Annotated in this window: 54 protein-coding genes and 2 pseudogenes (2 of these 56 only partly in view); 33 read left to right on the forward strand and 23 right to left on the reverse strand. The window is 68.5% G+C overall.

Annotated elements, in window-relative coordinates; translation table 11 throughout:
• The 10 genes from JL101_RS31595 to JL101_RS31640 all read left to right on the forward strand — a co-directional run.
• On the forward strand, positions 1-458 hold the end of the coding sequence (locus JL101_RS31595; RefSeq protein WP_203099390.1) for an ABC transporter substrate-binding protein. 601 nt of this gene lie to the left of the window's left edge; the window shows 458 of its 1059 coding nt (coding positions 602-1059); the start codon falls outside the window, past its left edge; the stop codon is at positions 456-458.
• Positions 459-466: 8 nt separating this feature from the next.
• Complete coding sequence (locus tag JL101_RS31600) at positions 467-1912, forward strand: amidohydrolase family protein (protein WP_203099391.1); 1446 nt, start codon at positions 467-469, stop codon at positions 1910-1912.
• A gap of 33 nt (positions 1913-1945) precedes the next feature.
• Positions 1946-3055 (forward strand): cyanuric acid amidohydrolase, encoded by a 1110-nt coding sequence (atzD, locus tag JL101_RS31605; protein ID WP_203099392.1) that lies wholly within the window; start codon positions 1946-1948, stop codon positions 3053-3055.
• Positions 3056-3059: 4 nt separating this feature from the next.
• A complete protein-coding gene (locus JL101_RS31610; protein WP_203099393.1) occupies positions 3060-4019 on the forward strand; it encodes an acetamidase/formamidase family protein in 960 nt (319 codons plus the stop codon).
• An 18-nt stretch (positions 4020-4037) separates the two neighbouring features.
• Positions 4038-4451: a DUF3830 family protein gene (locus JL101_RS31615; RefSeq protein ID WP_203099394.1), complete on the forward strand. Its 414-nt coding sequence runs from the start codon at positions 4038-4040 to the stop codon at positions 4449-4451.
• Positions 4452-4772: 321 nt separating this feature from the next.
• Positions 4773-5546: an ABC transporter ATP-binding protein gene (locus JL101_RS31620; protein ID WP_203099395.1), complete on the forward strand. Its 774-nt coding sequence runs from the start codon at positions 4773-4775 to the stop codon at positions 5544-5546.
• 25 nt (positions 5547-5571) lie between these two features.
• A complete protein-coding gene (locus JL101_RS31625) occupies positions 5572-6435 on the forward strand; it encodes an ABC transporter permease (protein ID WP_228435611.1) in 864 nt (287 codons plus the stop codon).
• A 49-nt stretch (positions 6436-6484) separates the two neighbouring features.
• Positions 6485-7450 carry an ABC transporter substrate-binding protein gene (locus JL101_RS31630; protein WP_203099397.1) on the forward strand — a complete coding sequence of 322 codons (966 nt, stop codon included), beginning with the start codon at positions 6485-6487 and terminating at the stop codon, positions 7448-7450.
• Positions 7451-7484: 34 nt separating this feature from the next.
• Positions 7485-8750: an amidase gene (locus JL101_RS31635; RefSeq protein ID WP_203099398.1), complete on the forward strand. Its 1266-nt coding sequence runs from the start codon at positions 7485-7487 to the stop codon at positions 8748-8750.
• 115 nt (positions 8751-8865) lie between these two features.
• Positions 8866-9201 (forward strand): c-type cytochrome, encoded by a 336-nt coding sequence (locus tag JL101_RS31640; RefSeq protein ID WP_203099399.1) that lies wholly within the window; start codon positions 8866-8868, stop codon positions 9199-9201.
• Positions 9202-9461: 260 nt separating this feature from the next.
• Here the strand turns inward: JL101_RS31640 and JL101_RS31645 are convergent, their stop codons facing one another.
• From JL101_RS31645 to JL101_RS31665, 5 genes are all read right to left on the reverse strand, one after another.
• Entirely contained in the window at positions 9462-9851 is a 390-nt protein-coding gene (locus tag JL101_RS31645) for a type II toxin-antitoxin system VapC family toxin (protein WP_203099400.1), read from the reverse strand.
• Positions 9838-10113: an AbrB/MazE/SpoVT family DNA-binding domain-containing protein gene (locus JL101_RS31650; protein WP_203099401.1), complete on the reverse strand. Its 276-nt coding sequence runs from the start codon at positions 10111-10113 to the stop codon at positions 9838-9840. Before JL101_RS31650 ends, JL101_RS31645 begins: the two co-directional genes overlap by 14 nt.
• Positions 10114-10255: 142 nt before the next feature.
• On the reverse strand, positions 10256-11017 hold the full coding sequence (locus JL101_RS31655; RefSeq protein ID WP_203099402.1) for an ABC transporter ATP-binding protein: 762 nt from the start codon (positions 11015-11017) through the stop codon (positions 10256-10258).
• A complete protein-coding gene (locus tag JL101_RS31660) occupies positions 11014-12054 on the reverse strand; it encodes a FecCD family ABC transporter permease (RefSeq protein ID WP_407697460.1) in 1041 nt (346 codons plus the stop codon). The genes JL101_RS31655 and JL101_RS31660 overlap by 4 nt, the downstream gene beginning before the upstream one ends.
• Positions 12051-13076, reverse strand: coding sequence for an ABC transporter substrate-binding protein (locus tag JL101_RS31665; RefSeq protein WP_203099403.1), 1026 nt, complete (start codon positions 13074-13076; stop codon positions 12051-12053). Before JL101_RS31665 ends, JL101_RS31660 begins: the two co-directional genes overlap by 4 nt.
• A gap of 506 nt (positions 13077-13582) precedes the next feature.
• Between JL101_RS31665 and JL101_RS31670 the strand changes: the two are divergent.
• The 5 genes and pseudogenes from JL101_RS31670 to JL101_RS31685 form a co-directional block, all read left to right on the forward strand.
• Positions 13583-14122 (forward strand): annotated as a pseudogene (locus JL101_RS31670) (phosphonate ABC transporter ATP-binding protein); the annotation flags it as partial.
• Positions 14123-14401 (forward strand): annotated as a pseudogene (locus JL101_RS36855) (PhnD/SsuA/transferrin family substrate-binding protein); the annotation flags it as partial.
• A 15-nt stretch (positions 14402-14416) separates the two neighbouring features.
• A complete protein-coding gene (locus JL101_RS31675) occupies positions 14417-14992 on the forward strand; it encodes an NAD(P)-dependent oxidoreductase (protein ID WP_203099404.1) in 576 nt (191 codons plus the stop codon).
• A complete protein-coding gene (locus JL101_RS31680; RefSeq protein ID WP_203099405.1) occupies positions 14986-15849 on the forward strand; it encodes a LysR family transcriptional regulator in 864 nt (287 codons plus the stop codon). The genes JL101_RS31675 and JL101_RS31680 overlap by 7 nt, the downstream gene beginning before the upstream one ends.
• Before the next feature lie 507 nt (positions 15850-16356).
• Complete coding sequence (locus JL101_RS31685; RefSeq protein WP_203099406.1) at positions 16357-18084, forward strand: DEAD/DEAH box helicase; 1728 nt, start codon at positions 16357-16359, stop codon at positions 18082-18084.
• A 212-nt stretch (positions 18085-18296) separates the two neighbouring features.
• Here JL101_RS31685 and tkt read toward each other — a convergent pair whose 3' ends face one another.
• The 9 genes from tkt to JL101_RS31730 all read right to left on the reverse strand — a co-directional run bounded on the left by tkt (position 18297) and on the right by JL101_RS31730 (position 27958).
• Entirely contained in the window at positions 18297-20276 is a 1980-nt protein-coding gene (tkt, locus tag JL101_RS31690) for a transketolase (protein WP_203099407.1), read from the reverse strand.
• A gap of 38 nt (positions 20277-20314) precedes the next feature.
• Entirely contained in the window at positions 20315-21274 is a 960-nt protein-coding gene (locus JL101_RS31695; RefSeq protein WP_203099408.1) for a D-2-hydroxyacid dehydrogenase, read from the reverse strand.
• Positions 21275-21343: 69 nt separating this feature from the next.
• Positions 21344-22231, reverse strand: a complete 888-nt coding sequence (locus JL101_RS31700; RefSeq protein ID WP_203099409.1) for an NAD(P)-dependent oxidoreductase — start codon at positions 22229-22231, stop codon at positions 21344-21346.
• A gap of 56 nt (positions 22232-22287) precedes the next feature.
• On the reverse strand, positions 22288-23547 hold the full coding sequence (locus tag JL101_RS31705) for a TRAP transporter large permease (RefSeq protein WP_203099410.1): 1260 nt from the start codon (positions 23545-23547) through the stop codon (positions 22288-22290).
• A complete protein-coding gene (locus JL101_RS31710; protein WP_203099411.1) occupies positions 23544-24104 on the reverse strand; it encodes a TRAP transporter small permease in 561 nt (186 codons plus the stop codon). The genes JL101_RS31705 and JL101_RS31710 overlap by 4 nt, the downstream gene beginning before the upstream one ends.
• Entirely contained in the window at positions 24104-25081 is a 978-nt protein-coding gene (locus JL101_RS31715) for a TRAP transporter substrate-binding protein (protein ID WP_203099412.1), read from the reverse strand. Before JL101_RS31715 ends, JL101_RS31710 begins: the two co-directional genes overlap by 1 nt.
• A 155-nt stretch (positions 25082-25236) precedes the next feature.
• Positions 25237-26265, reverse strand: a complete 1029-nt coding sequence (locus tag JL101_RS31720) for a transketolase family protein (RefSeq protein ID WP_228435612.1) — start codon at positions 26263-26265, stop codon at positions 25237-25239.
• A complete protein-coding gene (locus JL101_RS31725; protein WP_203099414.1) occupies positions 26262-27107 on the reverse strand; it encodes a transketolase in 846 nt (281 codons plus the stop codon). The genes JL101_RS31720 and JL101_RS31725 overlap by 4 nt, the downstream gene beginning before the upstream one ends.
• Positions 27108-27208: 101 nt before the next feature.
• Entirely contained in the window at positions 27209-27958 is a 750-nt protein-coding gene (locus JL101_RS31730) for an SDR family NAD(P)-dependent oxidoreductase (protein WP_203099415.1), read from the reverse strand.
• A 197-nt stretch (positions 27959-28155) separates the two neighbouring features.
• On the opposite strand from JL101_RS31730, the gene gcvA reads away from it, so the two are divergent.
• Positions 28156-29097, forward strand: a complete 942-nt coding sequence (gcvA, locus tag JL101_RS31735; protein WP_203099416.1) for a transcriptional regulator GcvA — start codon at positions 28156-28158, stop codon at positions 29095-29097.
• Between the two features lie 237 nt (positions 29098-29334).
• Positions 29335-30219 carry a phytanoyl-CoA dioxygenase family protein gene (locus JL101_RS31740; protein WP_203099417.1) on the forward strand — a complete coding sequence of 295 codons (885 nt, stop codon included), beginning with the start codon at positions 29335-29337 and terminating at the stop codon, positions 30217-30219.
• 107 nt (positions 30220-30326) lie between these two features.
• On the opposite strand, the gene JL101_RS31745 is transcribed toward JL101_RS31740, so the two are convergent.
• The 4 genes from JL101_RS31745 to JL101_RS31760 form a co-directional block, all read right to left on the reverse strand.
• Positions 30327-31640: a TRAP transporter large permease gene (locus JL101_RS31745; RefSeq protein WP_323374756.1), complete on the reverse strand. Its 1314-nt coding sequence runs from the start codon at positions 31638-31640 to the stop codon at positions 30327-30329.
• The gene (locus JL101_RS31750; protein WP_203099418.1) at positions 31640-32161 is read right to left on the reverse strand and encodes a TRAP transporter small permease subunit; all 522 of its coding nucleotides are present in this window, start codon (positions 32159-32161) and stop codon (positions 31640-31642) included. The genes JL101_RS31745 and JL101_RS31750 overlap by 1 nt, the downstream gene beginning before the upstream one ends.
• Positions 32162-32213: 52 nt before the next feature.
• Positions 32214-33236 carry a TRAP transporter substrate-binding protein gene (locus JL101_RS31755; protein WP_203099419.1) on the reverse strand — a complete coding sequence of 341 codons (1023 nt, stop codon included), beginning with the start codon at positions 33234-33236 and terminating at the stop codon, positions 32214-32216.
• A gap of 244 nt (positions 33237-33480) precedes the next feature.
• Complete coding sequence (locus tag JL101_RS31760) at positions 33481-34509, reverse strand: LacI family DNA-binding transcriptional regulator (protein ID WP_203099420.1); 1029 nt, start codon at positions 34507-34509, stop codon at positions 33481-33483.
• Between the two features lie 95 nt (positions 34510-34604).
• Here JL101_RS31760 and JL101_RS31765 point away from each other — a divergent pair, with 95 nt between their 5' ends.
• The 13 genes from JL101_RS31765 (at position 34605) to JL101_RS31825 (ending at position 47180) form a co-directional block, all read left to right on the forward strand.
• Entirely contained in the window at positions 34605-35786 is a 1182-nt protein-coding gene (locus JL101_RS31765; protein WP_203099421.1) for a mandelate racemase/muconate lactonizing enzyme family protein, read from the forward strand.
• 114 nt (positions 35787-35900) lie between these two features.
• Positions 35901-37073, forward strand: a complete 1173-nt coding sequence (gene dgoD / locus JL101_RS31770) for a galactonate dehydratase (protein WP_203099422.1) — start codon at positions 35901-35903, stop codon at positions 37071-37073.
• A gap of 52 nt (positions 37074-37125) precedes the next feature.
• Positions 37126-38040, forward strand: a complete 915-nt coding sequence (locus JL101_RS31775) for a dihydrodipicolinate synthase family protein (RefSeq protein ID WP_203099423.1) — start codon at positions 37126-37128, stop codon at positions 38038-38040.
• A 383-nt stretch (positions 38041-38423) separates the two neighbouring features.
• Complete coding sequence (phnG, locus tag JL101_RS31780; protein WP_203099424.1) at positions 38424-38930, forward strand: phosphonate C-P lyase system protein PhnG; 507 nt, start codon at positions 38424-38426, stop codon at positions 38928-38930.
• Positions 38930-39565, forward strand: a complete 636-nt coding sequence (gene phnH / locus JL101_RS31785; protein WP_203099425.1) for a phosphonate C-P lyase system protein PhnH — start codon at positions 38930-38932, stop codon at positions 39563-39565. Before phnG ends, phnH begins: the two co-directional genes overlap by 1 nt.
• Before the next feature lies 1 nt (position 39566).
• On the forward strand, positions 39567-40670 hold the full coding sequence (locus JL101_RS31790) for a carbon-phosphorus lyase complex subunit PhnI (RefSeq protein WP_203099426.1): 1104 nt from the start codon (positions 39567-39569) through the stop codon (positions 40668-40670).
• Entirely contained in the window at positions 40667-41557 is an 891-nt protein-coding gene (locus tag JL101_RS31795) for an alpha-D-ribose 1-methylphosphonate 5-phosphate C-P-lyase PhnJ (RefSeq protein WP_203099427.1), read from the forward strand. Before JL101_RS31790 ends, JL101_RS31795 begins: the two co-directional genes overlap by 4 nt.
• Positions 41554-42330: a phosphonate C-P lyase system protein PhnK gene (gene phnK / locus JL101_RS31800; protein ID WP_228435613.1), complete on the forward strand. Its 777-nt coding sequence runs from the start codon at positions 41554-41556 to the stop codon at positions 42328-42330. Before JL101_RS31795 ends, phnK begins: the two co-directional genes overlap by 4 nt.
• Positions 42331-42332: 2 nt before the next feature.
• A complete protein-coding gene (phnL, locus tag JL101_RS31805; protein ID WP_203099429.1) occupies positions 42333-43079 on the forward strand; it encodes a phosphonate C-P lyase system protein PhnL in 747 nt (248 codons plus the stop codon).
• Positions 43076-44002: a phosphonate ABC transporter ATP-binding protein gene (gene phnC / locus JL101_RS31810; protein ID WP_203099430.1), complete on the forward strand. Its 927-nt coding sequence runs from the start codon at positions 43076-43078 to the stop codon at positions 44000-44002. The genes phnL and phnC overlap by 4 nt, the downstream gene beginning before the upstream one ends.
• A gap of 66 nt (positions 44003-44068) precedes the next feature.
• Positions 44069-45094 (forward strand): phosphonate ABC transporter substrate-binding protein, encoded by a 1026-nt coding sequence (gene phnD / locus JL101_RS31815; RefSeq protein WP_203099431.1) that lies wholly within the window; start codon positions 44069-44071, stop codon positions 45092-45094.
• Between the two features lie 81 nt (positions 45095-45175).
• Positions 45176-45958: a phosphonate ABC transporter, permease protein PhnE gene (phnE, locus tag JL101_RS31820; protein WP_203099449.1), complete on the forward strand. Its 783-nt coding sequence runs from the start codon at positions 45176-45178 to the stop codon at positions 45956-45958.
• Between the two features lie 55 nt (positions 45959-46013).
• A complete protein-coding gene (locus JL101_RS31825) occupies positions 46014-47180 on the forward strand; it encodes an alpha-D-ribose 1-methylphosphonate 5-triphosphate diphosphatase (RefSeq protein WP_203099432.1) in 1167 nt (388 codons plus the stop codon).
• Positions 47181-47254: 74 nt separating this feature from the next.
• Here JL101_RS31825 and JL101_RS31830 read toward each other — a convergent pair whose 3' ends face one another.
• Both JL101_RS31830 and JL101_RS31835 read right to left on the reverse strand, forming a co-directional pair.
• Positions 47255-47968 (reverse strand): nitroreductase, encoded by a 714-nt coding sequence (locus tag JL101_RS31830; RefSeq protein WP_228435614.1) that lies wholly within the window; start codon positions 47966-47968, stop codon positions 47255-47257.
• Between the two features lie 192 nt (positions 47969-48160).
• Complete coding sequence (locus tag JL101_RS31835; protein ID WP_203099433.1) at positions 48161-49135, reverse strand: adenylate/guanylate cyclase domain-containing protein; 975 nt, start codon at positions 49133-49135, stop codon at positions 48161-48163.
• Between the two features lie 695 nt (positions 49136-49830).
• Here JL101_RS31835 and JL101_RS31840 point away from each other — a divergent pair.
• Both JL101_RS31840 and JL101_RS31845 read left to right on the forward strand, forming a co-directional pair.
• Positions 49831-50556, forward strand: coding sequence for a response regulator (locus JL101_RS31840; RefSeq protein ID WP_202684160.1), 726 nt, complete (start codon positions 49831-49833; stop codon positions 50554-50556).
• The gene (locus JL101_RS31845; RefSeq protein ID WP_228435615.1) at positions 50553-51983 is read left to right on the forward strand and encodes an ATP-binding protein; all 1431 of its coding nucleotides are present in this window, start codon (positions 50553-50555) and stop codon (positions 51981-51983) included. Before JL101_RS31840 ends, JL101_RS31845 begins: the two co-directional genes overlap by 4 nt.
• 141 nt (positions 51984-52124) lie before the next feature.
• On the opposite strand, the gene JL101_RS31850 is transcribed toward JL101_RS31845, so the two are convergent.
• The 3 genes from JL101_RS31850 to JL101_RS31860 all read right to left on the reverse strand — a co-directional run bounded on the left by JL101_RS31850 (position 52125) and on the right by JL101_RS31860 (position 55405).
• A complete protein-coding gene (locus JL101_RS31850) occupies positions 52125-52625 on the reverse strand; it encodes a lipocalin-like domain-containing protein (protein ID WP_203099434.1) in 501 nt (166 codons plus the stop codon).
• A 104-nt stretch (positions 52626-52729) separates the two neighbouring features.
• Positions 52730-54949: a xanthine dehydrogenase family protein molybdopterin-binding subunit gene (locus JL101_RS31855; RefSeq protein WP_203099435.1), complete on the reverse strand. Its 2220-nt coding sequence runs from the start codon at positions 54947-54949 to the stop codon at positions 52730-52732.
• Positions 54950-54952: 3 nt separating this feature from the next.
• Positions 54953-55405, reverse strand: coding sequence for a (2Fe-2S)-binding protein (locus JL101_RS31860; RefSeq protein WP_203099436.1), 453 nt, complete (start codon positions 55403-55405; stop codon positions 54953-54955).
• Between the two features lie 221 nt (positions 55406-55626).
• Here JL101_RS31860 and JL101_RS31865 point away from each other — a divergent pair, with 221 nt between their 5' ends.
• Positions 55627-55900: the 5' end (the start) of an AraC family transcriptional regulator gene (locus JL101_RS31865; RefSeq protein WP_203099437.1), read on the forward strand. 776 nt of this gene lie beyond the right edge of the window; the window shows 274 of its 1050 coding nt (coding positions 1-274); it begins with the start codon at positions 55627-55629; the stop codon falls past the right edge of the window.

The following is a 55900-nucleotide window of genomic DNA, read 5'->3' on the forward strand; positions in this document are numbered from 1 at the left end:
ACCTGATCCAGCAGGGCCAGGACCCGGACGGGGATTTCCGGTGGCTGGACTATGCCGACCACGGGCTGGACCTCTATTCCAACGGCGTGATGGTGTCCCGGGATCTTGCCCGCGACAAGCCGGAGGCGGTTCGGGGGCTGGTCCGGGCGATCAACCGGGCGGTGCAGGACGTGATGGCCGATCCGGACATGGGCGTGAAGGCGCTGACCGCGGTCGAGCCGCTGGTCGATGCCGGAAGCGAGGGGCGCCGGGTGCGGTTCGCCTTCGACCGGTTGATGATCACGCCGGAAACGCGGAAGATCGGGCTGGGCGACGTGGACGACGCCCGGCTGGAGCGGTCCATCGCGGTGATGGCCGAAGCCTACGACCTGCCGCGGAAGCCCGAGCCGTCGCAAGTGTTCGACCGGTCGTTCCTGCCGCCGCAGGACCAGCGCCTCGTCGCCGGCGCGGGGAATTGAGGCCAGACATGACGGAAAGATCCATCGCCTGCGCCGGCCTGCTGCACGGCAGGGGCTACGACCTGCGGGGGCCGAGCCGGCTCTCGCTCGACGGCGGCCGGATCGCCGGCGTGGCGGGGATCGGCGGGGAGGCCGACCCGCTGTTCGCCCTGCCGGTGCCGGTCAACGCCCACGACCACGGCCGGCCGGTGCGGTCCAGCTCCTTCGGGGCGGCGGGCAAGCCGCTGGAGCTCTGGCTCCAGTACCTGGCGCTGCTGCCGGCGGTGGACCCGTACCTCGCCGCCGCGGCCTCGCTGGGCCGCAGCGCCCTGGGCGGGTCCGGCGCCGTCATGGTCCACCATACGCGGGTGCAGGGATTGACCCCGCTGCCCCTGGAAGCCGCCGAGGTCGCCCGCGCCGCCGCCGACATCGGGGTGCGGATCGGCTTCGCGGTGGCGCTGAAGGACCGCAACCCGCTGGTCTACGGCCCGTCGGAGGAGGTGCTGGCCCTGCTGCCGGAGGACGCCCGGCGCGAGATCGCCCGGCGGACCGGCAATGCCCCGATGCCCGTGGAAGACCAGATCCGCCTGGTCGAGGAGGTGGCCGGCGCCGCGGCCGGCGACCTGGTGGACGTGCAGTACGGGCCGACCGGCGTGCAGTGGTGCTCGCCCGGGCTGCTGCGCGCCGTCGCCGACGCCTCCGCCCGCACCGGCCGGCGGGTCCACATGCACTGCCTGGAGACGCGCTACCAGCGGGACTGGGCGGACCGGAACTTCCCTGAAGGAATGTTTGCCTTCCTGAAGGGGATCGGCTTGCTGTCGCCGCGCCTGACCCTGGCCCACTGCACCTGGGCGCGGCCGGAGGAGCTTGAGCTGATAGCCGAATCAGGCGCCACGATCGCGGTCAACACGGGCTCCAACCTGGGCATCCGGTCCGGCATCGCGCCGGTGGCGGAGATGGTCGCGCGCGGCTGCAAGGTAGCATTGGGCCTGGACGGGCTGACGCTGGACGAGGACGACGACGCGCTGGGCGAGATGCGCCTCGCCAACGCGCTGCATCGCGGCTGGGGATTCGACACCGCGATCGACGAGAGGGAGATGCTGCGGATCGCCCTGGCCAACGGGCGCGCCGCCGTGACCGGCCGGGACGAGGGCGGCGCCATCGAGCCCGGAGCGCCCGCGGACCTGCTGCTGCTCGACACGGACAAGCTGGATTCCGACCGGCTGGTGCCCGACCTGTCGCCGCGCGACCTGCTGTTCGCCCGCGCCGGCGCCGGCCATATCGCCGAGGTGATCGTGGCGGGGCGGACGGTCGCGCGGCGGGGGAAGCTGACCGGCATAGACCACGACGCCGTCCAGGCGGAGCTGCTGGACCGGCTGCGCCACGGGATCAAGGAGAATGACGCCCTGCGGGCCGCCCTGCCGGAACTGGGCCGCGCGCTGCACCGGCATTTCGCGGCGGCACCCTGCTGCTGAGGCAGCCCAATGAACGGAAGACCAGGACACAGCATGACATCACGTATTCGCCCCGGCGTCGCGGTCCACCGCGTCGCGACCACCGGCCCCGACGACGTGGCCGGGCTCGAACGGCTGGTCCGGGCGGGCGACCTGGACCCGGCCGGAATCGTCGCGATCCTCGGCAAGACGGAAGGCAACGGCTGCGTCAACGACTTCAGCCGGGGCTTCGCGACGCAAAGCCTCAAGCTGTTCCTCCAGGGGCATGTCGGTCGGGAGGCGGCCGGGCGCGTCTGCCTCGTCATGTCCGGCGGGACCGAGGGCGCCCTCTCCCCCCACTGGATCGTGTTCGAGCGCCGGGAGTCGGACGAGCCGGCGCGCGGCCCGGCGCTCGCCATGGGAAGCGCCATCACCCCCGACCTGCCGCCCGAACATCTGGGCCGCCGCGCCCAGGTGGAAATGGTCGCCCGGGGAGTTGCCGACGCCATGGAGCGGGCGGGCATCGCCGATCCGGCCGCCGTGCATTTCGTCCAGGTCAAGTGCCCGCTGCTGACGGCGGCCCGCGCCGCCGAGGCCGTGGCCCGGGGCCGGGCGACCGCCACGCGCGACACCCTCAAATCCATGGGGCTGTCGCGCGGCGCCAGCGCGCTGGGCGTCGCCGTGGCGCTGGGCGAACTGGCGATCGGGGAGATTCCCGACGACGCCAACGGCGCGGACATGCGGCTGTGGTCCGGCCGGGCCAGCACCTCCGCAGGGATCGAGCTGATGGGGCATGAGATCCTGGTGCTCGGCATGAGCCCGGACTGGACCGGTCCGCTCGCCATCGACCATGCGGTGATGGGGGATGCCGCCGACGTCGGGCCGGTGCGCGCGGCGCTGGCGCGGCTGGGCCTCGACGCCGAGGGGCAGCTCGACGGCCCCGCAAGGGCACGGGTCAGGGCCGTGCTGGCCAAGGCGGAGGCGTCGCGGACCGGCACCGTGCGGGGCCTGCGGCACACGATGCTGGACGACAGCGACATCTCCGCCACCCGGCATGCCCGCGCCTTCGTCGCAGGCGTGCTGGCCGGGACGATGGGCATGACCGACCTGTTCGTCTCCGGCGGGGCCGAGCACCAGGGACCGGACGGCGGCGGACCGGTCGCGATCATCGCGGAACGGGCCTGAGCCGATGGCGGATCGGATCGAACTCCTCCCCGAACCCGGAACGGTGCATTGGGGCCATTTCGACGCGGCGCTGGCCCCGGTCGCCGAGATCGCCGGCGGCGACACCATTGTCATCCATACCGTGAGCGGCGGGCGGGACGATCTGCCGCCGGCCGGCTCCGGCATGACGGTCCGGCCCGAGCATTGGCGCATCCTTGATGCCGTCGAGCCGGACATGGGGCCGCACATCATGACCGGCCCGATCGCCGTCCGGGACGCCGAGCCGGGCGACGCGCTCCGGGTGGAGATCCTGGACGTGGCGCTACGCGAGGACTGGGGCTTCAACCTGATCCGGCCGGGCGCCGGAGCCCTGCCCGACCGGTTCCCCGACCACCGGCGCATCCATCTGCCGATCGACAGGGCGGCGGGAACGGTGCTGACGCCCTGGGGGCTGGAGATCCCCGCCCGCCCCTTCTTCGGCGTGATGGGCACCGCGCCGGCGCCGGAGCTGGGGCGGCTCACCTCGATCGTTCCCGGCGCCTTCGGCGGCAACATCGACAACAAGGAGCTGACGGCCGGGTCGGTCCTGTACCTGCCGGTCTGGACGGAAGGCGCGCTGTTCTCCGCCGGGGACGGCCATGCCGCCCAGGGCGACGGGGAAGTCTGCCTGACCGCGGTGGAGACCGGCCTGACCGGAACCTTCCGCATTGATCTGGTCAAGCGGGCCGGACTGGCGTTTCCCCGGGCGGAAACGCCGGGCCACCTGATCACCATGGGCTTCGACGAGGACCTGGACGAGGCCGCGCGCACGGCCCTGATAGAGATGATCGGGCTGATCACTGAACGCACCTCGCTGTCCGAGGAGGAAGCCTATCGGCTGTGCAGCCTTGCGGCCGACCTCCGCGTCACGCAATTGGTGAACCGGCGCAAGGGCATCCATGCCATGCTGGGGCGCTGGGCGCTCGGGACGAAACCAACCCCCTGACGGGGAGGAAGAGAGATCATGGAAAAGCTTAAGGTCACCATCGACGAGATGGTCTTCGACGCGCGGCTGGAACTCCAGGCGGCGCCGAAGACCTGTGCCGCCTTCATCGAGCGCCTGCCGTTCGACTCCCAGGTCGTCCATGTCCGCTGGAGCGGCGAAGGCGTCTGGATCCCGCTCGGCGACTATGACTTCGGCGTGGGATACGAGAACCACACGAGCTATCCTGCGCCGGGGCAGATCATCCTGTATCCCGGCGGGATCAGCGAGACCGAGATCCTGCTGGCCTATGGCGGGGTGCAGTTCGCCAGCAAGATGGGCCAGCTTGCCGGCAACCACTTCATCACCCTGACCTCGGGACTGGAGAACCTGCCCGAGGTCGGCCGCCGCGCCCTGTGGCAGGGCGCCCGGAAGATCCGGTTCGAGGCGGCGTAAAGGAACGCCCGGCTCCGCGGCGGAAAGGCCGCGGGGCCGGGCTGGGGTCGATGCACATCAAGCGCCCAGTTTCCACACCATATGCCGCGATGTTGGACAGAAGCCGCAGCAACGGCCGGCCCCCGTCCCAATCCTCGAAAGCTCGCCGCGCGATCCGGCGAGTACATTGCAAGATAAATTCCTTAACTTACCTCATCGCAATTGATAATTTCGTGCCGGCCCGGAACCGGAGCGGATTTGCACCTCGATCAGATCTGTAAGTAACATACTCTGGCATGCGTTTTGCTACTGATCGTCTATCACTCATCGTGAGGGACGATCATGCAGGACAGAGAAACGCAACTGGAGCTGACCGGCATCGCGAAGTCTTTCCGGACCCGGACGGGCACGGTACCGGTCGTCAACGACCTGACGTTCAAAATCCACGAGCGGGACTTCGTCAGCATCATCGGGCCGTCGGGCTGCGGCAAGACGACGATCTTCAACATGATCGCCGGCCTGCTGGAGCCGGATGCCGGCACCATGCGCTTCAGGGGCGAGGTGGTCACCGGCCTGCGCGGCCACATCGGCTACATGATGCAGAAGGACCTCCTGTTCCCCTGGCGCACCGTGCTCCAGAACGCCTTGCTGGGGCTGGAGATGCGCGACGTCGATCCGCGCGTCGCGACGGAGCGGGCGCGCGAGTACCTGGCGGCCTTCGGCCTCGCCGGGTTCGAGAACGCCTATCCGAGCACCCTGTCCGGCGGGCAGCGGCAGCGCGTGGCGCTGATCCGGACGCTGGTCATGGACCCCGACATCCTGCTGCTGGACGAGCCTTTCTCGGCGCTCGACTACCAGACCCGCCTCCACCTGGAGGGAGTGCTGGTCGATGCCGTGGAGAAGTCCGGCAAGACGGTCATCCTGATCACCCACGACGTGGACGAGGCCGTGGCGCTGTCGAAGCGCGTCGTCGTGCTGAGCGGTCGGCCGTCGCGGGTGAAGGCGGTCCACGACATCGAGATATCCTGCCACTCCCCCGTGGAATCGCGGAGCGACCCGCACTTTTCCCAATACTTCAACCTGCTGTGCAGCGAACTCGAAATCCAGACACGCTGAGGCCAGACATGCTGAGGATCGCATCATGACAATGACCGCATCACGCATCCAGGCTTCGGCCAAAGCCCTGCCGGGCCGGGCTTGGTCGCGCTTTTCCCTGGGAGAGGCCGGCGGCGGGTTCGCCCGGGCGGGCATCCAGGTGCTGGCGGTGGCGGCCTTCTTCGCCGCCTGGGAGATCGGCGTCAGGACCGGCGCGATCTCCGGCTTCCTGGTCGGGCAGCCGTCCGGGATCTTCGCCAATTTCGGCCGCTTCATCGCCGACGGGTCGCTGTTCGTCGATGCCGGCTACACCGCGCTGGAGGCCATCGTCGGCTTCGCCATCGGGACGCTCCTGGGAACCACGCTCGGCCTGTCCCTGTGGTATTCGGAAAATGTCGCGCGCATCGTCGAGCCCTTCGTGATCGCGCTCAACAGCGTGCCGAAGATCGCGCTGGCGCCGCTGATCATTCTGTGGTTCGGCACCGGCTATTCCGCAAAGATCGCCCTGGTCATCGCGATGACCGCGATCGTCGCGCTGATCACCGCCTATCAGGCGGCGCGGGATTCCGACAAGGACCTCCAGCGGCTGCTGGCCTCCATGGGCGCCGACAAGCACCGGATCTTCTACAAGGCGGTGATCCCGTCGTCGCTTCCGGCCGTCATCGCCACCTTCCGGATCAATATCGGTTTCGCGCTGGTCGGCGCGGTGGTTGGCGAGTTCATCTCCTCCCAGCACGGGCTGGGGCACCTCGTCTTCACCGCGTCCAACCTCTACGACCTCAACACGGTCTGGGTCGGGCTCTTCTCGCTGATGATCCTGGGCTTCGCCCTCTACCACCTCGTCAACTTCGTCGAACGGCGCGTCCTGCCCTGGAAGCAGGAGCAGACCTCCCGGCAGGTCGCGGCCTGACCTCCGGCCCCCGCCCCCTACCCGACCTTTCACGCATCCGGAGTTGGACATGAAGAAACTCGTCGCAGCCCTGGCATCCGCCGCCCTGCTGTCGTTCACCGCCCCGGCGCTGGCGCAGGGCGGCGCCAAGACGGACGTCACCATCTCGCAGGCGTTCCAGTCGCTCCTCTACCTGCCCCTCTATGTCGGCATGGAAAAAGGCTTCTTCGCCGAGGAAGGTCTGAACGTCACCAAGGAGACGGCAGGCTCCGGGCCTACCGCGCTCAATTCGGTGATCGCCGGCAGCGCTGATTTCTCGCTGCACGGGCCGGAATGGACCGCCATCGCCTTCGAGAAGGGCGCTCCGGTCAAGACCATAGCCAACGTGGTCAACGGCGCCGCCGTCTGGATCCTGGCCGACGCGGATTTCGACTACAAGGGTCCCGAGAGCTTCGCCGACCAGACCGTGGTCGCCGGAATGATGCCGACCACCAGCACGTCCCTGTTCCTCAAGCTCCTGAAGGAGAGCGGCGTCTCCCAGGAGTCCGTCCGCATGACCCAGGTCCAGATCGGCGCCGAGCCGGCGCCCTTCATCGGCGGCCAGGCGCCGTTGGCCGTGATGTACGAGCCGGGCGTCGACCAGGCGGTGGCCCAGGGCAAGAAGGTGGTCTATTCCTTCCCGAAGGAATACGGCGCCTATGCCTTCTCCACCATCATGGCGCGCAGCAACGTCGATGCCGGCAAGGCCCAGGCTTTCGTCAACGGCCTTCAGAAGGCGCTGGCCATGATCCAGCAGGACCCGCAGGAGGCAGCACGGATCGCCCAGGGCCAGTTCCCCAACCTCGATCAGAAGGTCGTCGCCGCGGCGGTCGAGCGGATGGTCGAGGAAGGCGTCTACGCCCCCAGCGTTGACATCACCGAGGACGGGATGAGCACCAGCCTCGGCGTGCAGATCGCGCTGGGGAACCTGGGATCGCAGCCGGAGTTCGAGCAGTTCGTGGACAAGCGGTTCATCACCAAGGCGCTTTCCCGATGAGCCTTCATGAAGCCATTCGCCCGGGAGCAGGACAGTGACGGCATTCCCATCCACCCTTCGGCGGATCGCGGGCGGCGGTGCCGGCGACGCGGTGTCCGCGGCGCTGGCGGAAGCGGCCCGCCTCGACGGCCGGCTCCACGCCTTCGCCCACCTGCCGGGCGAGGCTACGGCGCAGGCCGGCGGCCCGCTCGCCGGGGTGCCGGTCGCGGTCAAGGACATCATCGATACCGCGGACATGCCGACCGGCTACGGCTCGCGGATCGATCCCGATTTCCGGCCGGCGGCCGACGCCTGGATCGTCGAGCGGATCCGGCGCCTCGGCGGCACCGTGATCGGCAAGACGGTCACGACGGAGTTCGCCTGGCGCAACCCCGGCCCGACCGTCAATCCGCACGACGAGTCCCGGACGCCGGGCGGCTCCTCCAGCGGGTCGGCGGCGGCGGTCGCGGCGGGCATCGTCCCGCTGGCGATCGGCACCCAGACCATCGGCTCGGTGATCCGGCCGGCCGCCTTCTGCGGCGTGGTTGGTTTCAAGCCGAGCTTCGGCGCGATCCCGAGGACCGGCGTCCATCCGCTGGCGTGGTCGCTCGACCATGTCGGGCTGTTCACCCCGTCGGTCGCGGACGCGGCCTACGCCCTCGGGCATTTCGCGGCGGCGGACCCGTCCGACCCCCACGGCATGGTCCCGGACGGCCTGGGCGGCGACGCTTCCGCCCTGCCGGCGCCGCGTATCGCGGTGATCGATCCGCCGGCATGGGATCGGGTCGGTCCCGACCAGCGGGCCGCCCGCGACCGGGCGGCCGAAGCCCTGGCGGCGGCCGGCGCCATCGTCGAGACGGTCAAGCTGGACGGTGCGTACGGCAGGACCCTGGACGACATCATGACCGTGCTGAGGGTGGAGGCCAGGCATATCTTCCGGGACCGCGTCGAGCGGTTTCCCGACCGGACCAGCCGTCATCTCCAGAACCTGGTCAACGATGGGCGGGGCATCGACGCGGAAACCTATGTCGGGGCGCTGGGGCGGCAGAAGAGCCTGCGGCACGGCATGGCCTCCCATTTCGACGGGTTCGACGCCGTCCTGACCGTTCCCGCCACGGGCGAAGCCCCGAAGGGACTGGACGACACCGGCGACCCGGCGCTCTGCGCGCCCTGGACCTTCATCGGCGCCCCGGCGATCACCCTGCCCTGCGTCAGGGGGCCGAACGGCATGCCGCTCGGCATCCAGCTGGTGGCGCCCTGGCGGCGGGATGCCCGCCTTCTGGCTGTCGCCGCCTTCGCCGAGCGCGCCCTGGCATCCTGAGGTCCGGCAGGTTTCCTGATCCAGGTTAATGCGGCCAGGGCGGCGGCGTGCCATCACCGGCCTGTGGGAGGGGACGCGCGGCGACGCCGTCCGTGACCTTCATGAGGGGCACCAGATGGCCGGATCATCGTGGAAGGCCGCGTTACTGCTGGGCGCGGCGGCAGTCGTCTTCGCCACCGCCGGAAGCCAGGCGCGGAGCGGCGATCCCGCCGCCGGCGAGCGCCTGGCCGAACGGTGGTGCTCGTCCTGCCACGTCGTCTCGGGAGCCGGGACCGACGCGGTCCCGAGCCTGGAGGGGATCGCCAGGGGCATTCCCTCCGGCCAGGGAGAGCCGGCCACCGCCCGGGTGAGGCGGTGGCTGGCCGATCCGCACCCGCCGATGCCGAACCTGTCCCTGTCGGATGCCGAGATCGCCGACGTCGTGGCCTATCTCGAAACCCTGGCGCGCTGAGCCGGCCGCAGCCGCTTCACGCCGGGCGGCACCGGTCGATTGAATTTCGACCGCGGAATCCAGATCAGGTGCACGGTCCCCGGGGCCGCAGGCCATGGCGTACCCTGGAATGGGTGGACTGGTTCAACACCCGGCGCCTGCTCGACTACATCGGCAGTATTCCGCCCGCCGAAGCCGAAGCACGCTACTATACTCAAACCGGGGACGTCGCCAGGACTGCGTGGCTCAACCAAATCGGCCTCCGATAAACCCGGCGCGGGTCAAACCTCCCGGACTTCCGCGTGGCCCGCGGCCCGCGCCGCTTTCACGAATTTCCGGTCGAAGGTGGCGAAGCCCTCGCAGTGCGTGGATTTCCCGAGATGCAGCGCATCGGCGAAATCCATTCTCCGTTCCGCATGGTCGAGCGCTTCGGCAACCATTTCCGCATCCTCGACGGTGACCGTCGGCAGACCGCCGAAGGCCCGCAACGCCCGCGCGACTTCGGCGGGGCGATAACCATAGGCGCTGCGCAGCACCCATTCGACTTCGAGCATCACGGTCACGGCGGCGAAGACGCCCCCTCCGTCGACAAGCGCCCGGGCACGGGCGGATTGCTCCGGGTGGTCGCCGGTCAGGTACCGGACGATCACATTGGTATCAATCGCGATCATGACGGCGGCGGGCCTCGGACAGCACACCGGCCTCCATGTCTTCCAGGGATTTCGGCTCGCCGTCGAAGGGCAGGATACCGAACACCTCGTCGGGCCGCGTCGCCGCGAAAGCCGGGGCACGTTTCAGCAGGACGCCGTCCGGTGTTTCCTCGACGATCAGCCGGGTGCCCACATCCCATTCCCGCCGCTGGCGGATGGCTTTCGGGAGGATGACTTGTCCTTTGGTCGAGACGGTCGTGATCAGCTTTTCAGCTTGCGCCATGGGCTCACACTCGAGAGGTAAGATGAAAGTAAGATATTCCTCGTGCCGTCGAGACTCAAGACCGCGCTGCCGTCGCGTCCCGGCCGAAAGGCGGTCGGCGCGGTTACCGGTACATCCTCGCCGATGCGTTCAAGGCCATGCCTCAACGCAGATAGTGGATATGGGGCCGCGCGGAGTGGGCGGTCAGCTCGATGCGCGCCTCGACCGAGAAGACGTTCCTCAGCAGGTCCTCGGTCAGCACGTCGGCCGGGTGTCCGGACGCGACGACCCTGCCCTGCCTCAGGACGGCCAGCCTGTCGCAGAACATGGCGGCGTGGTTGAGATCGTGAAGCGCGATGATGCTGGTGACCGGGAGACCGGATACGAGCCTGAGGAGGCCGATCTGGTGCTGGATGTCGAGGTGGTTGGTCGGCTCGTCCAGGATCAGCTCCTGGGGCGTCTGCGCAAGGGCCCTCGCGATGTGGGCGCGCTGCTTCTCGCCGCCCGACAGGCTTTGCCAGGAGTCGTTGCGTTTCTCCGTCATGCCGGCCTTCGCCAGCGCGTCCTCGACCGCCTCCTCGTCGGCCGATGACCAGCCCGAGAACATGGAACGGTGCGGGAACCGGCCGAGCTTCACGACGTCGACGACCTTCAGGTTGGCGTTCGTCGTCGCGTGCTGCTCGACGAAGGCGACGCGCCGGGCGATCGACTGGCGCGAGATCGCCCGGACATCCTTCCGGTCGAGCATGACCCGACCGGAATGCGGCCGCTTCAGCCCGGCAAGCAGGCGCAGGAGGGAGGTCTTGCCGGACCCGTTCGGCCCGATCAGGCCGAGCATCTCGCCCGGTTCGGCCTCCAGGGAGACCGCATCCAGCACGGTCTTGCCGCCGATCCTCCAGGTAAGCTGTTCGGCCTTGATGCTCATGACGCGCGCTGGAACCGGTAGAGGATGAGCGAGAAGAAGGGCACGCCGACCAGGGCCGTGACGACGCCGACCGGCAGCGTCTGCTGCGGGATCAGGACCCGCGAAGCGATGTCCGCCAGCACCATGAAGATCGCTCCGGCGATCGCGCAGGCCGGCAGCAGCCGGATATGCGTGGGTCCCACGAAGAAACGCGCCGCATGCGGCACGACCAGGCCGACGAAACCGATCGAGCCGACCATGCTGACGATGGTGGCCGTCATCAGCGCGGTCAGGGCGAAGAGCGTGATCCGCGCGCGACCGACATCGACCCCGAGCGCCGACGCCGCCTCGTCGCCGAAGGCGAAGGCATCGAGGACCCGCGCGGCGGTCAGGCACGCCGCAAGTCCGAGGCCGACGACGATGGAGACCAGCATGAACTCGGGCCAGCGCACGCCGCCGAAACTGCCGAGCAGCCAGAACATCACGTCGCGCGCCTGCTGCGCATTGCCCGAGGTCGTGACGATGTAGGACGTGGCGGCGTTGAAGAGCTGCGATGCGGCGACGCCGGCCAGGATCGTGCGGTCGGCGCCGCCGCGCGTGCCGTTCGACAGCAGCGCGACGAAGAGGAAGGCCGCGAAGGCTCCGGCGAAGGCGCCCGCCGACAGCGACAAGGCTCCGGACCCGATGCCGAGGATGACGATCGCGACGGCGCCGGAGGAGGCGCCGGCCGAAATCCCGAGGACATAGGGTTCGGCGAGCGGATTGCGCAGGAGCGACTGCATGATCGCCCCCGACAGCGCCAGGCCGGCGCCGCAGAAGGCTGCGACCAGCGCCCGGCTGAGCCTGTAATCCCAGATCACGGTCTCGTGGATGCGGCTCAGTTCGACCGTCGTCCATCCCAGCCGGTTGGTCACGGCGGACCAGGTCGTGGAGAGGGGGATCGGCAGGTCGCCGATGCCCACGCTGATTCCGACGACGAGGGCGATGGCCAGCAGGGAGGCCAGGAACGTGCCTCCCAGGACGGTCAACCGGCCGACGATGCGCTGCGTTCCGGTCACTTCACCAGACCGAGCGTCTTCAATTGCCCGGCCACCTGCTCGGCCCCATAGAGGGTGCGGACGGTCGGGTTCATCGCCTGGCCGTCCATGACGACCATCGCCTTGTTCTTCACCGCGGGCATCTGGCTGACGGCCGGATCGGTGGTCAGGAACTTGATCTTGGCTTCCGACTTGTCGAGCTCCCACCGGTTGCGGTCGAGGCTGGCGACGACGATGACATCGGGATTGGCGGCCATGATGCCCTCCCAGCCGAGCGTCGGCCATTCGGCCTCCGTCGTGATGGCGTTGGTGCCGCCGAGCAGATCGACGATGAAGCCGGACGCACCGTTCTTGCCGCCGAGAAAGGCGTCGGCGGCCGGCGACGGGCTCGAGAACCAGAAGACGTAGGAAAGCTTCCGGTCGGCTTTCGGGACGACGGCGCGGAGCGCCATCTCGCGCGCCTTGAAATCGGCGATCAGCGCCTGGCCGCGGTCGGCGACGTCGAAGATCCGCGAGAGTTCGTCGATCTCCTTGTAGAGCAGGTCTATGCTCCAGAGTTGCGCGCGGCTGCCGTAAACGTCCTTGGCACCTTGGGTATCGAGGCATGTGCTGGGCGACAGGTAGGTCGGGACGCCGACCTTGTCGAAGTCCCCGCGCTTGGCGACCTTGCTGTTCGGGCCGAGCAGGCTGGGCAGCGCCGCCGCGACGAAATCCGGGTCTTCGGCGAGGATGGATTCGAAGGTCGGGAACTCGACGGTCAGGAGCTTGACCTTCGCGTTGGCCTCGGCAAGCTGGGGCAGGACCGCGCTGGGCCAGAAGGCGGTTCCGACCATCCTGTCCTGAAGGCCGAGGAGCAAGAGGATCTCGGCGCTGTTCTGGCCGAGGCCGATCACCCGCGCCGGAGCCTTCCGGAAGGTGACCTGCGTCCCGCAGTTCTCGATGGTCAGCGGATAGCGCGTCGGCTCGGCCGAGGAGGGGGTCGCGCCAAGGCTGACCAGAGCAAACAGGCCGGATACGGTCAGGAGTGATTTCAAGAGGTTCATGGGAGCGTCCTAAGCCGGGTGGTCTTCTCGGTTGGTCGAGGATGGTCCGCTCGCTGCCGTGGGCCGACCGGTCGCGCCCGACGACGGCCCGATGTCCGAAGAAGCCGCGGAGCGTTCCAGGGGCATCCCCGGACCCTCGGCCCCGCCGTCACGAGGTGCCTTCGGGCGGTCCGCCTGCGCGCGCGCATCCAATAATGCGAATGCGTCTCAAGAACAAGGTGTTTCTATCCGCCGGCTTGCCGCGAGCCGTCCCGATGACGCGGGTCCGTCGGCTGGAGGACGTTTCCACCCCGGCACCGACGGCTTGTCGCGCGTGTTTCCCGTTTTCGGGCAGTGCCGCCGATCGCACGCTCCCGCACGGTCCGAACCCGGAAGACACCGTGCCTGTGCCGGTCGTCGCGGCGGCCCTGCCCGACCGGCAAGAAAGCTTCTTCGACACTTCACGGCAACGTCATCCGCAATCGAACCGTGGTTTCCTGCTGGAAACCACGGTTCGATTGCAAAGGATGATCGAGGAAGCCATGCTTCACATCACCGGGATGGGGGTGACCTATCCGAACGGCGTGCAGGCGCTGAAGCCGATCACGCTCGCTTTCCGGCCCGGCGAGTTCGTCGTCCTGCTCGGCCGGTCGGGTGCCGGCAAGTCCACGCTCCTGCGCTGCCTGAACGGCCTGGTGGCACCGACCGAGGGAGAGGTCCGGGTCGACGGCCTCGGCCGGCTGTCCGAGCCCGGCGTGCTTCGGCGCCACCGCCGGCGGACCGGCATGGTGTTCCAGCACCACCACCTGATCGGCCGCCTTGCCGCGCTGTCCAACGTGCTGACCGGCCGGCTCGGCTATCATTCGCCGTGACGCACGCTGCTGCCGCTGCCGCGGGCGGACCGGCTGGTGGCGCTGGAATGCCTGGATCGCGTCGGGCTCAAGGACCGTGCCCTGACCCGGGTCGACGAGTTGAGCGGCGGACAGCGCCAGCGAGTCGGCGTCGCCCGGGCGCTGGCCCAGGAACCGGCGCTGATCCTCGCCGACGAGCCGGTGGCCAGCCTCGACAGCAAGCCGATCTTCGAAAGCATGGTCAACCGCGGGCTGGTGAGCCGCGACAAGGTGGCGGTGATCACCGAGTCCGCCCCGTTCCCGCAATATCCCTGGACCATGCGCTCGGACCTGGAACCTGGGCTGAAGCAGCGCATCCGGGCCGCCTTCCTGGACCTGAAGGACCCCGCCGTGTTGAAGCCCTTCAAGGCCGACGGCTTCGCGCCGATCGCCGATGGGGACTATGACGTCGTCCGCGAACTGGCGACGCTCCTCGGCCTCGACCTGACCCAGTAGCGGCAAGCCGCAGGGATGGGCGCGATCGGGCGTGCCATCGCCGGGCGGCTCGCCGGGTTCGGCGCCGACCTCGTCTTCTGGGACCGCCGGCCGGCCGACGCCGCGGCCGGGATTGCGCCGGGACTGCGCCGGCTGGACCGGGCCGACCTGTTCGCCACCTCCGACATCCTGGTGGTGGCGCTCCCGTTGACCGACGGGACGCTGCACCTGATCGACCGAGCCGCCCTGGCGACGGTCAAGCCCGGCGCCCTGCTGGTCAATCCGGCGCGCGGCAGCGTGGTAGACGAGGCGGCGGTCGCCGACGCGCTGGCCGCCGGGCACCTGGGCGGCTACGCCGCCGACGTGTTCGAGATGGAAGACTGGGCCCGCCCCGACCGCCCGCGCGGGGTCGACCCGCGGCTGCTCGCCGACCGCGACCGCACGCTGTTCACGCCCCACCCGGGATCGGCGGTCGGCCGGGTCCGCCTGGCCATCGAGCGCGAGGCCGCGGCGAACATCATCGACGTGCTGGAGGGCCGGGCGCCGCGCGGTGCCGTCAACCGGCCCGACGCGGCGGCCCTGGGTCTCCGGGCCGGGACGGCGGGATGCTGAACCTCTGGCACGTCGCCGCCTTCCTGGCGGTGGTCGAGACCGGCAGCTTCCACGAGGCGTCGCGGCGGCTCGGCGTCGCCCAGCCGACCGTGTCCCTGCATGTCAGGAGCCTGGAGGAGGCGCTGGGTGCGACGCTGATCGTCCGCGGCCGGGCGCGCAGCATCCCCAGCATCGACGGCTGCCGGTTCCTGCCCTATGCCCGCAGCCTGATGGCGGTGGCCGAACGGGCGCGCCTCACGATCGCCGGGCGGGATGTCGGCATCGGCGCCAGCAGCAACATCGGCATCTACCTGCTTCAGCCGCACCTGAAGCGCATCGCGGAGCTGGAGGGCGGCAGGGTCCGGTTCGAGCTCGGGATCGGCCCCAATCCCGACATCGTCGCCAAGCTGGAAGCGGGCGAGATCGACATCGCGGTCCTGGAATGGTGGGACGACCGCCCCGGGTTCGTGGCCCGGCGCTGGCGGCGCGAACGGCTGGTCATCATCGTGTCGCCGGACCATGCCTGGGCCGGCCGCGCCGGCGTCACGGTGGAGGAACTGGCGACCCAGCCGCTGCTGGGCGGCGAGCCCGGCACCGGGACCGGCACGCTGCTGCGCCGGGCGCTGGGCGACGCGGCCGGGCTGCTGCGCGTGGACCGGGCGCTGGGCAGCACCGAGGCGGTCAAGCACGCGGTCAGGGCCGGGCTCGGCGTGTCGCTGGTGGCCGAGAGCTCGGTGGCCGAGGAGGTGCGGCACGGCACGCTGGCGGCCGTCTGCCTGGACGGCGTCACGCTGGAGAAGGACCTCCAGGTCGTGCTGCCGGCGGCACTGCCGGACAGTTCGGCCCCCGCGCGCATCGCCGGCCTGCTGCTCGCCTGAAGGGGCGGCATCAGGCTCCGGGGCGATCCGGATCCGGCACCTCGACGAAGCGGATCGTGCCATTTCGGCACCCTGTCGATTTGGTTCGAGAATGAGGTTGATGCAGCGGCTTTTCGAAAGCGTGTGGCGGCGATCAGAACCTGAACCTCGACCAGCACGCTTGGCCCACCATCCCTGCGCATCGGCCATCGCAAGGCCGAACCATCCGCCACATGCTGGAGCACGAATCCGGAGCCTGACTTCCGCCGGATGCCGCAGGGCTCGGCGTCACCAGGATCCCGGGCGGCCATGGGACGGCAGCCGGTCAGGCCCTGGCCGCGTGGTTGCACGGTTTGATACCGAACTGCCGCTGCTGCATTCTTTTGCTGATCGCCGCGATCCGTTCGCCATCGCGCTGTTGGACTAGCCGCCGCCCTGTGTGACGAGCAGTCCCGGTCCTTCCTTGACTGGCCTGAAGCGTGACACGGATATCTGTCAATCACCCTGTCTGGAGCTCACCTGCCCGCTATGCCATTCCCATCTCTCGACCCCGCGTTGCTGGAAGCCCTGTCCGCGCGTGGCTATGCCGAGCCGACGGCGGTGCAGGCCGCAGTGCTGCAGCCGGAGGCCCTTGGGCGCGACCTGCTGGTCTCGGCCCAGACCGGTTCGGGCAAGACAGTCGCCTACGGCCTGGGCGCGGCCCCGGATCTCCTCGACCCGGACAGGGGCGACGGAAGATCCCGTCCGCCCCGCATGCTGGTGATTGCGCCGACACGGGAGCTGGCGTTGCAGGTCGGCGGCGAACTGGAATGGCTGTATGCCCGGCTCGGGTTCCGGATCGTCACCTGCGTCGGAGGCACCGACATGCGCCGGGAACGTCGCGCCCTGGCTGACGGCGCCGACGTGGTGGTCGGAACACCGGGACGGCTGCGCGATCACCTGGAGCGGGACGGCCTGGATGCAACCGCTTTGCGGGTAGTGGTGCTCGACGAGGCCGACGAGATGCTGGACCTCGGCTTCCGCGAGGACCTCGAGGCTATTCTCGACGAGACGCCGCCGGAGCGCCGCACCCTGCTGTTCTCCGCCACCGTGCCGCGGGGCATCGCAGCCCTGGCCAAGCGGTACCAGCGCAACGCGTTGCGGATCGAGGCGACCGCGGGCGGCGAGCCGCACGGCGACATCGAGTACCGTGCCATGCTCGCGGCACCGCTGGAAACCGAGCGCGCCCTGGTCAACGTGCTGCGTTATTTCGAGGCCCGAGGCACGCTGGTGTTCTGCGCTACCCGTGAGGCGGTGGCGCGGCTTCAGGGCAATCTGCTGGAGCGGGGCTTCTCGGCGGTGGCTTTGTCGGGGGAACTCGGCCAGGCGGAACGCACCCGGGCGCTGCAGTCGCTGCGCGACGGCCGGGCGCGGGTCTGCGTGGCGACCGACGTGGCGGCGCGCGGCATCGACCTGCCGGACCTTGGCTTGGTGGTTCACGCCGACCTGCCGCGCGACCCGGCAACGCTGCTGCATCGAAGCGGGCGCACGGGTCGGGCCGGCCGCAAGGGAACCTGCGTCCTGCTCGTGCCGCACACGCGACGCCGGGCCGCCGAACGCCTCCTCAGGGAAGCTGGTGTGCAAGCCGCCTGGTCCGCCCCGCCGGCCGCCGAGGAGGTGCTGGCACGCGACCGCGAGCGGCTGGAGCGCGAAGCGATATCCCTCGCCGCCGAGGACGTGTCGGAAGACGATCTCGCCGTGGCCAGGACCCTGCTGGCGGAACGCGATCCCGAGCGCATCGCGGCCGCCCTGGTGCGCGCATTACGCGCGCCGCTGCCCGCCGCCGAGGAGCTCTCGGCGGGCGCTGACGGCGGGGATCGGCGCGACCGGTCCGAGCGACCGCAAGACGGCGGGAGCAATGAAGATTATGCCCGGTTCCGGATCAACATCGGCCGGGCAGGCAATGCCGACCCGCGTTGGCTGCTGCCGTTCCTGTGCCGTCGGGGGCACGTGACCCGCAAAGAGATCGGCCGCATCCGCGTGTTCGACCGCGAAACCGAGTTCGAGGTGACCAGCAGCGCGGCCGCCCGGTTCATCGCGGCGATCCGGCGCAAGCCATCCGGGCCGGACGGGCGGGACGGCGACGACGGCGAGATCCGGATCGAGCCGGTGCGCGATGGAGGTCCGCGCCGCAACGCGAGCGCTCGCCAGCGCGATCGTGGCCCGATACCGCCGAAGCGCCCAAGCCGGGCTCCGGCACCGGCCCGGGGCGCGTGACGCCTCGGACTGCTGGTACCCGGTCTGTTCGTGAACTGAGTGTCTGTTCAGCAATGAACGGCTGTGCAGCGACGATTTCGAAGTCCGGCCGTCTTGCCGCACCAGGACTGCTATCCGCCGGACACTGTATGAACGCCGAAAAGGTCGTGCGCCGAAGCCGGGTCGCCTTGCGGAAGCCGCGCAGGTGACCGGCCGGCCGCCACGGGCGCCCCCTACAGGCGCGCCCTGACCTCGGCCGCGACCCGCTCCGGCGTGATGCCGAAATGGTCGTAGAGGTCCGGCACCGAGCCGGAGGCGCCGAAGCCGTCCATGCCCACGAACCCGCCATCCTCGCCGACATAGCGGTCCCAGCCCTGGCGCACGGCCGCCTCGACGGCCACCCGCACCGTGCCGCGATCGATGACCCGGGCCCGATAGGCCGCGTCCTGCAGGTCGAACAGCTCCCAGCACGGCATCGAGACCACGGCCGTCGGAACGCCCTCGGCCTGGAGCGCCGCGCGGGCCTTCAGGGCGATGGATACCTCCGAGCCGGTCGCCAGGATCGTCGCCCGCCGGGCGCCGCCCTCGGCCTCGGCGAGGACATAGGCGCCCCGGCTCGACCGGTTCCCGTCCGATCCGTCGGTACGCACCGCTTCGAGCGGCTGACGCGGGAACATCAGCGAGCAGGGACCCGTGCGATGGTTCATGGCGATCTCCCAGCACTCGACCGCCTCGACGGCGTCCGCGGGGCGCAGCACCAGCATGTTGGGCATCGCGCGGAACGAGGCGAGGAACTCGACCGGCTGGTGGGTCGGCCCGTTGGTGCCGACGCCGATCGAGTCGTGGCTGAAGACATACTTCACCGGCAGGCCCATCAACGCCGACATCCGCATCGGGGCGCGGTTGTAGTCCGAGAAGACCAGGTAGGTCACCCCGACCGGCACCACCCCGCCATGCGACGCCATGCCGTTCAGCATGGAGGCCATCACGTGCTCGCGCACGCCGTAATGGACGTAGCGGCCGCTCCGGTCGTCCGCGGTGAAGGCGGAAAGCCGCCGCTTGTGCAGGGTGGCGCCTTCGAGGTCGGGTGCCCCCGACACCAGTTCGGGGATCGCCTCGGCCAGGAGGTCGACGATGTCGCCCGAGATCTTGTAGCCGTGGTCGACGTGCCGGGTCTCCGCGGCCCGCCGCTTGTAGGCCAGCAACGCCGTCTCCCAGCCTTCCGGCAGGCGCCCCTCGCGGAGACGGTCGAAGTCGCGGCGCTTTTGCGGGTCCAGGGCCGCGACCCGGCCCTGCCAGGCCTCGTACTCGGGCTCGCTCCGGCGCCCGGCTTCCCGCCAGGCCGACAGGATGGCGTCGGGAATCTCGAACGGCGCATGGGGCCACCCGAGATGCTGCCTCGCGGCATCGGTGTCCTCCTTGAAGACACGGCCGCCGTGGGCGGCCCGCTGTCCCTGGACCCGGGGTATTCCCCGCCCGATCGTGGTGTTGCAAGCGATCATCGACGGCCGGGGGTCCGCCTTGGCCCGGGCGATCGCGGAGGATACCGCCTCCGGATCATGCCCGTCGACCTCCTGGACATGCCAGTTGCTGGCGCGGAAGCGCGCGGCCATGTCGTCGGAGAGGGCGAGACCGATATCGCCGTCGTCGGTGATCCGGTTGTCGTCCCACAGGAAAGTCAGCTTGCCGAGCCGCAGGTGTCCGGCCAGCGAGACCACCTCCTGGCCGACGCCCTCGTGGAGGCAGCCGTCGCCGACCAGCGCGTAGGTATGGTGGTCCACGATGCCCGGGCCGAACCACCGGTTCAGGATGGCTTCGGCCAGGGCCATGCCGGCGGCGTTGGCGATGCCCTGGCCGAGCAGGCCGGTCGTGACCTCGATGCCCGCGGCCGGGTCGTATTCCGGGTGGCCGGCGCAGTGGGACCCGAGGACGCGGAAGCGCTTGATCTCGTCCAGGCCGATCTTCCCGTAGCCGGTCAGGTAGAGCAGCGAATAGAGGAGCATGGAGCCGTGGCCGTTCGACTGCACGAAGCGGTCGCGGTCGAACCAGAGCGGGTCGCGCGCATTGAACTTGAGATGGCGCGTGAAGAGCGCCGTGGTGATGTCGGCGGCCCCGAGCGGGGTGCCGGGATGGCCCTCGCCGGCACGCTCGATCGCGTCCATGGACAGGAAGCGAATCGCGTTGGCCATCAGGCGGGGATCGACGCTGGTCATGGCGGCGGGTCCTTCTTGGCGGTTCGGTGACGGATTTCTCACGTGACCAGGTTCCGGGGCTGTCCGGCGACGAAGGCTTCGATGCAGGCGGTGACCTGGTCGGCGACCTCCTGCCGGGCTTCCCGGCTCGCCCATCCGACATGGGGCGTCAGGATGAAGTCGGGCCGCTTCGCCAGCCGCATGAACGGATGGTCCGCCGGGGGAGGTTCGACCGAGACCGCGTCGACGGCGGCGCCGGCGATCTGGCCGCTCTCCAGCGCCTGCACCAGGTCCGCCTCGACGATCAGCCCCCCGCGCGCCGTATTCACGACGATGGGCCGGCGCCGCATCCGGGCGAACTCGGCCGCGCCCAGCAGATCCCTCGTCCGCGGAGTGAGCGGGCAATGGAGGGTCAGCACGTCGCTCCGCTCCAGGACCTCCTCGAACGGCGTGTAGAGCGGCCCCATGCCGGTGCTGCCCTTGTGCGCGGAGAACAGCACATGCATGCCGAAGGCCCGGCCGAGGGCTGCGACCGCCTGGCCGATCGCGCCTTCGCCGACGATGCCGAGCGTGGAGCCGTGGAGATCCCGGATCGGATGGTCGAGCAGGGTGAACTGGGCCGCGCGCTGCCACGCTCCGGACGCCACGGACTCCCGATACGCCATCAGGGACCGGCGGAGCGCGAGGATCAGGGAAAAGGTATGCTCCGGGACCGTATGGACCGCGTAGGCCTGCACGTTGGAGACCGGGATCCCGCGCCGGCGGCAGGCGGCCAGGTCGACATTGTCGGTACCGGTCGCCGCCACCGCGACGAACTTGAGGTTCGGGAGCTGATCCAGCACCGGCTCCCGCAGGGGGACCTTGTTGACGATCAGGATGCTCGCCTCGCGGGCGCGTTCGAGCACCTGGTCGGGAGTGGTCTTGCCGTGGACCTCCCAGCCATGGCTGAAGGAGGGGCGGCGCATCGTCACCTCGGGACCGAGGGTTTCATGATCAAGGAAGACGATAGTCTCGGACATGGTCTGGCCTTTCTGGGCTGCTGCGCGGCCGGCGGATGGGGCCGTGGGGTTTGCGGCGTCGGCGTGCCGCTACCGGGAACCGCCGGTTCCGTTCATCGCATGGTATGTGCGGATCACCTGGCTGTCGTCGGCACCGCCCTCGCCGCGCCCGGACGTGGCGAGGAACAGCTGGTGGGCGACGGCCGCCAGCGGCAGCGCCACCTTGGCGTCGCGGCCCGCCTCGAGCACGATCCCGAGGTCCTTGACGAAGATGTCGACGGCGCTCGTGATTTCCGGATCGGCCTCGAGCATGCGCGGACCGCGATCCTTCAGCATCCAGCTCGAAGCCGAGGATCCGCCCATGATCTCCAGCAGGATGTTCAGGTCGACCCCCTTCCGGACGGCCAGCGCGAAGGCTTCGGCCACCACGGCGATGTGGACGCCGCAGAGCAGCTGGTTGACGGTCTTGACCGTCGCCCCCTGCCCCGGCTCCTCGCCGACGTGGTAGACCTTGTCCCCGAGCGCCTCGAGGATCGGCCTGACCTTCTCGAACACCGACCGGGGCGCCGCCGCCATGATCGTGAGCGTCGCCCCCACGGCGCCGACGACGCCGCCCGAGACCGGGGAGTCGACGAAACTCCGTCCCGTCTCTTCGACGCGCCGGGCGAGGCCGGCCACCTCGCCCGGCGGGCAGGTCGCCATCAGGACGACGATCCCGTCCGATGCCACCCCGCCCAGCGCGCCGTCCGCGAACAGCACCGTTTCGGCTTGAGCCGCGTTCACGACCATCAGGACAAGGGCGTCGGCACCCCGCGCCGCCTCCGCGGCCGTGCCGGCGCCGGTGCCACCGGCCCGCTCCAGGGCGGAGACGGACTCCGCCCGAAGGTCGAACCCTCGCACGACATAGCCCGCCCTCAGCAGGTTGGTGGCCATGGGCAGGCCCATGGATCCAAGGCCGATGAATCCTATGGTCGTCATGTCGAACCCTCCCGGTCGGTTTCTTGTCAGAGTTTCGGATACGGCGCCTCTCGGCGTCAGTACAGCGTGAAGGCCGGCACGTAGGACACCAGGCCCAGGACCACGAGGGCCACGAGGTAGAAGGGCCAGAGCTCCCGGACGATGGCGCCGATCGGCTCGCGCGCTATCGCGGCCGAGATGAACAGCGTCGTCCCGATCGGCGGCGTGAACAGACCGATGCTGAGATTGACCGCCATCATGATGCCGAGCTGGATGACGTCCATGCCGATCGCCGAGCCGACGGCGACGAAGGTCGGGCCCAGAAGCAGGATCGCGGCCGGAAGGTCCAGGAACATGCCGACCACGAGCATGATCACGTTCATGGCCAGGATGATCAGCCACCAATCCTGCAGGACGTTCTGGGCATACTGCGCCACGGCGTTGGGAATGGCCTCCGTGATCAGCACATAGCCGACCAGGTTGGACGCGGCGATGACCAGCATGACGACGCCCGTGGTGACGACCGTCCCGACCAGGGCGCCGTAGACCCGCCCGATCGTCAGGTCGCGGTAGATCAGCAGGCTGACCAGCAGGGCGTATGCCACCGCGATCACGCTGACCTCGGTCGGCGTCGCGATGCCGAAGCGCAGCAGGACCAGGATGAACACCGGCATCAGCAGCGCCGGCAGCGCCGTGAGGAAGGCGCCCAGGATGTCCCGTCCGGTGATCCGCTCGGTCAGCAGCGGGAATTTCCGGACACGTCCGCTGACGTAGCAGACCAGCATCATGCCGAAGGCCAGAAGCAGGCCCGGCAGGATGCCGGCCAGGAACAGCGAGGCGATCGACGCGTTGGAGACCGCGGCGAAGAGGATCAGCGGGATCGAGGGCGGGATCAGTCCCGCTATCACGGCGGAGGACGCGGTCGTGGCGGCGCCGAAGGCGGCCGGATAGCCTTCGCGCTTCTGCCAGGGGATCAGCATGGTTCCCAGGGCCGAAGCCTCGGCGACCGCCGAGCCCGAGACCCCGCCGAAGATGGTGGAGCCGACGACCGTGACCTGCGTCAGGCCGCCGGGGAAACGCCCGACCAGCGTGGCCGCGAAGCGGACCAGCTTCTGGCCGAGCGTCCCGCTCATCATGAGGGCGCCGGACAGGATGAAGAACGGGATGGCGAGCAGCGGGAAGCTCTGGGTCGGCTGGAACAGCTTCACGACGGCGATGACGGTCGGCACGGCGCCGAGCGTCATGACGGCGGCGCCGGAGCTGATGACCAGGGCGTAGCCGACCGGGAACGCCAGCAGCAGCAGGACGGCGAAGACCGCGACCATAACCAGTGTCATAGTTCTTCCTCCGCGACATGGGCCCGTACCGAGCGCGGATCCTCGACCAGGAGAAGCCGCCCGAAGGTGGTGACGGCGGTCAGGCCGACGCCGATGAACCCGACGATGAGCGAGAGATAGGCCCAGCGCGCGGAGATCCCCGTGACCGGGTAGACCTCGCTCCCGGTGATCTCGATGACGGCGAGGCCGATATAGGCCAGGTAGAAGAAGGTGGCCGCCACGACGACCTGCATGGCCAGCAGGAGCAGCCGGGCTCCGCGGCGCCCCAGCATGTCCAGGACCAGCGTGACGGAGATGTGCGCCCCGCGCTGCGCGGCCAGGACGATCCCGGCCATGACCAGCCAGGGGAAGAGGAGGTTCGGCATCTCCGACGGCCACCCCAGCCCCTGGGTCGTCAGGTAGCGGACGACGACCTCGGCCATGAGCGACAGGAACAGGGATACCAGTGCCCCGATGGCGATGACGGTGGCGGCGACGGCGATGACCGTGTCCGCCCCCTGGATGATGGAGGCGGGCAAGCCCGCCCCCGTCATCTCCCGTTCATGGAGGACTTCCATCACTGCTTCGCCGCGGCGGCTTCTTTTTGGACCAGGGCCACCAGGTCCGGGAACTGCGCCTGCCATTTGTCGTAGACGGGCTTCGTCTTCGCGACGAAAGCGGCCGGGTCCACGGTGTTGAACTTGACGCCGGCCTTCTCCATCTCGCCGCGCAGTTCGGCGTCCGCCTTCCGCGACAGCTCCCGGTTCAGCTTGCCCGCCTCGGCCGCGGCGTCGAGCACCGCCTGCTGGTCGGCCTTGGGCAGGGTGCCGAAGACGACCGCGCTGGCGAACAGCGGCGTCGCCTCGTACTTGTGGGCGGTCAGGGAGATGAACTTCTGGACCTCGTGCAGCTTCGAGGACCAGATGTTCATCAGCGGGTTCTCCTGGCCGTCCACCACGCCCTGCTGGAGCGCTATGTACAGTTCGGAGAAGGCCATCGGCGTCGGATTGGCGCCGAGCGCCTTGAAGATGTCCACCGTCATGGGGTCGGGGGGCGTGCGGACCTTGACGCCGGCCAGATCCTCGGGCTTCTCGATCGGGCGCACGTTGTTGCTGGTGTGCCGGATGCCGTTGTCCCAGAGGGCGAGCAGGACCAGCCCCTTCGCCTTGGCATCGGCGGCGAGCTGCTCGCCGACCGGCCCGTCCAGCACCTTCCAGGCCTGCGGAAGCTCCTGGAACAGGAAAGGCAGGCCCAGCACGGCGAACTGCGGGATCACGCCGGAGGTCGAACCCTGGGAGTTGGCGCTGAAGGCCAGGGTTCCCAGGCGCATGTTGGTCAGCGCCTCGACGTCGTCACCGTACTGGGCGCTGCCGCCGACCTCGATCTTGACGCGGCCCTCGGTCTTCTGGGCCACCAGTTCCGCGAATTTCAGGGATGCTTCCGCCTTGGGGTTGCCCGGCGCCGCGTTATGGGCGAGACGCAGGACCTGCTGTGCCCAGGCCGGGGCCGCCACGAGGGTGGCGCCGACTGCCAGCGCCGCAAGTAACCGTTTCATCGTTTCCTCCAGTTATTGGTCGTTGGGGTCGCGTTATGGGTCGTGGGGTCGCGCGGGAAATCGGATCGGGATCTGCCAGGCACCCCGCGCGCGATGCCTGCTCCGGCACCCTGATGCCGGTCGTCGGAACGGGTTCGCCGGTCGTGCGGCCCGGCCTAGAGCCAGCCCTTGATGCTGGCGGACACGGCCTCGGCCGAGATGCCGTAGCGGTCGTGCAGGGTGGGAAGCGCGCCGGCGAGCAGGAACTCGTCCGGCAGGCCGATGTGCCTGAACTTCGGCGCCACTCCGGAGCGGAGCAGCAGGCCGGCGACCGCCTCGCCCAGGCCGCCGATGACGGTATGGTTCTCGGCGACCACCACCATCCGGCCGGTACGGGCTGATTCCCGCAGGATCGTCTCCGCGTCCAGCGGCTTGATCGTCGGGACGTGCAGCACCGCCACGTCCACCTTGTCGGCCTCCAGCGACTTGGCGACTTCCAGGGCGCGCATGGTCATGATGCCGGAGGAGATGACGAGCACGTCGGTGCCGTCGCGCAGCATCTTCGCCTTGCCCAGTTCGAACCGGTAGCCGTACTCATCGAGCACCAGCGGCACGTGTCCGCGCAGCAGGCGCATGTAGACGGGACCCTGGTGAGCGACCATCGCGGGCACCATCTGCTCGGTGTCGAGCGCGTCGCAGGGGTCGAGCACGGTCATGTTCGGCATGGCGCGGAACAGCGCCAGATCCTCGGCGGCCTGGTGGCTCGGCCCGTAGCCGGAGGTCAGGCCCGGCAGGGCGCAGGCCAGCTTGACGTTGAGGTTTTCCTCGGCGATGGTCTGGTGGATGAAGTCGTAGGCCCGGCGCGAGGCGAACACCGCGTAGGTGGTGGCGAAGGGCACGAAGCCCTCGTGCGCCATGCCGGCCGCGGCACCCATCAGAAGCTGCTCGGCCATGCCCATCTGGTAGTAGCGGTCGGGGTGGGCCTTCGCGAAGACGTGCAGGTCGGTGTACTTGCCCAGGTCGGCGGTCATGCCGACGATCTCCGGCCGGCTTTCGGCCAGCTCGGCCAGGGCGTGGCCGAACGGTGCCGGCTTCGTGCGCTGGCCCTCGGCGGCGATCGAGGCGATCATCGCCGAGGTCTTCAGGCGCGGCTTGGGACTCGCGCCCTCGTTGGTGTCGACGTTGGTATTGGTGGTGCTGGTCATGCCGTCCTCCCGGCCTCGAGGGCTTCGAGGGCCATCTGCCATTCGTGCTCATCCACGCGGATGAAGTGGTTCTTCTCGCGGGCTTCCAGGAACGGGACGCCCCGGCCCATGCGGGTGTCGCAGACGATCATGCGGGGCTTCGGCTCGGCATGGTCGCGGGCTGCGTCGAACGCCGCGCGGACGGCCTCTATGTCGTTGCCGTCCACCCGCTGGACGAACCAGCCGAAGGCCTGCAGCTTGTCGACCAGCGGCTCGAAGGCCATGACCTGGGTCGAGGGGCCGTCGGCCTGCTGGTTGTTGACGTCGATGATCCCGATCAGGTTGTCGAGCTTCCAGTGGGCCGCCGACATGATCGCTTCCCAGACCGATCCCTCGTCCAGCTCGCCGTCGGAGAACAGGGTATAGACGCGGGACGGCGAGCCCTTGCGCTTCAATCCCAGGCACATGCCGACGCCGATCGACAGCCCCAACCCCAGCGAGCCGCCGGACATCTCCATGCCGGGCGTGTAGGCGGCCATGCCGGACATGGGCAGGCGGCTGCCGTCGCTGCCGTAGGTCTCCAGCTCCTCCTCCGGCACGATGCCGGCCTCTATCAGCGCCGCGTAGAGGGCGATGGCGTAGTGTCCGTTCGACAGCAGGAAGCGGTCGCGCCCTTCCCATTCCGGATCTTCCGGGCGGTAACGCATGGCGTGGAAGTACGCCGTGGCCAGCACGTCGGCGATGTCGAGCGCCTGGCCGATATAGCCCTGGCCCTGGACCTCGCCCATCAGCAGCGCGTTGCGGCGGATGCGGTAGGCGCGCTCGGCCAGGTCGACATTGTGTCCCAGCGGATTGGTCTGCATGTTTTTCTCCAGCGTCCTCGGTGTCACGGCGCGGTCGGGCTCGTGACGCGTGGGTGGCGGCACTCGGACCGAAGGGCGGCCGTGCGGGACGGCCACTCCCGTCAGTGGATCAGCATGCCGCCGTTGACGTCGATGGTGGCGCCGGTGATGTACGAGGACAGGTCGGACGCCAGGAACAGGCAGGCCCGCGCCACGTCTTCCGCGTCGCCGAGGCGGTTGAGCGGTATGCCCTTGAGGATCTCGGCCTTCAACTCGCCGGTGAGCTTGCCGCCGGTGATATCGGTCTGGATCAGACCGGGCGTCACCGAGTTCACGCGGACATTGTCCGGTCCCAGTTCGCGGGCCATCGCCTTGGCGAGCCCGAGGGCCCCGGCCTTGGCGGCGCTGTAGTGAGGTCCGCCGAAGATGCCGCCGCCGCGCTGGGCCGACACAGACGACATGCAGACGATGGAGCCAGAGCGTTGCCTGCGCATGTGCGGGACCGCCGCCTGGCTCATGTAGAGGGTGCCCCGCAGATTGACGTCGAGCACCGCGTCGTAGTTCTCGGGAGCGATGTCCATGAACTTCAGCGGCTGCGTGATGCCGGCGTTGTTGATCAGCACGTCGACCCGGCCGAACTCGCCGACCACGCGCTCGATGGCGGCTGCGCAGGCTTCCCTGTCGGTCACGTCGCAGGCGATGCCCCGGTGGGCTTCGCCCAGTTCCGACGCGGCCGCCGCGGCCTGCTCCTGGTTCAAGTCGAGAATGATCGAGCGTCCGCCATGCAGGGCGAACAGTTTGGCGGTTGCCCGGCCGATACCCCGCGCCGAAGCCGCGCCGGTGACGACGCAAACCTTGTTTGCGAGAAGCATTCCCTCACCTCTTTTAGATTGTTCTACAGGGCGATCAAGTCGAACTACGACTCGCACCAATCCACACCATGATCTTGATGCGCCGTCTGCTGTAGTTGCCCAGTGTCGCTGTGGTGAGCTGAATCTAATTGGTTGAGGTAATGTGCTCAAATGAATAAAATGGGCTATTGTTGAATTCAGTTCATGTGAATACGGCAATGCAAAACAGGCTGTCGATCAAGTCGATTCAAGCGTTTGAGGCTGCCGCGAGGCTCGGTTCGTTCGCTGCCGCAGCAGATGAACTGGCCGTTACGCCTTCGGCGGTAAGCCATCAGATAAAGCTCCTGGAGGAGCAGCTCGGGGTCCCGCTTTTCCATCGGGTCCATCGCGCGGTGGTCCTGACCGAGGCCGGGCAGCACCTCGCGACGGAGGTCATCGCCGCATTCTCCCGCATCGATGCCGCCACCCGCACCGTCGCGGTCGCCGGGACGGGCGCCGTCCTGACCGTCCATTCCACGCCGAGCTTCGCCTCGCAGTGGCTGATGAGAAGACTGGCCCGGTTCGGCGAAACGCATCCCGGCATCGATATCCGCCTGAACGCCTCCATGCTGCCCGTTACCCTGAACCAGGGTACGGTGGACGTCGACATCCGCTATAATCCCGGCACCGCCGCCGCCGGCGCCGTCATGGTCCCCTTTCCGGACGACACGATCGTGCCGCTGTGCTCGCCCTCCCTGGCGAACGGGATCAAACCGATCCGGCGCCCGGCCGACCTTGCCAACCATACCCTGATCCATTCCGAGATCACGATCCTGAGCTGGCGCGACTGGGGCCGGCGCCATCGCAGGGTGAGGCTCGACATGGAGCGGGGCCCCCGGTTCGACCGCTCCTTCATGGCCATCACCGCCGCCGTCGACGGGCTCGGAGTCTGCCTGGACAGCCTGCTGCTTGCCGAGCAGGAGATCCGGAGCGGAAAACTGATCGTCCCCTTCCCGGGCGACTGCATGAAGGCCCAAGGCCACGGCTTCGTGACGCTGCGCACGAAGACGGACCTGCCGAAAATCCGAAGCTTCAGGGAATGGCTCTTCGCCGAACTGGGCAGGACACTGGACTGGGCGGAGCGCTTCGTCGAGAACGGGATGTCGAATCCCGTGCCCTGACCATCGCGGGCGGGCGGCAGCAAACGCGGCCCCGTGGCTGCTCCCGGCGCCGAAGGGCCGGTCATCGGCAAGCTTCCTCGGGACTGTTTTCCGAACTGCGGGAACGGTGATGCGCAATCCACCTTGCCAGTCCGGATGATTGCTTTATGATAACGTTACCAAAAAATGGTCTCATCGAACTGCGACATCATCAAGGCGGCGCGGGGATGCCGCGCCGGTTTTCGGCAGGGAGGAACGATGATTTCGGAAACGGATATCCGCTCCTACGCGGAGAACGGCTTCCTCGTGGTCCAGAACGTGCTGTCCGCGCAGGAGGTCGCGGCCCTGCGCGCGGTGACGGACGAGTTCATCGCCCGCTCGCGCGAGGTCAGCAGTCACGACGCCGTCTATGACCTGGAACCGGGCCATAGCGCGGCCGAGCCGCGGGTGCGCCGGATCAAGACACCGCACCTGCAGCATGAGGTCTATGACGGCATCGCCCGTCATCCCCGCATCCTCGAGATCCTGCGGAAGCTGGTCAGCCCGGCGATCCGCTTCGACACGTCCAAGCTCAACGTAAAGGCGGCGAACTACGGTGCCGCGGTCGAATGGCACCAGGACTGGGCCTTCTATCCCCATACCAACGACGATCTCGCCGCGGTCGGCGTCATGATGGACGACTGCGAGGTGGAGAACGGACCGCTCCTGTGCATTCCCGGAAGCCACCGCGGGCCGGTGCTCGACCATCATTCGGACGGCGAGTTCTGCGGCGCCATCGATCCGTCGGAGTCGGACATCGATTTCGGCGCGGCGGTCCCGCTGACCGGCCCGGCGGGAAGCGTCAGCATCCACCATGTCCGGACGATCCACGGCTCGGCCACGAACGTCTCGTCCAAGCCGCGCCGCCTGCTGCTCTTCCAGTACCGCGCCGCCGACGCCTGGCCGCTGGTCGGCTCCCAGCAGCCGTCCTGGCAGGAGTGGCAGGCGTTGATGCTGTGCGGCGACGACCCCTCGGTGACCCCGCGGTCGACCGCCGTGCCGGTCCGCCTGCCGCTGCCGCCATCGCGTCATCAGGGCTCCATCTACGAAAATCAGCGGACCTTGAAGAACGCCTATTTCACCAGGTCCAAGGCGGCCGTCTGACCGGCGGCGGTTCATCCTCAACCCCTCCCGGCGATCGGGTGACAGGCGGTTAAGCTTCAGCGCCGGGGATTCGGAGCTGCCGGGCCGGGGGGCCCGGCAGCTCTGCCTCACCCCATCAGGCTCGGAAGCAGCGTCGCGATGCCGGGAAACAGCATGACGAGCATCAGCGCCGCGATCTGGAGCAGGATGAAGGGCAGCAGGCTGCTGAAGATCGTGTGCAACTCGATCTCCGGCGGCGCGACGCTCTTCAGGTAGAAGGCCGCCGGGCCGAAGGGCGGGGTCAGGTACGACACCTGCATGTTCATGCAGAACAGCACGCCGAACCACACCGGATCGTAGCCCAGCGCCTTGATCACCGGCACGAAGATCGGCATGGTCAGCAGGCAGATGCCGATCCAGTCCATGACGAAGCCCAGCACCAGCAGGATTCCCATCATCACCAGCAGGATGCCGAACGGCGGGAGCGGAAGGTCTCCGATCGTCTGGCGCAGGTAGGTCGTGCCGCCCATGATGTTATAGATGCCGATGAAGGCGTTGGCGCCCAGGGTGAGCCAGATGATCACGCCGACCGTGATCATCGTCCGCATGGCCGACTCCCGAAGCATCCTGAAGTTCAGCTCGCCCCGGGCCGCCGCGGCGATAATGGCGCCCAACGCCCCCACGCCCGCGGACTCGGTAACCGAGGCGATGCCGCCATAGATGCTGCCCAGCACCCAGATCACCACCAGGATCGGCAGGATCAGGCCTTTCAGCAACTTCATCTTCTGCCCGAACGGGATATCCAGCTCCTCGCGCGGCGGGCGCGGGGCCAGCGCCGGGTTCAGGATGCAGCGGATCATGACATAGGCGATGTAGAACGCCGCGAGCAGCAGTCCGGGCAGCGCCGAGGCGAGGAACAGTTCGCTGATCGACACGCCGGCCGTCAGCCCGTAGACGATCAGGACGACCGACGGGGGTATCATGGTGCCGAGCGACCCCCCGGCGCAGATGATCCCGATGGCGAGCTTCCTGTCGTAGCCCAGACGCATCATCTGGGGCAACGCGATCAGGCCCAGCAGGACGATCTCCCCGCCGATGATTCCGGTCATCGCCGCCATGACCACCGCGACCAGGGTCGTCTGCACCGCGACTCCGCCCGGCAGGTTGCCGGCGAACAGGCGCATGGCGTCGTACAGGTCCCTGGCCACTCCCGACCGCTCCAGGATGCAGGCCATCAGGACGAACAGGGGGATCGCGACGAAGACGTATTCGTTGACGAAGCCATAGACGCGGCTCGCGACGAGCGGCAGCCCGGCGGGACCCAGCCAGGCCAGCGTGCAACCGATGGCGAGGCTCATCGTGATCCATGCCAGCGGCACGCCGGCGATCATCAGGCCGACCATGATGGCGACGATGAGAAGGGAAATGGTTGCGATATCCACTATGGCCCGCCTTCGCCGGGGGTCCCCTTGCCGGCCGGCGCCGCCGCGCCGCTCCCTGTGAGTTCCCGGGCCACGAGGATCAGCAGCTGAAGCAGCACGAGGATCGCCGCCACGGTGATCAGGGGCTTGATGATGGCCGGCGTCGGGGCATCCCAGGCACCGCCGGTGCGCTCGCCGATGGTGACGGCGCGCAGGCCGGACTTCCACGACGCCGCGACCAGGCCGGCCATGGCGAAGATGCCGACCAGATGGCCGAAGAGCTTCATCGCCCGTTTGACGCGCAACGGGGCGACGTCCTGGAGACTGGTCACCGCGATGTGCGCCTCGGCCTTGGTGACGGCGCCGCCGGACAGCAGGTACCCGACGGCGCACAGCAGGATGGTGAGGTCGAAGGACCAGGATGTCGGGGAATTGAGGATGTACCGCATCAGCACCTCGTAGGCGATGACCGGTACCGAAAGCATGTAGAACCACGCCACGGCCCCACCGAGGAGGTCGTTCAGCCGTTCGATCCAGCGCATGGAGATCTCCCTGGAAGGGGAGCCCGGCCTTGAGGCTGGGCGTTCGGTACGGTCAGTCCTGGAGCAGGCCGATCCCCTTCATGAACTTCACCTGCGCCGCATAGGCCTTCTCCGCCAGCGGATCGCCCTGTGCGTAGTCGCGCCACGCCTCGACCGCGATCGCGCGGAACTTGTCCCGCTCCGCCTGCGGCCAGTCCACCACGTCGATCCCCGCCGCGAGGTCGCGGGCGACGAGTTGGCGGTCGTTGATGTCGTTGCGCATGCGCAGGTCGTCGATCATCGCCCGGTACCAGACGTCGAGGATCGTCTTGTGCGAGGCGCTGAGCGCGTCGTAGGCGGCCTTGTTGACCGTGAAATGGATCAGCGGCATGGAGTGGATACCGGGATAGACCGGGTGCTGGGCGATCTTGTTGAAGCCCAGGCTGTCGTTCATCGTGTAGGTCGAGAAGTCGGCCGCGTCGACCACGCCCTTGTCGATGCCGGAGAAGGTCTCCGCCGCCGGCAGCACGACGACCGACGCGCCCGCCCGCTTGAAGACTTCCGACGCCAGACCTTCGGGTGCGCGGACCTTCTTTCCCTTGAAATCCTCGACGCTCCGGATCGGCACCTTGGCCACGAAGGCCTCGCGGGCGATCGGGCTGCATCCGATCACCTGGACAGTGCCGTCGGTGAACTTGTCGTAGGCTTCCTGAAGCAGTTCGCGGCCGCCGCCGTGATAGCAGAACATGCTGATCTGCTCGGGGCGGTCATACCCGGCGATCAGGTCGCCGAGGATGGAGAACGCCTTGTTGCGTCCGGTGAAGTAGGTGGTGGCGGTGATGTCGCCCTGCAGGATGCCCTGTCCGATGGCGTCCATGGTCTCGTTGTAGGGGACGACCGATCCGACGGGCGTCAGCTCGATCGTCAGCTTGCCGTCGGTCATCTCCGCCAGCCGGGGCAGCCAGTATTTCTCGATATCCGTATAGAAGGACTCGCCGGCGGTCATCGACGTTTGGACACGCCAGGTCTCGGCCTGGGCGGAGATCATCGTGGCCGCCAGGGCCATGACGGACGCCAGACCCGCGACGGCAAGCATGGAACACCTTGTTCTCGGCATTTTCCCCTCCCGTTATTTCTTGTCCGTGATTTGTTGCTTGCCGGCTTTGGCCGGCGCAGTTCCTCCCGCTGCTTTCCCTGCCCGACCGGATCGGGCCAGACCGATCGGGCCTATCTGATCGGGCCTATCTGGCGGCCCGGGTCAGGGACGACCGTGCCGTCCCGCCCGTTTCATCCTCAAAGATAACAATGGTAACGTCAACAATGAATATGTTGGAATGGTGTCAGCGGGAACCGCGCGGAGCCGGCCCGCAGGAGCTTCGGAGGACCACCTGCGAGGGGAGGATCACCTGCTGCGGGGCCGCGGCCTGGGCGGTGAGCCGGCGCAGCATCAGGTCGGCGGCCAGCTGGCCGATTTCGTTGAAGTCGCGGACGATGCACGTGATCTCGGGGGTACAGACCAGGGCCATGTCGTCGGTATCGATGCCGATGACGGACAGTTCGGCCGGAATGGCCCGGCCCAGGGCGCGCGATGCCAGGATCACGCCGCGCAGCAGGCGGTTGCCGTCGGCGATTATGGCGGTCGGCGGGGTCGGCCCCTCGAGCAGCGTCAGGGCCGGGACGCTGCCGGCGGCGGTCGCCGCCGAAACCTGCACGACCGTCGCGTTGGACTCCGCGATCCCGGCCTCGGCCGCGGCGGTCCTGAAGGCGGTGGACCGCTCGGTCACCGGCCGGATGCGCAGCTCGGGCACCAGGAGGGCAATGCGTCGATGGCCGAGCTGGATCAGATAGCGCACGACTTCGCGCATCGCCGTGGCATGGTCGCAGATCACGGAATCGACCTCGGCGTTCAGCGGCAATGTCCGGTCGAGCACCACCACGGGCGTCTTGAAGCGGCGCAGGGTGGTCAGCAACTCCGGGTCCGCCTCGTCGGATACGTACAGGACGACGCCGTCCACCTGCCTGGTCTGAAGCGACGCCAGCGCCTTCGCCTCGCGCACCGGGTTGAGCGCGCTGCTGGCCAAGAGCATGCCGAAGCCGGCTTCCGCCAGCCGCCGTTCGGCGGCCTGGGCAACGGCGGCGTTCGGATAGTTGGTCAGGTCGGGCACCAGGAAACCGATCGTGCCGGTCAGGTTGGTCCGCATCGCCCGCGCCGCGAGGTTGGGCAGGTATCCCAGGGTGCGCATCGCTTCCTCCACGCGCAGGCGGGTGTCGGGATGGACCAGCCCGGAACCGTTCGCCACCCGGGACACAGTGATGTTGGAGACGCCGGCCGCCTTGGCCACGTCCTTCAAAGTCGGGCGGTTCTGCATCCGGAAAAAGTCGCTTCTCGATGGTGGGCAACCGGCAGGAAACGTTCGAAGCCGATCCTGCGGATAGCCGGCATTCAACAGCAAGGGTAAAGGCGATGCAAATCGAAGCGGTGGATTTCTTCTATGTCAAGATGCCCGACGTGACGACGGAGGGCGACGGCAGCCAGGACGCGCTGCTCGTCAGGGTCGCGGCCGGAGGTTATGTCGGATGGGGCGAATGCGAAGCGGCGCCGCTGGTCTCCATCGCCAGCCTCGTCTGCCCGCGCAGCCACGGCGCCTGCCAGCCGGTCATCGCCTCCGTCCTGGGTCAGGCGTTCGACACGGCCGCCGACATCGCCCGCATCGCCCGGCTGGTGAAGCGCAACAGCCTGGACCTGCTGCAGACCGACCACACGCTGTCGGGGATCGAGATCGCCCTGTGGGACCTGCTCGGCAAGCGCCGCCAGGAGCCGGTCTGGCGTCTCCTGGGGTACGACCGCGCCTATGCCAAGAAGCCCTATGCTTCCGTGCTGTTCGGCGACACGCCGGAGGAAACCCTGGAGAAGGCCCGCGGCATCCGGGCCCGGAACTTCAAGGCCGCCAAGTTCGGTTGGGGTCCCTATGGTACCGGATCGGTCGACGCGGACCGCGACCAGGTCCACGCCGCGCGGGAGGGGCTGGGTCCGGACGGCATCCTGCTGATCGATGCCGGAACGGTTTGGGAGGACGACGTCCAGGCCGCCGCTGCCAGGCTTCCGGCACTCGCCGAAGCGGGGGCGACGTGGCTGGAGGAACCCTTCGTCTCCGGCGCGATCGAGGCCTATGCGGCGCTTGCCCGGCAGTCGCCGGTCCGTCTCGCCGGCGGCGAGGGGTGCCATGACGTTCACATGGCCCGCCACATGATCGATGGCGCCGGCCTCGGCTTCGTCCAGATCGACACAGGACGTATCGGCGGCATCGGCCCGGCCTTCGAGGTCGCGCGTCACGCCGCGGCCAGGGGCGTGACCTTCGTGAATCACACCTTCACGTCCAACCTCGCGCTCAGCGCGTCGCTCCAGCCGTTCGCGGGACTGGCCGGCCATGAGATCTGCGAGTACCCGATCGAAACCAAGCCGGTCGCGCGCGACCTGACCGTGGAACGGCTGGTTCCCGATGCGGACGGGATGATCAGGCTGCCCGACCGGCCCGGCCTGGGCATGACGATCGACTTCGAGACCGTGCGCCGCTATCTGGTCGAGGTGCGCATCGAGGTGGACGGCGCGACGCTCTACGAGACGCCGCCGGTGCCGGCGGGCTGATCCGCCGGGCGCTTGCCGTCCGGCCGAGCTTATGGTTACGTTATCATCAAGAATATCATACCGGACGGCGCAGCCTCCCGGAGGCTGCGATCGGGACCGGGGCGGGAGGACCAGATGAAGATCATCGACGTGACCACGACCGTGGTGAACGCGGAGATGCGGAACTGGGTGTTCGTGAAGATCGCCACCGACCAGGGCCTGCACGGCTGGGGCGAGGCGACCCTGGAGTGGAAGACCCGGGCCGTGGTCGGCGCCATCGAGGACCTGAAGCCCATTCTGCTGGGCCGCGATCCCCGCGATATCCGGCAGAATGTCCGAGCGCTGGTCAAGCACGGCTTCTGGAAGGTCGGCGCCATCGGCATGACCGCGATCAGCGGCCTGGAACATGCTATGTGGGACATCTTCGGCAAGTCGGCCGGGCTGCCGGTCTGGCGCCTGCTGGGCGGCAGGGTGCGCGACCGGGTGCGCATATACACCCATCTCGGTCTGGGCGACATGCGCGCCGTCTATGGCGCGCTGGAAGCGGACCGGCTCGCTGAATCTGCCGCCAGCCTCGTCGCGCTGGGCTATACGGCGTTCAAGGTCGTGCTCTCGCCCTATACCCACCATACCGCCACGGGCGAGGGGCTTCGGCTGGTCGAAACGACCATGGCGGCCTTGCGCAGGACGGTCGGCGACGATGTCGAGATCATGCTCGACTTCCATGGCCGACCGGCGTCGGCGAAGGCGGCGCTGCAATATGTGCGGGCGGTCGAGCCGTTCCGGCCGATGTTCGTCGAGGAGCCGATCCAGCCGGGCGACGTCCAGTCCCTGGCCGAGATCAGGCGGGCCGCCGCCTGTCCGATCGCGACCGGAGAGCGCCTGATCGGCCATGACGAGTTCGAGCCTGTCATCGCCGCCCGGGCGGTCGATATCGTCCAGCCCGACCTGAACCATTGCGGCGGCCTGCTCGAAGCGCAGGCCATAGCCGCCGCCGCATCGGTCGCCGGTATCGGCGTGGCGCCGCACAATCCCAACGGCCCGATCGCCGCCGCAGCGGCCCTGCATTTCGCCGTCGCCACGCCCAACCACGTGATCCAGGAAGTCATGGACAAGTCCGTTCCCTGGTACGACGAGGTGCTGGTGCGGACTCCCGTACGGCGCGAGGGCGCCTGGTGGCTTGTGCCGGACGCCCCGGGCTTGGGCATCGAGGTCGACGAGGAGGCGGCAGCCCGCCATCCCTTCGAGCAGGAAGTCTTCGCATCCCTGGAGGCCGTGATGGACGACGGCACCATCGTCGACTGGTGATCCGCCGCCGCATCTTTGCGCCGATCGCCAGTCCGTCGCCAGAGGAGTCGCCATGTCCGCCAGCCCAGGGGCCGGTCCCAGTACGCTCGCCGGCATCCACCCGATCCTGTATGCCTTCTTCAACGCCGACGGCACGCTCGACCGGGGAGCGATGCGCCGTCAGGTCGACGCCCTGATCGCGATGGGCGCGCACGGCATCGCCGTGCTGGGACTGGCGACGGAGGTCCGCAGCCTGACGCCCGCCGAACGCCGCATGCTGATGGACTGGACCGCCGAGGATGTCGGCGGCCGGGTTCCCCTGGCGGTGACCATCTTCGAGCCCACGGCCGAGGCTCAGATCGCGGCGGCGCGCCATGCCCGCTCGGTCGGGGCGGACTGGCTGATCCTCCAGCCGCCGCCGGGTGGCGGCACGCCCGAGGACGACCTGGTCGATTTCTTCAGCACGGTCGGATCGGCCGTCGAACTGCCGTTCGCCATCCAGAACGCGCCCGAATATCTGGGGGTCGGGCTGACCGCGCCGGGGCTGCGGACTTTGGCGTCGAGATGCCCGCAGTTCCGCCTGCTGAAGGGCGAAGCGTCGGCCGTCGCCATCGCCGCCCTGATCGGGGACACCGGGGATCGGCTCACCGTCTTCAACGGCCGGGGCGGGTTGGAGATCGTCGACAATCTCGCGGCCGGCTGTGCCGGCATCATCCCGGCCCCGGACGTCGCCGATCGCCTGATCGGGATCCATGCCGCCTTCGCGGCCGGCGACGAGCACGGAGCGAGGGAACGCTATGCCGAGATCCTTCCGCTGATCGTCTTCGTCATGCAATCGATCGACAGCCTGCTGACCTACGGCAAGCTGCTTGCCGCCCGGCGGCTCGGCCTGCACGACCCGGTCCAGCGGAACCCGGCGTTGAAGCCGACCGCCTTCGGCCTGGCCTGCCTGGATCGCTGGGCCGGCCGGTTCGGGCGGTTCGGGTAAGAGCGCTTAAGAGGGGAGTTGAGGTGAAGGCAAGCCAAATTCGAGCGACGGGCGGGCATGAGGATCGAGGCTGATCCGTCGTTGTTCTGGTAAGGAGTGTGGCGAATTCCAGGAGAACGCGCGGCGGCGGGCAAACCCTGCCTTGCCGATCCAGCGCCGGACCGTTTCGCACGCAACATCCAGCCTCGCTCGGCCAGCGGAATTCCACTGATTCCGAGGTTTGGATCGGGCGTCACGGTAATTCCGCCGTATGCAGTCTTTACTTTTGAGTCACGTGACCGTCATCAGTATGTCACTCGCAGACGTCAATATGCATCACACCGGAATAATTGTCTAGATGAATAGACAATTTGTTCAAAGCCAGCCGTTTCCGAGAGTGATGCATGGGTCAGAGCGGGATATCAGAACGAACCGATGGGCTTGGTTCCGAAGGGCCGGTTCCCGCGGAAACCGTCGGCCGGCAGCGTGCCATCACCGCGTTCGCGAGCGCTTCGGGAGCTTGGCTCGACAACGCTCTGACGAAGCTCGGCGACGCGATCCCGGAGGCCCTGCCCGTGCGTGGTCCGGAAGTCGGGCTGATCATGCTGCGCGGGCGCATCGGCGGCGGCGGATCTCCCTTCAACCTTGGCGAGGCCACGGTCACCAGGGCCAGCGTGCGGCTGTCCAGCGGCGAAGTCGGGCACGCCATCGTGCTGGGCCGGGACACGGCCAAGGCCAGCCTTGCGGCACACCTGGACGCCCTTTGGCAGCGGGATGACTGGCGCGGCCGGATCGAGGCAAACGTCGTGGAACCCGCCATCGCGGCGGAAGCCGCCGCCGACCGGGTGCTCGCGGAAGAGACTGCGGCTACCCGCGTGGACTTCTTCACCATGGCCCGGGGCGAGGACTGATGGCGGAGCGATTTCCCGATGCCCCGTCATCCGGAGCGGCCGATACGGCTGTCCAGGGCGGGTTCCACGATCCGGTGTTCGGTTCCCAGGCGGTCTTCGCCGCCGTCATGAACGCTTTCGCCAATCCCGGCACGATCGCCGTCCTCGACTCCCGGATGGGTGCGCCGGCCGCGCTGGCACCGGCGGCAGCCGCCGTCGTCGCCGCGCTGGCCGATGGCGACACGCCGGTCTATCTGGACGAGCGCCTGCGCGAGGCGCCCGGTCTGGCCGGCTGGATCGCATTCCATACCGGCGCGCGTCTGACCCGCGACGCGGAGGCCTGCGCTTTCGCGATCCTCGGCGGCGGTCCCTGCCCGTCCGTGCCGGACGGTTTCGCCATCGGCACGGCGGAACATCCAGACCGGTCCGCGACCCTGCTCGTCACGGTTTCGGCATTGGACGGCGGGGCTCCCCTGCCTCTGTCCGGTCCCGGCATCGACGGTGAGCGGCGGATAGCGCCCCGGGGGCTGCCCGACGGTTTCGCCGCCGCCTGGGCGCGCAACAACGCGCTTTTCCCGCGCGGCGTCGATGTGCTGCTGGTCTGCGGCGGCGCCGCGACGGCACTGCCGCGCACCACCCGCATCCGGAGCATCTGACATGTATGTGGCCGTCAAGGGCGGCGAGGCCGCCATCGGGAAGGCCCATCGGCTCCTGGCCGACCGCCGCCGGGGCGACAGGGATGTGCCGGCACTCGGTCTCGACCAGATCAAGGGCCAGCTGTCGCTGGCCGTGGACCGGGTGATGGCCGAAGGCTCGCTGTACGATCCCGATCTAGCCGCGATGGCCCTCAGGCAGGCGCGCGGCGACATGATCGAGGCGATCTTCCTGCTGCGCGCCTACCGCAACACCCTGCCCCGGTTCGCGGCGTCGCTGCCGGCCGATACCTCCGCGATCCGGGTCGAGCGGCGCGTCTCCGCGATATACAAGGACCTGCCAGGCGGCCAGCTTCTGGGACCGACCTTCGACTATACCCACCGGCTGATCGACCCGGCCATGGCCGGCGATGAACCGGTCGAGCCGCCGGAACGCCGCACCGATCGCCTATCGAGCGAGCCATGCCCGAGGGTGAGCGACATCCTCGACGGCGAGGGGCTGGTCGAGCGGGACGACAGCGCCCCCGACGGCGAAGCCGAACCTTCCGACCTGACCCGCGACGCCGTCGCCTTCCCGCTGGGCCGGGACCTGCGGCTCCAGGCCTTGGCGCGCGGCGACGAGGGGTTCCTGCTGGCTTTGGCCTATTCGACCCAGCGCGGCTACGGGCGCACCCATCCCTTCGTCGGCGAGGTCCGCATCGGGCTGGTGGACATCGAGGTCGAGGTACCGGAGCTTGGATTTCCCGTCCGGATCGGGCGGGTCCGCCTGACCGAATGCCAGATGATCAACCAGTTCAAGGGCTCCAGGACGGAACCGCCGCAGTTCACCCGTGGCTACGGCCTTGTCCTCGGCCAGTCGGAGCGCAAGGCCATGGCGATGGCGCTGGTCGACCGGTCGCTGCGCGCCGACGAGTTCGGCGAGGAACGCACGGCCCCGGCCCAGGACGAGGAATTCGTGGTCGCCCACTGCGACAATATCCAGGCGACCGGCTTCGTCGAGCACCTGAAGCTGCCCCACTACGTCGATTTCCAGGCGGAGCTGGAGCTGGTGCGCCGGATGCGCGCCGAAGCCGAAGCCGGAGAATCCGGGCGGGAGGCGGCGGAATGACCGGGCCCGTGCTTCCCGCCTACAACTTCGCCTATCTGGACGAGCAGACCAAGCGAATGATCCGTCGCGCGATCCTGAAGGCCATCGCGATCCCCGGATACCAGGTCCCGTTCGCCTCTCGCGAGATGCCGATGCCCTATGGCTGGGGCACCGGCGGGGTCCAGGTCACGGCGGCGATCCTGGGACCGGACGACGTCCTGAAGGTGATCGACCAAGGGGCAGACGACACCACCAACGCCGTGTCGATCCGCGCGTTCTTCGCCCGCACCGCCGGCATCCGGACGACCACCCGCACGGCCGAGGCGACGATCATCCAGACCCGCCACCGGGTCCCGGAAACGCCGTTGCGGACGGGCCAGACCATCGTCTTCCAGGTTCCGATCCCGGAGCCGCTGCGCTTCCTGGAACCGCGCGAGACGGAGACGCGGGTGATGCACGCGCTTGAGGAATACGGACTGGTCCACGTCAAGCTGTACGAGGACATCGCGACCCACGGCCATATCTCGACCGCCTACGCCTATCCGGTCAAGGTCGAGGGTCGCTACGTGATGGACCCGTCGCCGATCCCCAAGTTCGACAATCCCAAGCTCGACCGGTCGCCGGCGCTCCAGCTCTTCGGGGCCGGGCGGGAACAGCGCATCTATGCCCTGCCGCCCCACACCAGCGTCGTCAGCCTGGATTTCGAGGATCACCCGTTCCGGGTCGAGAGCTTCGACTTCCCCTGTGCCCTGTGCGGCGGCTCCGGCGTCTACCTGGACGAGATCGTGACCGACGACCGGGGCGGACGGATGTTCGTCTGCTCCGACACCGACCACTGCGAAGCCCGCCGGGCCGGCGGACATGCCGGAACCGGACTGCCTGTGACTTCGGCCGGGGAGACGCCGTGATGGAAGGCCCTATCCTGGAGGTGCGGCGCCTGACCAAGGACCATGGCGGTGGCCGGGGCTGCCGGGACGTCTCGTTCGACCTCTGGCCCGGCGAGGTGCTGGCGGTCGTCGGCGAGTCCGGGTCAGGCAAGACGACGCTGCTGAACTGCGTTTCGGCCAGGATTGAGCGTTCTTCCGGGTCGGTCCGCTACCGGCTGCGCGACGGCGCGTTGCGGGACCTCGCCGAGTTGACCGAGGCGGAGCGCCGCTTCCTTATGCGGACCGACTGGGGCTTCGTCCACCAGAACCCGGCGGACGGCCTGCGCATGCGCGTGTCGGCCGGCGCGAACGTCGGCGAGCGGCTGATGGCGGTCGGCCAGCGGCATTACGGCGCCATCCGCGATACCGCCGGGGACTGGCTGGAGCGGGTGGAGATCGAGGCCGGGCGAATCGACGACCGTCCCACCGGCTTCTCCGGCGGCATGCGCCAGCGCCTCCAGATCGCCCGCAACCTGGTGACCCACCCGCGCCTGATGTTCATGGACGAGCCGACCGGCGGCCTCGACGTCTCGGTCCAGGCGCGGGTGCTCGACCTGCTGCGCCGGCTGGTGTCCGACATGGGCCTCGCCGTCGTGATCGTCACCCATGACCTGGCGGTCGCCCGGCTGCTGTCGCAGCGGATGATCGTGATGAAGGACGGACGGGTGATCGAGCACGGCCTGACCGACCGGGTGCTGGACGATCCGCACCACGCCTATACCCAGCTTCTCGTCGCCTCGATCCCGGAGTCATGACCATGCCGTTCGAATCCTTCGGCGACAGCGGCCGGGCGCGGCCGGTCGTCCTGCGGGTGACCGGTGTCGCCAAGTCGTTCACCATGCATCTGCGCGGCGGCCTCTGCCTTCCCGTGGTCCGGGGCGTCTCGTTCGACCTGGCCGCCGGCGAATGCGCCGTGCTGGGCGGGCCGTCGGGCGTCGGCAAGTCCTCGATCCTGCGCATGGTCTACGGCAACTACGCGGTGGATGCCGGCGAGATCCTGGTCCGGTCGAGCCGCAGCGGCGGCTTCGTCGATCTCGCGGCGGGCGATGCGCGCACGGTCCTGGGCCTGCGGCTTAACGAGATCGGCTATGTCAGCCAGTTCCTGCGGGCGGTGCCGCGCGTTTCAGCCCTCGACGTGGTGGCCGAGCCCCTGACGTCGCGCGGCGTGCCGCCGGACGAGGCCCGCCTGCGGGCGGCCGAGTTGCTGGGCCGGCTCAACCTGCCGCCGGCCCTGTGCGACCTGCCGCCGGCCACATTTTCCGGCGGCGAGAAGCAGCGGGTCAACATTGCCCGGGGCTTCATCACCGATCACCCGATCCTGCTGCTGGACGAGCCGACGGCGTCGCTGGACGACGCGAACCGCGCCGTCGTCACCGCCATGATCCGCGAGAAGCAGGCGGCGGGAACGGCGATCCTCGGCATCTTCCACGACGAGGCGGTCCGCGCCCAAGTCGCCACCCGCGTCATCGACGTATCCCGCTTTTCCGCCCGGAGGGCAGCATGACGACCTGGACGAACAGTTTCGACAGCGCCGGAGACGCGGCAGGCTCCCATGGATACCAGCGATCCGGGCATGCCGCCCGATCCCAACAGCCGGGCGAGGGCGTTCCGGCCGCCGTCACCGTGCGCGGCCTGTCGAAGAGCTACGGCAGGACCAGGGCTCTCCGCGACGTCGCCGTGACGATCCGGCCCGGCGAGATGGTGGCGCTGATCGGCGCGTCCGGTTCCGGCAAGAGCACGCTGATCCGGCACATCGCCGGGCTGGAGATCGCCGATCCCGGACAGGGCCGCATCGAGGTGTTCGGCGGCCTTGTCCAGCACGACGGCAGGTTCGGGCCGCAGGCCCGCGCGATCCGCCGCGACGTCGCCGTGATCTTCCAGCAATTCAACCTGGTCGGCCGGCTGTCGGTGATGACCAACGTGATGATCGGTCATCTCGGCCGCGTCCCCGGCTGGCGCGGCACCCTGGGCCTGTTCACCCGGCCCGAGCGCGACGCGGCGCGCGGGGCGCTTGCCCGCGTCGGCATCCCTCAGGTTTGCCATCAGCGCGCCTCGACCCTGTCGGGCGGTCAGCAGCAGCGCGCGGCGATCGCCCGCACGCTGGTCCAACGATCGAAGATCCTGATCGCGGACGAGCCGATATCGGCGCTCGATCCGGCGTCGGCCCGGCGCGTGATGAACATCCTGGCGCAGATCAACCGCGAGGACGGGATCAGCATCCTCGTGTCGCTCCACCAGGTCGAGTACGCGCGCCGCTACTGTCCCCGGACGATCGCCATGCGCGACGGCAGGATCGTCTATGACGGCCCGTCCACCGCACTGACCAACGCCTTCCTGTCCGACCTCTACGGGGAATCCTCGGAAGAGCTGGTCCTGTTCGACGACCCGGCGGACGCCATGCCGCCCGGCAAGACCGCCTTGGCCTGATCCCCGATCCCTCATCCCCGACCACGGACTCGATTACCCAAATTCACCGGAAACCGGAGAACAACGATGAGCATCAACCACCGCGGCATCAGGGCGCTCCCGCTCGCGGCCTTTCTCGCAACCACCGTAGCTGCCGCCGCCGTCACGACCGGTGCGGCACGGGCTGCGGAAGCAATCAACTTCGGCATCATCTCGACCGAATCCCAATCCAACCTGCGCAAGGCTTGGGAACCGCTGCTGGCCGACATGACCAAGCGGACGGGACTGGAGGTCAAGCCGTTCTTCGCGTCCGACTATGCGGGCGTGATCGAAGGCATGCGCTTCGGCAAGGTCCAGGTGGCGTGGTACGGCAACAAGTCGGCGATGGAGGCGGTCGACCGGGCCGACGGCGAGGTCTTCGCGCAGTCGGTCGACGTCTCCGGCAATCCCGGCTACTGGTCGATTGTCGTGACGCCGAAGAACTCCGCGCTCGACAGCCTCGACGATCTGCTCACATGCGACAAGTCGCTCAATTTCGGGATCGGCGATCCCAACTCGACTTCGGGCTATCTGGTGCCGATGACCTTCATCTTCGCCGCGAAGAAGATCGATCCCAAGCAGTGCTTCCAGCGCGTCGTCAACGCCAACCACGAAACGAACCTGATGGCCGCGGCCAACGGACAGGTCGATGCCTCCGTGGCCAATACCGAGTCCCTGGCCGCGATCGAGAAGAACAATCCGGCCGCCTTCCAGAAGATCAAGGTGATCTGGAAGTCGCCGCTGATTCCCGCCGACCCGCTGGTCTGGCGCAAGGACCTGAGCGCCGACGCCAAGGAGAAGATCAAGACGTTCTTCCTGACCTATGGAACCGACAAATCGACGGGCGATGTCGCGGCCGAGAAGAAGGTGCTTCAGGACCTGGCCTGGGCGCCGTTCCGCGCCTCGACCGACGATCAGCTCCTGCCGATCCGCGTCATGGAGCTGACCCGCCGGATCGCCCAGGTCGAGGCCGACCAGGGTATGGCGGCCGACGCCAGGGCGGCGGAGCTGTCCAGGCTGAACGCGGAGAAGGCCGGTTACGAGAGCCGGATGGCCGCAGGGCAGCAGGGCTGACGGACAAGCCCGGCGCATCCGGAGCAGGACGTGAAAGAGGTTACCATGAGCAACGCCGCTCGAGACGAAGACCGCGCCGGCATGCCCGACGCCGTCCGCCGCGACTGGAGCCGGGCGGTATCCGGCCCGCTGCTGTGGCTCGCCCTTGCGGGGATCCTGCTCTGGAGCTGGGCGCCGGCGGAGATGGGGCGGTGGACCTACCTGTTCACCGATGCCGGGAACATGGCGGAATACGCATCCGGCTTCGCCCGCCCCGATTTCTCGGAATGGCGCTACTACGTCGAGGAGATGGTGATAACCATCCAGATCGCGGTCTGGGGCACCTTCCTGGCGATCGTGTTCGCCATCCCCTTCGGCATCCTGTCGGCCCACAACATGAGCCGCTGGTACGTCCTGCAACCGGTCCGCCGGCTGATGGACCTGTTCCGCGCCATCCACGAGATCGTCTTCGCAGTGCTGTTCGTCGTGGCGGTCGGGCTGGGGCCGTTCGCCGGCGTGATGGCGCTGTTCGTCCACACCACGGGCGTCCTGGCGAAGCTGTTCTCCGAAGCGGTCGAGGCGGTCGACCCGCGCCCGGTGGAGGCTATCCGGACGACGGGGGCCTCGAAGCTTCAGGAAATCGTCTACGGCGTGATCCCCCAGGTTCTCCCTTTGTGGATCTCGTTCTCGCTCTACCGCTTCGAGTCCAACGTCCGCTCGGCCACGGTGCTCGGCATCATCGGCGCCGGCGGCATCGGACAGGTGATGTTCGAGACCATCCGAGGCTTCTACTATCCCCAGGCGGCGGCGATCCTGGCCATCGTGATCGTCACGGTGTCGGTGACCGACATCCTGTCGCAGCAGATCCGCAAGCTGGTGATCTGACCACAATCCCCCCTCCCGGAAAGCAGCCGGTGAAGACACCGGCGAACGAGGCGACATGTCCCACGGACAGCCAGAAGAACAGATTTTCCGGAACGCCCGGATCGTCCTGCGCGACGAGGTCGTGACCGGTTCGGTGCGTCTGCGCCGCGGCTGGATCGAGGAGATATGCCCAGGTCCCATCGCCACCGGCCATCATCGGGCCGGCGAGGACCTGGAAGGCGATTTCCTGATCCCCGGCCTGGTCGAACTGCACACCGACCATATCGAGGGACACTTCCTGCCGCGCCCGAGGGTGCGCTGGAACATGACCGCCGCCGTGCAGGCCCATGACAACCAGATCGCGGCATCCGGCATAACCACCGTGTTCGACGCGCTCCGCGTCGGCGAGGACGAGAATGCCGATTTCGCCCCGGCCGACGTCGGCGATCTGGCCCAGACGATTTCCGACTGCGTGGCGGAAGGACGCCTGCGCGCCGATCATTTCCTCCATATCCGCTGCGAGGTGTCCTCTCCCGACGTGGTCGACGGTTTCGAGCGGATCGGCGACAATCCGCTGATCCGGCTCGCGTCGCTGATGGATCATGCGCCAGGCCAGCGGCAATTCGTCGATCCCACCGCCTACAAGACCTATTATCAGCGCAAGATGAAGCTCAGCGACGCCGAATTCGCCGAGTTCTCGCGCCGGCGGCTGGCGGAATCCGAGGAGAATGCCGATCGGAACCGGATCGTCCTGGCGGCGCGCTGCCACGCGGCCGGCATCAGCGTCGCGTCGCACGACGACGCGACCGCCGACCATGTCGCCGAGGCCGTCCGGCTTGGCATCTCCCTAGCCGAGTTTCCGACCACGGTCGAGGCCGCCCGGCTCAGCCATGCCGCCGGGCTCAAGGTCCTGATGGGAGCGCCCAACATCGTCCGGGGAGGATCGCATTCCGGCAATATCGGCGCCGCCGGGCTGCTCTCCGCCGGCGTCCTCGACATCCTGTCGTCGGATTACGTGCCCTTCGGCCTGCTGCAGGCGGCATTCCAACTCGCCGATGAGGGACTGGCCGATTTGCCCCGCGCGATCCGTCTGGTCTCGACCAACCCCGCCGAGGCCACAAGGCTGGCGGACCGGGGCGAGATCGCCACGGGACGCCGGGGCGACCTCGTGAGGGTCGCGGCCGTTCCGGCCAAACCGCCGATCGTCCGGTGCGTCTGGCGGGCGGGAAACCGCGTCGCCTGACGGACGGCCCGATCGGACGGTTTCTACCCGCTCCGCGGCACGGCCGATCGCCCTCCCGGGATCCAGGTGAAATGTCAGCGGTCGTGGAATCTGGTGAAAGCGGCGACCGGCTCACGCTCCGCGGCCAACCGATTGGTCGGCTCGTCGGGATCGGCGACACCAAGCGCCATGCCGCACAGCACGAGTTCGGTGTCGGGGATCCCGAGCTGGCGGCGGAGCACGGCGGGATAGTTGGCGAGTGCCGCCTGTGGGCACGTGTCGAGCCCATGCCCGCGCGCCGCTATCATGATGTTCTGCAGGAACGTCCCGAAGTCGAGCCAACTCCCCTGGCCGAGGTCCCGGTCGATGGTGAAGATCATCCCGACCGGTGCGCCGAAGAAGGCGTAATTTCGGCCGCGCTGGCGTGCCGACCCCTCGCGGTCGCCCCTGGCCACCCCGGCGAGGGCGAACAGGTTCCAGCCGAGCGCGCGGCGCCTGTCCAGATAGGGTGCCCGCCAGTCGCGCGGGTAATAGTCGTATTCCCGAGCCTCCGGAGCTCCGCTCTCATGGAGGCCGATCAGTTCCGCCTTCAGGCGCTCCAGTGCCGGTCCCGACAGCACATGCACCTTCCAGGGCTGCATGTTGCTGCCGCTCGGCGCGCGGCTGGCCACTTCCAGGAGCCGTTCGACCGTCTCGCGGCCGACCGGCGTCGGCAGGAAGCCGCGCACGCTGCGCCGGGTGACGATCGCTGTCTCGACCGCCGTCCGCATGATCTCCGGATCGATATCCCGCATATTCCGTACCGTCATTGCGAAGAGTCCCCCGAGGGATGCCACCAGAACCAGCATCAGGAAGCTCGCCGCATACCCTGGGAAAGCGTCGTGGGCAAGCGACAGGGAGAGGAGCCGGCGACGACGCCCAGGAAAGCGAAGGACATGACCCCGCCCGTCGTCGTACCGATCGGGGCGGCGCAGACGCTGGTGGGGAACCAGGGCAGCGAGTCATAGGGTTGTGCCCGGAGCCCCGTCGCGAGTCCGACAGCAATCGGGTGAGCGGAGATGCGCGGCGGCGGATCCTGCCCCCGGGCACTGCCTTCCAAGGAACACTCCGCTTGGCAGAGCCCGGTCGGAATTTCGGATGTCGGCGGGGTTGCCCATGGCGAAAGTCGGATCGCGCGCCTCCCCCGCAGGTTCGGAACGGCGTGCCGGGCCGGCGATCAGGTACTCGCTCAAGCGGTCAGCGAGATAGGCATGACCGGTCCGGCCGCCGAGTGTGGCGAAGGGCAACGCCGCGACGGAAGCTATGCCGTCCGCGGTGCGCTCGCCTCGCGACGGTAGCTCCGCGATCCAGCGCGCGCCCCGACCGAGGTTTCCCATCGCTCCTGCGGACAGAACCGCGAGGACGACCGCCGCAGCCGCGGTCATGACCATGGACCGCTGGGTCGGCAGGCGCTGCCATGGTGAGCGGGGCCGGTTCCCGACCGTGCCCGCCGCGACGACCTCGTAGACGTCGATCCCCACGGACATGTTCTTCGCCACCTTGCGTCCGAGAGACCGGAAAGCCCAGTTGGCCGACGGCTCCGCGCTGCGGCGGACGGCATCGCTGACATAGATCGATCCCGGTCTCGCCATCGATTCCAGCCGCGCCGCGACGTTGACGCTGTTGCCATAGGTATCGTCATTCTCTTCGATGACGTCGCCGACATTGACGCCGATGCGCAGATCGAAACGGCAGGACGCCAAGGCAAGTTGGATCTGCTCGGCCGCTTCCAGGGCTTCGTGGGCGCTGGCGAAGGAGGCAAGGAAACCGTCGCCGGTCTGCTTGAAGATGCGGCCCTGGTTCCGCGCGACCGCCGGGTCGACGATATCGTCGAACAGCGAGCGGAGATCCCGATATGTCGCGGTCTCGTCCCTGGCCATCATACGACTGAAACCGACGACATCTCCCGCCAGGATCGCTGCGAGCTTGCGCCTCATGTTCGGAACTCCGGCCGTTCTTCCTCAAGGCTGCCGGACAATGCCGGCACGGTCGCATCGATGGGTCGACGCCGGCGGACCGCCGGGCAGCGCGCACGGAGGGCTGCGGCCGATGCACGCCCTGACGGCGCGACCGCCCGGCCATTCCGATCGGAGTCGGGGCGCGCCGGAAGGAAGGCGGGCGTCCCTGGCATGCTGTGGGGATCCATCGGGATCGGCTCCGGACAAAGTTGGCTTGGGAAGTCGGCTCAACCCGCCGCTCATGGCGGCATGGCGTCACCGGGCATTGCGTTGCACGGACCCCGGGCTGCCCCGGGTTTCGCCGCGTGCCCCCCGGTGCTCGGAGCCGGGACCGAGGGCCTCGGCGGGAGCGGCGGAGAATCTCCTGGGACATGTCATGCTGGCTGGTTCCCGGTTGCGTGCTGAGAAACGGAAGCGCCCGAACCCCTGGGACGGTCTGCTTCGGGAAGCGGGAGGGTGTCTGGCGCCATCACCTCCGCCGCGTCCAGGATCACCCTAACCACCGCCTGTCGCACTCCTGTGCCGGGACTGTCCGCCCTTGTACCGAATTGTATCAGCGCTGCGGCCAAAGCCCCGGTTTACAGGGCTCCTGGAATATCTTGATACAATTCCGTCCAGGCATCTCGCGGCGGACGCAGTATAAGGATGACTGTGTTCAGCGTTCGGGACCGATCATGGACTCCGTGCCCCACATCGCCGTCGTCGACGACCATCGCGACATTCGCGATCTTGTCGGAAAATACCTTCAGCAGCAGGGCTACCGCGTCAGCACGGTGGAGCATGGCGCGGCGTTGCGCCGCCTCCTGGAGCGGAAGGCACCGGATCTCATCGTCCTCGACATCATGATGCCGGGCGAAGACGGGCTCACCCTCTGCCGCGAGCTGCGGGCCGGCCCCGGCGGGGGGGTCCCCATCATCTTCCTGACCGCCCGGACGGACGAGACCGATCGTGTGATCGGCCTGGAACTCGGGGCGGACGACTACCTGGTCAAGCCGTTCTCCTCGCGCGAGCTCCTGGCGCGCATCAAGGCGGTGCTGCGCCGCGCCAACAGCCTGCCGCACCAGCGGACCGCCCGCAGGGCCGGGATGGTGCGCTTCGATCGCTGGGTCCTCGACCTCGGCCGGCGGGAGCTCCAGGGCGAGGACGGGGTGGGCGTGCCGCTGTCGACGGCGGAGTTCCGGCTGCTCAAGGTGTTCGTCGAGCATCCCGGCATGGTTCTCAGCCGCGACCAGCTCCTCGACCTCACCGTCGGGCGCGAGGCCGATCCCTTCGACCGCTCCATCGACAACCAGGTCAGCCGCCTGCGCCGCAAGGTGGAAGCCGACCCGAAGTCCCCGACCATCATCCAGACCCATTGGGGCGGCGGCTACAGCTTCATGCCGGAGGTCTTCTCCTCGTGACGCGCCTTCTCACCTGGTGGCGCAAGCGCCTGTCCGTCCAGCTTCTCGCCTCCATGCTGGTCGCGCTCTTCGCCTCCCAAACGGTCGGGATGTGCATTTCCTGGGATCAGTTCCTCACGGACCTGCGCGCAGCCGCGCGCACCGAACTCAGCAGCCGCGCGGCGGCCGTGGCCCGGCTGGTCGAAACCCTGCCGCCGGCGCTTCAATCCGATATCGCCCGCGTCAACAGCACGGACTACACCCGCTTCTGGATATCCGAGGACCCGGCGCCCGCCCCCGGACCGTGGGTGGGCGAGGCGTTCGAGCGTTTCAAGGTGCCTCTGCGGACGCTCCTGAACGGATCGGGCCAAGCCATGCCGGCGGGCAGCCCGGCCGCGAGAACGCCGCTGCCCGAGGACGCGACCGCCGCGCATCTCCTGAAGGGTATGGCCTGGACGGCGCCGCCCGCGGATCGGGCGGATCTGCCGGCGCGGGCGCTCTATCTCGACTATGCCGAACGCAACGGCGCCGGGGTGATCGTCCCGCTCAACGACGGCCGGGTTCTCAACGTCGCCTTCTACAAGCATTTCATGCCGTCGATCTGGGACACCCACCTCCCGGTGTCGCTCGCGTTGACGGCGGTCCTCGTCTCCCTCGTGGGCGTCCTGACCGTGCGGCGCATCGTGCAGCCCCTGCGCCAACTCACCAAGGCCGCGGAGATGCTCGGGCGCGGCGAGGCGGTGACGCCGCTGCGCGAATGCGGCCCGGACGACATCCGCCGTACGGCGGAGGGGTTCAACCGCATGCAGGAGCGCCTGCACCGCTTCGTGGAGGACCGGACGCGCATGCTGGCGGCGATCGGCCACGACCTGAGGACGCCTTTGACCACGCTGCGCCTGCGCGCCGAGCTGGTGGAGGATCCCGACCTTCAGGAGCGGATGCTCGACACTATCGACGAGATGCAGGCGATGACCGAGGCGACGCTGTCGCTCGCGCGCCAGGAGACCAATGCCGAGCCGACCCGCACGATAGACCTCTCGGCCCTGGTCGAGAGCGTCTGCGACGACCTGGCCGAGATCGGGCAGTCCGTCGTCTTCGTCGGAGGCGGACGGGTGAACTACCGCTGCCGGCCGGACGGCCTCCGGCGCACCATCCGCAACCTGATCGAGAATGCCGTGCGCTACGCGGGCCGGGCCGAGGTGCGGCTGATCACCACGCGCTCGACGGTCGAGATCGTCGTCGAGGACGACGGGCCGGGCATTCCCCTCGACAACATGGAGGAGGTCTTCGCGCCCTTCTTCCGCCTGGAGGCTTCGCGCTCGCGCGAGACGGGCGGCGTCGGTCTCGGCCTCTCGATCGCCCGCGCCATCGCCCGCCAGCATGGCGGCGACGTGGTCCTGTCGCTGCGCCATCCCGGTCTGAAAGCCGCCGTCGTCCTGCCGGCCTGAGCACGGCGGGGGATGGTGGCGGCCCCGGCGGGAAACGCGGGGCCTCGTCGTGGCGGCCCCATGCCCGCTGTGGGGCCCGTCAGGTCAGCGGAGGCTAGCGCGCGCGGCGCCGCGCCCCAATAAGCGATTCGGGCTGCAACTTTACCTGACGCGCTCCCACTCGATGACGATTCTCAAACCGCCCGGTCTGGTGAACGTCTCCCGCATCCTGTCTCCGTCCACGGTCAACCGAAGCTGCTCGGTGGTGCGCGCACTGCCGATCCAATTGGGAAAGGTCGATCCCTCCACGGTATTTCCGCTGAACTCCCCGTTCTCGTCGACGGTGTAGGTTCCGTAGAAGCCGATCGCGCCGGCCATCGCCGCCGCGTTCTCTTCGGCCGTGCCCCCGCCGCGGGCATCGGAGCCGAACCGCGGTATGCGCGGATCGTGAAGAACGGCGATGTAATGCATGTCCGGCGCAAACACGAGCATGCCCTGCGGCTTCGGGCCGTAGGGCAGGATGTTGTCGGTCTCCGGATTGGCTACTGCGCTCACGACCCTCCAACTCCCCAGGATCTTGTTCTCCGCTGCCGTCGCGGCGGACGCGAACAAGACGGCCAGAGCACTGGCGACGAGCAGGCTCCGTCGTAGACCCTGAATCATTCGGTTCTCCTCAATCGAGAATGTCGGCCATCGGGAAAATCGCCGATCCGGCGCCGGCCGGGGCGGACCGCCCCGGCCGGCGCCGGAGTTCATGGCCGTGCCGTTCAGGCTTCGAGAGCCGCCAGTACGCGGTCCGGCAGGAACGGAAAATGCCGAAGCCTCACGCCACCGGTCAGCCGGGCTATCGCATTGGCGATCGCCGGGCCGGTGGGCGGAAGGCCGGCCTGGCCGATACCGCCGACCGGGCTTCCTGGCGTGGGCACCACGGCGACCTCGATCTCGGGCGCCTCGGACATGCGGATCACCCGGTAGGTGTCGAAGTTCGACTCCTCCACCTCGCCATCGACGACGTTGATCTGCTCGAACAGCGCATGGCCGGTCCCGTTCGTTATGCCGACGATCATCATGGCCTCGATATGGAGCGGTTGGATCGCCATGCCAGGATCGATCGCGCACCAGACCTTGTGCACCCGGATCCGTCCGGTTTCCCGGTCGAGCGACACCTCGGCGACCTGAGCGCAATGCGAGCCGAAAGCGTCGGAGTAGGCCAGGCCGATTCCCCGGCCTTCGCGCTCCCGAGTCCAGTCCGCCATCCGGGCGACGGTCTCGATCACCGCGCACGCACGGGGCTGGTCTCTCAGGAGCTCCAGCCTGAGCGCGACGGGGTCGATGCCCCTGGCGGCTGCGATCTCGTCGACGACGCATTCGATCGCGAACCTCGTGTAGCCCACCCCGACCGCGAACCAGAACCCGATGTCCAGTCCGCTTTCCTGACGCAGATACTCGACGTGATGAGCCGGCACCGCGTAATTGAAATGAGCGCCTTCGGTCACGACCTCGTCGTGACCGCCCTTGCCATCGAACAGTTCCGGCATGGTGCGGGCGAACACGGAGTCAGCCACGATGCGGTGCCGCCAGCCGAGGATGTGCCCGTCGGCGTCGAGCCCGACCTGTATGTGCTGGGCCTCCAGCGGCCGGAACTTGTCGTGCCGCATGTCGTCCTCGCGGCTCCAGATGACCTTGACCGGCCGTCCCTCCGCGGCCCTCGCCAGCGAGACCGCATCGACGATGAAGTCTCTCTCGGCCTTGCGTCCGAACCCGCCGCCGAGCAGGGTCGTGTGCACCCTGACCTTGTCGGGCATGGTGCCGATCACCTCGGCCGCGAAGCCCTGCGTGCCCGTCGGTCCCTGGGTCGGCGCCCAGATCTCCACCCTGTCGCCGATGACGAGCGCCGTGGCGTTCATCGGCTCCATGGTCGCGTGGGAGACATGGTCGCTCATATAGTCCACCTCGATCACCGTCGCGGCCCCCGAGATGGCGGCCTGCGCGTCGCCGGCAACATGCGCGGGAACGCCTCGGCGTCCGAGATCGCGGCCGATGGCGCGATACGCCTCGAGCAGGTGCCGGCTGGTGTAGTCGCGGACCCGGGACCCGGTGCTCCACGCAACTTGAAGCAACTCCTTCGCGCGTCTGGTCGCCTCGACCGTCTCGCCGATGATGCCGACCCCATAGGACAGCGGGACGATATGGGTCACGCCCGGCACCGCCCTGGCTTCGGTATCGTCGATGGCGGTGGGCCGTTCGCCCTGGACCGGCGCCCGCAGCACCGCTCCGTAGAGCATGTCCGGAAGCTGGACGTCGATACCGAACACGGCGGTTCCATCGATCTTCGAGGGCACGTCGACGCGCCGGATCGTGCGCTTCCCGATATAACGCCACCTGTCGCTCGGCTTCAGATCCGCCTCGCTCACCTGAGGGAGCGGTTCCGGCAGCGGTCCGTTCGCGGCGATCTCACCGTAGTCGAGCGCGCGGCCTGAGACGGGATGCACGACCCTGCCGGGTTCGGTCGAGAGCTCGCCCACCGGCACGCGCAGCATGCCGGCCGCGGCCGCCAGCAGGACCATGCGGGTCTGGGCGCCGGTCAGTCGAAGCAGCGCGTGATACCCGCGCGTGGACTCGCTGCCACCGGTGAGCTGGATCCCGTAGAAGCCCGGATTGCCATAGGTCTCCGCGTCGGAGGGAGCCTGGACGATGCGCACCCGGTCCCAATCGGCGTCCATTTCCTCGGCGACGAGCAGCGGCAGCGTGGTCATGATGCCCTGGCCCATCTCGACGGCCGGCGAGATGATGGTGATCGTTCCGTCATCCGCGATCGTCACCCAGGCATTCGGGCGGAAGCCGCCCTCGGCGGCGCGGGCGGCCGTAGCGCCGACGGCAGGCAGCGGCAGGCTGCCGAACGCGACCGCGATCCCGAGGCCGCCGGCCGTGACGAGGAAGCTGCGCCGCGACACTGCGCGGGTCCGAGGCTGAAAAGTCGTGGCCATGGCTCATCCCTCCCGCGACGCGCGCTCGACGGCGGCGATGATGCGGACATAGGTCCCGCAGCGGCAGATATTGCCGTCCATGTGCTCGATGATCTGCTCGCGGGTGGGGACGGGAGTGCGTTCGAGGAGTGCGGCAGCCTGCATGATCTGCCCGGACTGACAATAGCCGCACTGCGGCACCTGCTCCGCGACCCAGGCCTTCTGCAGCGGATGGCCGGCATCGGGCGAGAGGCCCTCGATGGTCGTGACCTCGCGTCCCTCGACATCCTCAAGCCATGTGACGCAGGAGCGGACGGGCTCCCCATCGACATGGACGGTGCAGGCACCGCACTGCGCGATGCCGCAGCCGTACTTCGTGCCGGTGAGCTTGAGATGTTCGCGGATGACCCACAGCAGCGGGGTTTCGGGGCCGGCGGCGATATCCACCGCGCGCCCATTGATGATGAACGCCGTCATGAACGTTTCTCCTCTGCCTGATGGCTTGCGCGATGGTCGATGTCGCGGGGCGCGGCCGGAACGGAGGCTTGCCATGCGGCCGTTGCCCCGGCGCCGACAAGGCCGGGGCGAGCGGCTGACCATCGGAACCCGATGCCGGGCGCCGCTACGATAGGCAGTCGCGGAAATACGGTCTATGCTACAGGGTCCGAAATATCTTCGCGATCGTCCGGAGGAGCTCCATGGATCCGCTGTCGGATGTATTGTCGCTGCTGAAGCCGCGAAGCTACGTGTCGTCGGGGTTCGATGCGGGAGGCGACTGGTCGATCCAGTTTTCCAACCAGCAGAATCGCATGAAGTGCTACGCCGTCGTGTCGGGCGAATGCTGGTTGTCCGTCGATGGCGTCGCCGAGCCGGTGAAGCTGAGATCGGGGGAGTGTTTCGTGCTGCCGAGCGGGCGGAATTTCCGCCTTGCCAGCGATACTGCCCTGACGCCTGTCGACTCCGGCAAGTTCT

Source organism: Skermanella rosea, assembly GCF_016806835.2.
Lineage (GTDB): Bacteria > Pseudomonadota > Alphaproteobacteria > Azospirillales > Azospirillaceae > Skermanella > Skermanella rosea.

Coding starts and splice junctions, on each gene's coding strand:
- JL101_RS31600 (WP_203099391.1), top strand. CDS start 467: ATGACGGAAAGATCCATCGCCTGCGCCGGCCTGCTGCACGGCAGGGGC.
- atzD (WP_203099392.1), top strand. CDS start 1,946: ATGACATCACGTATTCGCCCCGGCGTCGCGGTCCACCGCGTCGCGACC.
- JL101_RS31610 (WP_203099393.1), top strand. CDS start 3,060: ATGGCGGATCGGATCGAACTCCTCCCCGAACCCGGAACGGTGCATTGG.
- JL101_RS31615 (WP_203099394.1), top strand. CDS start 4,038: ATGGAAAAGCTTAAGGTCACCATCGACGAGATGGTCTTCGACGCGCGG.
- JL101_RS31620 (WP_203099395.1), top strand. CDS start 4,773: ATGCAGGACAGAGAAACGCAACTGGAGCTGACCGGCATCGCGAAGTCT.
- JL101_RS31625 (WP_228435611.1), top strand. CDS start 5,572: ATGACAATGACCGCATCACGCATCCAGGCTTCGGCCAAAGCCCTGCCG.
- JL101_RS31630 (WP_203099397.1), top strand. CDS start 6,485: ATGAAGAAACTCGTCGCAGCCCTGGCATCCGCCGCCCTGCTGTCGTTC.
- JL101_RS31640 (WP_203099399.1), top strand. CDS start 8,866: ATGGCCGGATCATCGTGGAAGGCCGCGTTACTGCTGGGCGCGGCGGCA.
- JL101_RS31645 (WP_203099400.1), bottom strand. CDS start 9,851: ATGATCGCGATTGATACCAATGTGATCGTCCGGTACCTGACCGGCGAC.
- JL101_RS31650 (WP_203099401.1), bottom strand. CDS start 10,113: ATGGCGCAAGCTGAAAAGCTGATCACGACCGTCTCGACCAAAGGACAA.
- JL101_RS31655 (WP_203099402.1), bottom strand. CDS start 11,017: ATGAGCATCAAGGCCGAACAGCTTACCTGGAGGATCGGCGGCAAGACC.
- JL101_RS31665 (WP_203099403.1), bottom strand. CDS start 13,076: ATGAACCTCTTGAAATCACTCCTGACCGTATCCGGCCTGTTTGCTCTG.
- JL101_RS31675 (WP_203099404.1), top strand. CDS start 14,417: ATGGGCGCGATCGGGCGTGCCATCGCCGGGCGGCTCGCCGGGTTCGGC.
- JL101_RS31680 (WP_203099405.1), top strand. CDS start 14,986: ATGCTGAACCTCTGGCACGTCGCCGCCTTCCTGGCGGTGGTCGAGACC.
- JL101_RS31685 (WP_203099406.1), top strand. CDS start 16,357: ATGCCATTCCCATCTCTCGACCCCGCGTTGCTGGAAGCCCTGTCCGCG.
- tkt (WP_203099407.1), bottom strand. CDS start 20,276: ATGACCAGCGTCGATCCCCGCCTGATGGCCAACGCGATTCGCTTCCTG.
- JL101_RS31695 (WP_203099408.1), bottom strand. CDS start 21,274: ATGTCCGAGACTATCGTCTTCCTTGATCATGAAACCCTCGGTCCCGAG.
- JL101_RS31700 (WP_203099409.1), bottom strand. CDS start 22,231: ATGACGACCATAGGATTCATCGGCCTTGGATCCATGGGCCTGCCCATG.
- JL101_RS31705 (WP_203099410.1), bottom strand. CDS start 23,547: ATGACACTGGTTATGGTCGCGGTCTTCGCCGTCCTGCTGCTGCTGGCG.
- JL101_RS31710 (WP_203099411.1), bottom strand. CDS start 24,104: ATGGAAGTCCTCCATGAACGGGAGATGACGGGGGCGGGCTTGCCCGCC.
- JL101_RS31715 (WP_203099412.1), bottom strand. CDS start 25,081: ATGAAACGGTTACTTGCGGCGCTGGCAGTCGGCGCCACCCTCGTGGCG.
- JL101_RS31720 (WP_228435612.1), bottom strand. CDS start 26,265: ATGACCAGCACCACCAATACCAACGTCGACACCAACGAGGGCGCGAGT.
- JL101_RS31725 (WP_203099414.1), bottom strand. CDS start 27,107: ATGCAGACCAATCCGCTGGGACACAATGTCGACCTGGCCGAGCGCGCC.
- JL101_RS31730 (WP_203099415.1), bottom strand. CDS start 27,958: ATGCTTCTCGCAAACAAGGTTTGCGTCGTCACCGGCGCGGCTTCGGCG.
- gcvA (WP_203099416.1), top strand. CDS start 28,156: ATGCAAAACAGGCTGTCGATCAAGTCGATTCAAGCGTTTGAGGCTGCC.
- JL101_RS31740 (WP_203099417.1), top strand. CDS start 29,335: ATGATTTCGGAAACGGATATCCGCTCCTACGCGGAGAACGGCTTCCTC.
- JL101_RS31750 (WP_203099418.1), bottom strand. CDS start 32,161: ATGCGCTGGATCGAACGGCTGAACGACCTCCTCGGTGGGGCCGTGGCG.
- JL101_RS31755 (WP_203099419.1), bottom strand. CDS start 33,236: ATGCTTGCCGTCGCGGGTCTGGCGTCCGTCATGGCCCTGGCGGCCACG.
- JL101_RS31760 (WP_203099420.1), bottom strand. CDS start 34,509: ATGCAGAACCGCCCGACTTTGAAGGACGTGGCCAAGGCGGCCGGCGTC.
- JL101_RS31765 (WP_203099421.1), top strand. CDS start 34,605: ATGCAAATCGAAGCGGTGGATTTCTTCTATGTCAAGATGCCCGACGTG.
- dgoD (WP_203099422.1), top strand. CDS start 35,901: ATGAAGATCATCGACGTGACCACGACCGTGGTGAACGCGGAGATGCGG.
- JL101_RS31775 (WP_203099423.1), top strand. CDS start 37,126: ATGTCCGCCAGCCCAGGGGCCGGTCCCAGTACGCTCGCCGGCATCCAC.
- phnG (WP_203099424.1), top strand. CDS start 38,424: ATGGGTCAGAGCGGGATATCAGAACGAACCGATGGGCTTGGTTCCGAA.
- phnH (WP_203099425.1), top strand. CDS start 38,930: ATGGCGGAGCGATTTCCCGATGCCCCGTCATCCGGAGCGGCCGATACG.
- JL101_RS31790 (WP_203099426.1), top strand. CDS start 39,567: ATGTATGTGGCCGTCAAGGGCGGCGAGGCCGCCATCGGGAAGGCCCAT.
- JL101_RS31795 (WP_203099427.1), top strand. CDS start 40,667: ATGACCGGGCCCGTGCTTCCCGCCTACAACTTCGCCTATCTGGACGAG.
- phnL (WP_203099429.1), top strand. CDS start 42,333: ATGCCGTTCGAATCCTTCGGCGACAGCGGCCGGGCGCGGCCGGTCGTC.
- phnC (WP_203099430.1), top strand. CDS start 43,076: ATGACGACCTGGACGAACAGTTTCGACAGCGCCGGAGACGCGGCAGGC.
- phnD (WP_203099431.1), top strand. CDS start 44,069: ATGAGCATCAACCACCGCGGCATCAGGGCGCTCCCGCTCGCGGCCTTT.
- phnE (WP_203099449.1), top strand. CDS start 45,176: ATGCCCGACGCCGTCCGCCGCGACTGGAGCCGGGCGGTATCCGGCCCG.
- JL101_RS31825 (WP_203099432.1), top strand. CDS start 46,014: ATGTCCCACGGACAGCCAGAAGAACAGATTTTCCGGAACGCCCGGATC.
- JL101_RS31830 (WP_228435614.1), bottom strand. CDS start 47,968: ATGACGGTACGGAATATGCGGGATATCGATCCGGAGATCATGCGGACG.
- JL101_RS31835 (WP_203099433.1), bottom strand. CDS start 49,135: ATGAGGCGCAAGCTCGCAGCGATCCTGGCGGGAGATGTCGTCGGTTTC.
- JL101_RS31840 (WP_202684160.1), top strand. CDS start 49,831: ATGGACTCCGTGCCCCACATCGCCGTCGTCGACGACCATCGCGACATT.
- JL101_RS31850 (WP_203099434.1), bottom strand. CDS start 52,625: ATGATTCAGGGTCTACGACGGAGCCTGCTCGTCGCCAGTGCTCTGGCC.
- JL101_RS31855 (WP_203099435.1), bottom strand. CDS start 54,949: ATGGCCACGACTTTTCAGCCTCGGACCCGCGCAGTGTCGCGGCGCAGC.
- JL101_RS31860 (WP_203099436.1), bottom strand. CDS start 55,405: ATGACGGCGTTCATCATCAATGGGCGCGCGGTGGATATCGCCGCCGGC.